The sequence below is a fragment of the Brevibacterium aurantiacum genome, assembly GCF_900169065.1.
Lineage (GTDB): Bacteria > Actinomycetota > Actinomycetes > Actinomycetales > Brevibacteriaceae > Brevibacterium > Brevibacterium aurantiacum.
Window position 1 is genome coordinate 1 of record NZ_FXZB01000012.1, and the last position, 57,671, is coordinate 57,671.

54 protein-coding genes and 4 tRNA genes (1 of these 58 running past the window's edge) are annotated in these 57,671 nt (G+C 62.0%); 44 read left to right on the forward strand and 14 right to left on the reverse strand.

The features are described 5' to 3' along the window. Positions 1-228 precede the first annotated feature (228 nt). Positions 229-302: transfer RNA gene (locus BAUR9175_RS09505), tRNA-Met, on the reverse strand. Positions 303-517: 215 nt separating this feature from the next. Next, a tRNA-Met gene (locus BAUR9175_RS09510) sits at positions 518-591 on the reverse strand. Positions 592-779: 188 nt separating this feature from the next. Between BAUR9175_RS09510 and BAUR9175_RS09515 the strand changes: the two genes are divergently transcribed. Further along, positions 780-1,328 carry a YceI family protein gene (locus BAUR9175_RS09515; protein WP_009883916.1) on the forward strand — a complete coding sequence of 183 codons (549 nt, stop codon included), beginning with the start codon at positions 780-782 and terminating at the stop codon, positions 1,326-1,328. A gap of 160 nt (positions 1,329-1,488) precedes the next feature. Here the strand turns inward: BAUR9175_RS09515 and BAUR9175_RS09520 are convergent, their stop codons facing one another. From BAUR9175_RS09520 to BAUR9175_RS09540, 5 genes are read right to left on the reverse strand one after another with little or no spacing between them, the layout of a single operon-like run. Continuing rightward, complete coding sequence (locus tag BAUR9175_RS09520) at positions 1,489-2,760, reverse strand: aminotransferase class I/II-fold pyridoxal phosphate-dependent enzyme (RefSeq protein ID WP_009885387.1); 1,272 nt, start codon at positions 2,758-2,760, stop codon at positions 1,489-1,491. Between the two features lie 43 nt (positions 2,761-2,803). After that, positions 2,804-3,610 (reverse strand): histidinol-phosphatase, encoded by an 807-nt coding sequence (gene hisN, locus BAUR9175_RS09525; RefSeq protein WP_009885386.1) that lies wholly within the window; start codon positions 3,608-3,610, stop codon positions 2,804-2,806. A gap of 9 nt (positions 3,611-3,619) precedes the next feature. Next, on the reverse strand, positions 3,620-4,651 hold the full coding sequence (gene rsgA / locus BAUR9175_RS09530; RefSeq protein ID WP_096160657.1) for a ribosome small subunit-dependent GTPase A: 1,032 nt from the start codon (positions 4,649-4,651) through the stop codon (positions 3,620-3,622). Position 4,652: 1 nt separating this feature from the next. Next, positions 4,653-5,969, reverse strand: a complete 1,317-nt coding sequence (gene aroA / locus BAUR9175_RS09535) for a 3-phosphoshikimate 1-carboxyvinyltransferase (protein ID WP_009885384.1) — start codon at positions 5,967-5,969, stop codon at positions 4,653-4,655. After that, positions 5,962-6,459, reverse strand: a complete 498-nt coding sequence (locus BAUR9175_RS09540) for a DoxX family protein (protein WP_009885383.1) — start codon at positions 6,457-6,459, stop codon at positions 5,962-5,964. Before BAUR9175_RS09540 ends, aroA begins: the two co-directional genes overlap by 8 nt. 168 nt (positions 6,460-6,627) lie before the next feature. Between BAUR9175_RS09540 and BAUR9175_RS09545 the strand changes: the two genes are divergently transcribed. Both BAUR9175_RS09545 and rsrA read left to right on the forward strand, forming a co-directional pair. After that, entirely contained in the window at positions 6,628-7,266 is a 639-nt protein-coding gene (locus tag BAUR9175_RS09545) for a sigma-70 family RNA polymerase sigma factor (RefSeq protein ID WP_371860661.1), read from the forward strand. Then, a complete protein-coding gene (rsrA, locus tag BAUR9175_RS09550; RefSeq protein WP_009885381.1) occupies positions 7,263-7,535 on the forward strand; it encodes a mycothiol system anti-sigma-R factor in 273 nt (90 codons plus the stop codon). The genes BAUR9175_RS09545 and rsrA overlap by 4 nt, the downstream gene beginning before the upstream one ends. 84 nt (positions 7,536-7,619) lie before the next feature. On the opposite strand, the gene BAUR9175_RS19935 is transcribed toward rsrA, so the two are convergent. From BAUR9175_RS19935 to BAUR9175_RS09560, 3 genes are all read right to left on the reverse strand, one after another. Next, complete coding sequence (locus BAUR9175_RS19935; RefSeq protein ID WP_371860662.1) at positions 7,620-7,694, reverse strand: 50S ribosomal protein bL37; 75 nt, start codon at positions 7,692-7,694, stop codon at positions 7,620-7,622. Positions 7,695-7,771: 77 nt separating this feature from the next. After that, positions 7,772-8,386: a GDSL-type esterase/lipase family protein gene (locus tag BAUR9175_RS09555; protein ID WP_009885380.1), complete on the reverse strand. Its 615-nt coding sequence runs from the start codon at positions 8,384-8,386 to the stop codon at positions 7,772-7,774. Continuing rightward, positions 8,383-12,144, reverse strand: coding sequence for a multifunctional oxoglutarate decarboxylase/oxoglutarate dehydrogenase thiamine pyrophosphate-binding subunit/dihydrolipoyllysine-residue succinyltransferase subunit (locus BAUR9175_RS09560; protein WP_009885379.1), 3,762 nt, complete (start codon positions 12,142-12,144; stop codon positions 8,383-8,385). The genes BAUR9175_RS09555 and BAUR9175_RS09560 overlap by 4 nt, the downstream gene beginning before the upstream one ends. 101 nt (positions 12,145-12,245) lie before the next feature. On the opposite strand from BAUR9175_RS09560, the gene guaB1 reads away from it, so the two are divergent. The 29 genes from guaB1 (at position 12,246) to murA (ending at position 43,586) form a co-directional block, all read left to right on the forward strand. Beyond that, positions 12,246-13,703, forward strand: a complete 1,458-nt coding sequence (guaB1, locus tag BAUR9175_RS09565) for a GMP reductase (protein WP_009885378.1) — start codon at positions 12,246-12,248, stop codon at positions 13,701-13,703. A gap of 131 nt (positions 13,704-13,834) precedes the next feature. Then, positions 13,835-15,163, forward strand: coding sequence for a hemolysin family protein (locus BAUR9175_RS09570; RefSeq protein WP_096147165.1), 1,329 nt, complete (start codon positions 13,835-13,837; stop codon positions 15,161-15,163). Then, positions 15,163-16,218, forward strand: a complete 1,056-nt coding sequence (locus BAUR9175_RS09575) for a hemolysin family protein (protein ID WP_029417822.1) — start codon at positions 15,163-15,165, stop codon at positions 16,216-16,218. Before BAUR9175_RS09570 ends, BAUR9175_RS09575 begins: the two co-directional genes overlap by 1 nt. A 277-nt stretch (positions 16,219-16,495) precedes the next feature. Further along, positions 16,496-17,533 carry a M15 family metallopeptidase gene (locus BAUR9175_RS09580; RefSeq protein ID WP_069600023.1) on the forward strand — a complete coding sequence of 346 codons (1,038 nt, stop codon included), beginning with the start codon at positions 16,496-16,498 and terminating at the stop codon, positions 17,531-17,533. Positions 17,534-17,620: 87 nt separating this feature from the next. After that, positions 17,621-17,696, forward strand: a tRNA-Arg gene (locus BAUR9175_RS09585). A 94-nt stretch (positions 17,697-17,790) separates the two neighbouring features. Further along, a complete protein-coding gene (locus BAUR9175_RS09590; RefSeq protein ID WP_113717816.1) occupies positions 17,791-18,546 on the forward strand; it encodes an ABC transporter ATP-binding protein in 756 nt (251 codons plus the stop codon). Beyond that, a complete protein-coding gene (locus BAUR9175_RS09595; RefSeq protein WP_101583636.1) occupies positions 18,543-21,092 on the forward strand; it encodes an FtsX-like permease family protein in 2,550 nt (849 codons plus the stop codon). The genes BAUR9175_RS09590 and BAUR9175_RS09595 overlap by 4 nt, the downstream gene beginning before the upstream one ends. Before the next feature lie 45 nt (positions 21,093-21,137). Next, on the forward strand, positions 21,138-22,313 hold the full coding sequence (locus BAUR9175_RS09600; RefSeq protein WP_029417818.1) for an MFS transporter: 1,176 nt from the start codon (positions 21,138-21,140) through the stop codon (positions 22,311-22,313). Positions 22,314-22,398: 85 nt separating this feature from the next. After that, positions 22,399-23,301 (forward strand): DALR anticodon-binding domain-containing protein, encoded by a 903-nt coding sequence (locus BAUR9175_RS09605; protein WP_009884037.1) that lies wholly within the window; start codon positions 22,399-22,401, stop codon positions 23,299-23,301. Continuing rightward, on the forward strand, positions 23,301-24,737 hold the full coding sequence (gene lysA, locus BAUR9175_RS09610; protein ID WP_101583637.1) for a diaminopimelate decarboxylase: 1,437 nt from the start codon (positions 23,301-23,303) through the stop codon (positions 24,735-24,737). The genes BAUR9175_RS09605 and lysA overlap by 1 nt, the downstream gene beginning before the upstream one ends. A gap of 31 nt (positions 24,738-24,768) precedes the next feature. Next, positions 24,769-26,076 carry a homoserine dehydrogenase gene (locus BAUR9175_RS09615; protein ID WP_009884039.1) on the forward strand — a complete coding sequence of 436 codons (1,308 nt, stop codon included), beginning with the start codon at positions 24,769-24,771 and terminating at the stop codon, positions 26,074-26,076. A gap of 2 nt (positions 26,077-26,078) precedes the next feature. Continuing rightward, complete coding sequence (gene thrC / locus BAUR9175_RS09620) at positions 26,079-27,167, forward strand: threonine synthase (protein ID WP_009884040.1); 1,089 nt, start codon at positions 26,079-26,081, stop codon at positions 27,165-27,167. A 2-nt stretch (positions 27,168-27,169) separates the two neighbouring features. Next, positions 27,170-28,072 (forward strand): homoserine kinase, encoded by a 903-nt coding sequence (gene thrB, locus BAUR9175_RS09625; RefSeq protein WP_096162097.1) that lies wholly within the window; start codon positions 27,170-27,172, stop codon positions 28,070-28,072. 225 nt (positions 28,073-28,297) lie between these two features. Next, positions 28,298-30,388 (forward strand): transcription termination factor Rho, encoded by a 2,091-nt coding sequence (rho, locus tag BAUR9175_RS09630; RefSeq protein WP_101583639.1) that lies wholly within the window; start codon positions 28,298-28,300, stop codon positions 30,386-30,388. A gap of 1 nt (position 30,389) precedes the next feature. Continuing rightward, positions 30,390-31,469, forward strand: coding sequence for a peptide chain release factor 1 (gene prfA, locus BAUR9175_RS09635; RefSeq protein ID WP_009884043.1), 1,080 nt, complete (start codon positions 30,390-30,392; stop codon positions 31,467-31,469). 34 nt (positions 31,470-31,503) lie between these two features. Next, positions 31,504-32,391 (forward strand): peptide chain release factor N(5)-glutamine methyltransferase, encoded by an 888-nt coding sequence (gene prmC, locus BAUR9175_RS09640; protein WP_096177320.1) that lies wholly within the window; start codon positions 31,504-31,506, stop codon positions 32,389-32,391. Positions 32,392-32,445: 54 nt separating this feature from the next. Next, positions 32,446-33,096 carry an L-threonylcarbamoyladenylate synthase gene (locus BAUR9175_RS09645; protein ID WP_009884045.1) on the forward strand — a complete coding sequence of 217 codons (651 nt, stop codon included), beginning with the start codon at positions 32,446-32,448 and terminating at the stop codon, positions 33,094-33,096. Further along, positions 33,097-34,206 carry an MraY family glycosyltransferase gene (locus BAUR9175_RS09650; RefSeq protein WP_009884046.1) on the forward strand — a complete coding sequence of 370 codons (1,110 nt, stop codon included), beginning with the start codon at positions 33,097-33,099 and terminating at the stop codon, positions 34,204-34,206. It begins immediately after the preceding gene. Beyond that, positions 34,203-34,649, forward strand: coding sequence for a Cg1360 family ATP-synthase-associated protein (locus tag BAUR9175_RS09655; RefSeq protein ID WP_096162099.1), 447 nt, complete (start codon positions 34,203-34,205; stop codon positions 34,647-34,649). The genes BAUR9175_RS09650 and BAUR9175_RS09655 overlap by 4 nt, the downstream gene beginning before the upstream one ends. Positions 34,650-34,864: 215 nt before the next feature. Beyond that, positions 34,865-35,677 carry a F0F1 ATP synthase subunit A gene (gene atpB, locus BAUR9175_RS09660; RefSeq protein WP_236850701.1) on the forward strand — a complete coding sequence of 271 codons (813 nt, stop codon included), beginning with the start codon at positions 34,865-34,867 and terminating at the stop codon, positions 35,675-35,677. An 81-nt stretch (positions 35,678-35,758) separates the two neighbouring features. Then, on the forward strand, positions 35,759-35,983 hold the full coding sequence (gene atpE / locus BAUR9175_RS09665) for a F0F1 ATP synthase subunit C (protein ID WP_009884049.1): 225 nt from the start codon (positions 35,759-35,761) through the stop codon (positions 35,981-35,983). Positions 35,984-36,002: 19 nt separating this feature from the next. Next, positions 36,003-36,554, forward strand: a complete 552-nt coding sequence (locus BAUR9175_RS09670) for a F0F1 ATP synthase subunit B (protein WP_009884050.1) — start codon at positions 36,003-36,005, stop codon at positions 36,552-36,554. Beyond that, a complete protein-coding gene (locus BAUR9175_RS09675; protein WP_009884051.1) occupies positions 36,554-37,360 on the forward strand; it encodes a F0F1 ATP synthase subunit delta in 807 nt (268 codons plus the stop codon). The genes BAUR9175_RS09670 and BAUR9175_RS09675 overlap by 1 nt, the downstream gene beginning before the upstream one ends. A gap of 84 nt (positions 37,361-37,444) precedes the next feature. Next, complete coding sequence (gene atpA / locus BAUR9175_RS09680) at positions 37,445-39,079, forward strand: F0F1 ATP synthase subunit alpha (protein WP_069600049.1); 1,635 nt, start codon at positions 37,445-37,447, stop codon at positions 39,077-39,079. Between the two features lie 31 nt (positions 39,080-39,110). Next, entirely contained in the window at positions 39,111-40,043 is a 933-nt protein-coding gene (locus BAUR9175_RS09685; RefSeq protein WP_009884053.1) for a F0F1 ATP synthase subunit gamma, read from the forward strand. A gap of 27 nt (positions 40,044-40,070) precedes the next feature. After that, positions 40,071-41,519, forward strand: coding sequence for a F0F1 ATP synthase subunit beta (gene atpD / locus BAUR9175_RS09690; protein WP_009884054.1), 1,449 nt, complete (start codon positions 40,071-40,073; stop codon positions 41,517-41,519). 3 nt (positions 41,520-41,522) lie between these two features. Then, positions 41,523-41,783 (forward strand): F0F1 ATP synthase subunit epsilon, encoded by a 261-nt coding sequence (locus BAUR9175_RS09695; RefSeq protein ID WP_009884055.1) that lies wholly within the window; start codon positions 41,523-41,525, stop codon positions 41,781-41,783. Between the two features lie 22 nt (positions 41,784-41,805). After that, positions 41,806-42,273 (forward strand): DUF2550 domain-containing protein, encoded by a 468-nt coding sequence (locus BAUR9175_RS09700; protein WP_009884056.1) that lies wholly within the window; start codon positions 41,806-41,808, stop codon positions 42,271-42,273. Further along, entirely contained in the window at positions 42,273-43,586 is a 1,314-nt protein-coding gene (murA, locus tag BAUR9175_RS09705; protein WP_101583641.1) for a UDP-N-acetylglucosamine 1-carboxyvinyltransferase, read from the forward strand. Before BAUR9175_RS09700 ends, murA begins: the two co-directional genes overlap by 1 nt. Before the next feature lie 26 nt (positions 43,587-43,612). Here the strand turns inward: murA and nucS are convergent, their stop codons facing one another. Beyond that, the gene (gene nucS / locus BAUR9175_RS09710) at positions 43,613-44,308 is read right to left on the reverse strand and encodes an endonuclease NucS (protein ID WP_101583662.1); all 696 of its coding nucleotides are present in this window, start codon (positions 44,306-44,308) and stop codon (positions 43,613-43,615) included. A 30-nt stretch (positions 44,309-44,338) separates the two neighbouring features. On the opposite strand from nucS, the gene BAUR9175_RS20050 reads away from it, so the two are divergent. Continuing rightward, positions 44,339-44,635, forward strand: a complete 297-nt coding sequence (locus BAUR9175_RS20050; RefSeq protein ID WP_226823790.1) for an Rv1322 family protein — start codon at positions 44,339-44,341, stop codon at positions 44,633-44,635. A gap of 103 nt (positions 44,636-44,738) precedes the next feature. On the opposite strand, the gene BAUR9175_RS09720 is transcribed toward BAUR9175_RS20050, so the two are convergent. Further along, the gene (locus BAUR9175_RS09720) at positions 44,739-46,325 is read right to left on the reverse strand and encodes a coiled-coil domain-containing protein (RefSeq protein ID WP_069600052.1); all 1,587 of its coding nucleotides are present in this window, start codon (positions 46,323-46,325) and stop codon (positions 44,739-44,741) included. A 229-nt stretch (positions 46,326-46,554) separates the two neighbouring features. On the opposite strand from BAUR9175_RS09720, the gene BAUR9175_RS09725 reads away from it, so the two are divergent. The 9 genes from BAUR9175_RS09725 (at position 46,555) to ettA (ending at position 55,541) form a co-directional block, all read left to right on the forward strand. After that, the gene (locus BAUR9175_RS09725) at positions 46,555-47,745 is read left to right on the forward strand and encodes an acetyl-CoA C-acetyltransferase (protein WP_096146449.1); all 1,191 of its coding nucleotides are present in this window, start codon (positions 46,555-46,557) and stop codon (positions 47,743-47,745) included. Positions 47,746-47,800: 55 nt separating this feature from the next. Further along, on the forward strand, positions 47,801-48,115 hold the full coding sequence (locus tag BAUR9175_RS09730) for a thiamine-binding protein (protein WP_009884061.1): 315 nt from the start codon (positions 47,801-47,803) through the stop codon (positions 48,113-48,115). A gap of 185 nt (positions 48,116-48,300) precedes the next feature. Then, positions 48,301-48,507, forward strand: coding sequence for a hypothetical protein (locus tag BAUR9175_RS09735; RefSeq protein WP_009884062.1), 207 nt, complete (start codon positions 48,301-48,303; stop codon positions 48,505-48,507). 141 nt (positions 48,508-48,648) lie between these two features. Continuing rightward, positions 48,649-48,722: transfer RNA gene (locus tag BAUR9175_RS09740), tRNA-Arg, on the forward strand. Positions 48,723-48,840: 118 nt separating this feature from the next. Then, positions 48,841-50,538, forward strand: coding sequence for a dynamin family protein (locus BAUR9175_RS09745; protein WP_257944304.1), 1,698 nt, complete (start codon positions 48,841-48,843; stop codon positions 50,536-50,538). Beyond that, positions 50,535-52,115: a GTPase gene (locus BAUR9175_RS09750; protein ID WP_009884064.1), complete on the forward strand. Its 1,581-nt coding sequence runs from the start codon at positions 50,535-50,537 to the stop codon at positions 52,113-52,115. Before BAUR9175_RS09745 ends, BAUR9175_RS09750 begins: the two co-directional genes overlap by 4 nt. 208 nt (positions 52,116-52,323) lie before the next feature. Further along, positions 52,324-52,923, forward strand: a complete 600-nt coding sequence (locus tag BAUR9175_RS09755; protein ID WP_009884065.1) for a single-stranded DNA-binding protein — start codon at positions 52,324-52,326, stop codon at positions 52,921-52,923. Positions 52,924-53,066: 143 nt separating this feature from the next. After that, positions 53,067-53,792 carry a DUF6993 domain-containing protein gene (locus BAUR9175_RS09760; protein ID WP_069600053.1) on the forward strand — a complete coding sequence of 242 codons (726 nt, stop codon included), beginning with the start codon at positions 53,067-53,069 and terminating at the stop codon, positions 53,790-53,792. 66 nt (positions 53,793-53,858) lie between these two features. Next, a complete protein-coding gene (gene ettA / locus BAUR9175_RS09765) occupies positions 53,859-55,541 on the forward strand; it encodes an energy-dependent translational throttle protein EttA (protein WP_069600054.1) in 1,683 nt (560 codons plus the stop codon). A 103-nt stretch (positions 55,542-55,644) separates the two neighbouring features. On the opposite strand, the gene BAUR9175_RS09770 is transcribed toward ettA, so the two are convergent. Together BAUR9175_RS09770 and BAUR9175_RS09775 are read right to left on the reverse strand one after the other, a co-directional pair. Continuing rightward, positions 55,645-55,902, reverse strand: a complete 258-nt coding sequence (locus tag BAUR9175_RS09770; protein ID WP_233429487.1) for a hypothetical protein — start codon at positions 55,900-55,902, stop codon at positions 55,645-55,647. Continuing rightward, entirely contained in the window at positions 55,899-56,807 is a 909-nt protein-coding gene (locus BAUR9175_RS09775) for an acyl-CoA thioesterase (RefSeq protein ID WP_096146451.1), read from the reverse strand. The genes BAUR9175_RS09770 and BAUR9175_RS09775 overlap by 4 nt, the downstream gene beginning before the upstream one ends. 82 nt (positions 56,808-56,889) lie before the next feature. Between BAUR9175_RS09775 and BAUR9175_RS09780 the strand changes: the two genes are divergently transcribed. Next, the gene (locus BAUR9175_RS09780; protein WP_240689195.1) at positions 56,890-57,444 is read left to right on the forward strand and encodes an acyl-CoA thioesterase; all 555 of its coding nucleotides are present in this window, start codon (positions 56,890-56,892) and stop codon (positions 57,442-57,444) included. Beyond that, positions 57,441-57,671 carry the start of a DUF8185 domain-containing protein gene (locus BAUR9175_RS09785; protein WP_009884071.1) on the forward strand. The gene runs 444 nt beyond the window's last position, so the window shows 231 of its 675 coding nt (coding positions 1-231); the start codon lies at positions 57,441-57,443; its stop codon lies beyond the right edge, outside the window. Before BAUR9175_RS09780 ends, BAUR9175_RS09785 begins: the two co-directional genes overlap by 4 nt.

Sequence of the window (57,671 nt, forward strand, 5' to 3'; positions counted from 1 at the left end):
TGCGCTTTACGGGACGTCATTCAGCGTCGAGGACGGGACTGGAATCCGGAAAGGGTGGGGCGGACGATCAGGGTGAAATCCAGATCCAACACGCTGGCCCCATACACACATTCTTGCCGCTAACCCAGATTCGCGCGCAGCAGGACCGATCGACCTTGTCGTCTGTCACTGAGATTCAATTGAATGAGAAGAACCCCTATCCACTGGATAGGGGTTCTGCCACTTTCGTGGCGGGGGGAGGATTTGAACCTCCGACCTCCGGGTTATGAGCCCGGCGAGCTACCGAACTGCTCCACCCCGCGGCGTTTGATTACTTGGTAAATACTACGTCCTCGCAAGTCAGAAGCATAATCGGCCTGCGATCCGATCGCAGCTGCACGTGATTGGTGCAGCCTTGGCCGTCGGGGACCCAATCGGGGGAAGGCTTGGACGGGAGGGGCCTGACCGTGAGCGGTCAGGCCGGAAAAGAAAAGTGCCGCGACATCGAATCAACGATGTCGCGGCACTTTCGCAAACGTGGCGGGGGCAAGATTTGAACTTGCGACCTCCGGGTTATGAGCCCGGCGAGCTACCGAACTGCTCCACCCCGCGTCGTGTTCTTTACTTTACACGAGCAGTTTCCTGCAGGCCAAACCGAAGCCGCGTGACGTCTGCCACATGGACACCTGCCGTTCACCCCGGGTGCCCAAAGTGAAAGAAGTTCGGCAGCGGACTTGCACATGGTTGAAACATAAACTATAGTCTTTCCTGTACTTCAAATTTCAACTAAAGGAGAAATCATGACTGCTCTTCCACAGGGACTCACCGCAGGAATCTGGAACATCGACCCCGTGCACTCCGAGTTCACGTTCACCGCTCGCCACGCTGGCGTCTCGAAGGTCCGCGGACACTTCGAAGATATCGCCGGCAGCGTCACCGTCGGTGAGACCCTCGAGGACAGCGTGGTCGCTGCTGAGGCGGACGTCGAATCGATCTCGACCCGCAATCCTCAGCGCGACGGTCACCTCAAGAGCGGTGACTTCTTCGAGGCTGAGAACAACCCCAAGCTGACCTTCAAGTCCACCGGGATCAAAGCCACGAGCAACGATGAGTTCGACCTCGTCGGAGAGCTCACCATGCGCGGAGTGACCAAGGAAGTCACCTTCTCCACCGAATTCAGCGGAGTCGCCACCGACCCCAACGGAAACCAGGTTGCTGGCCTCTCGGCATCGTCCAAGGTCGACCGCAAGGACTTCGGTATGGAGTTCAACGCTGTTCTCGGCGGCGGCGAGCTGCTGGTGTCGAACAAGATCAAGATCGAACTGGAACTCGAACTCGTCAAGGCCTGAATCCTCTGACACTGTCCAAGCGCCTCGGCGCTGAGAAATCGATTCTCGGGCAGGGCTGACGAATAGAGCAGGGGGCGGACCGCAGCAATGCGGTCCGCCCCCTGCTCTATGTTCTTCCGTCAACGCATTCTGTTCCGTGCTCACGGAGCAGAATGGGTGTTCAGGCGCGGACGCGCAGTGCATTCGGGTTGAGTCGCAGCTCGGAGGCGAGCTGGTTGAACAGCTGCGCCCCTCGCTCAACATCGGCAGGCGACTTGCAGAACGAATAGCGGATCGATGATCTGTAGGCAGTGTGTGCAGGTGAGCCCTGCCTGCACAGCGCAGGTACTGGTATTCCGACGAGCGAATAACGTCGGGCCAGCAGCTCATTGAGTGCAAATGCGTCCAGATCTGTCAGAGCCGAGAAGTCGACGACAGTGAAATATCCTGCGGCCGGAGTCGATGCGATGACTCCGGGGACGGCTCGGCAAGCCGGCACTAGTACCTCGGCTCTTTCCTGCAAGGACTTCCGGTTATCGGAAATGAAGGTCGAATCCCCGGTCAGCGTGCGCGCCAGCCCGATCTGCATGGGGCCGCTCGCTGTGAAGGTGAGGAACTGTTTGACCGCTTGAATGGCCTCTCTGACCTCTGGCTCGGCGATGACCCACCCGATCTTCCATCCCGTCGCGTTCCATGATTTCCCGGCTGAGGAGACTGTGACGACTCGTGCACTGTCCTCAATTGCAACGGCCGGAGGCACATGAGGTGTGTCATCGAGAATCAACTGCTCATACACCTCGTCGGTGAGGACCCAGGCATCGGCCTTGGCCGCAGCGTCGCCGATGCGAGCCAGATCCTCTCTGCTGAACATGAAGCCGGTCGGATTGTGGGGTGTGTTGACGAGGATGATCGAAGGGGCGGACTCGGGTGCGGCCACAGCGTCCTCGAAGCAGGCCCAATCAGGTGCGAATCCTCCTTCTCCTGTCGGCAGGATCGGCACGGTGACGAGTGTTCCGCCCGCGGCGGCGATCGCGGCCGGGTAGGAGTCGTAGTACGGCTCGAAAGCGAGAACGGTCCCACCTCGGGGGAGCAGAGCCAAGATCGCTGCGGTGAGGCCCTCTGTCGCCCCACACGTATAGAGCACCTGCTCTGGAGACACCTCTTGGCCGAAATCGTGATGTCGTTGTTCGGCCACGGCCTCAAGCAGTGATGGAAAACCCTGCCCGGGAGCGTACTGGTTGTAGCCTTCCCGCATAGCCTGGGCAGCGGCGTCGATGAGCTCAGGCGGAGCATCGGTGCCTGGTGCTCCCTGTCCCAGATTCACTGCCCCGGTCTGGGCAGCGAACGCTGTCATCTGACCGTAGATCGTTTCGCCGATTGTTCCGTCGGCATTGATCAGGCCGGCTGCATCAGCCATCGAATGCCACAGATCGGCACGCATCACATCGGGCATCTGTCTTCCTCTTCTTCAGCGAATTCTGGGCGGTTGTTCGTACTCAGGCCTGCGCGTCGGTGCGAACCGTCGCGGGCGCGACTCGGCCAAGCCGATCAAGGGCAGATTCGTGCAGCCGGGAGTTGCTGGCGAGAGCGTTGCCGCCGAAGGGACCGTCGATTCCGGCGGTGTTGGTGAAGGTTCCGCCCGCTTCGAGAACGATCGGGACCAGCGCGCCCATATCGTAGAGTTCCAACTCCGGCTCGCAGGCGAGGTCCACTGCTCCCTCGGCCAGGAGCATGTATGAGTAGAAGTCGCCGTAGCCTCGAGTTCGCCACAGGGAATCACAGAGGTCGAGGAACTCATCGAGGACCCCCAGCTGCTTCCACCCTGACAGTGAGGCATAGGACATCGATGCGTCTTCGAGGGAATCGACGGCAGACACGTGTATCTGTCTAGCCGGTTCCCCCAGCGCCGAGGTGAAGGCACCGTGACCAGCCTCGGCCCACCAGCGGCGGCCCAAAGCGGGCGCTGAGACTACGCCGAGGAGCGGCGTCTGTCCATCGTAGAGCGAGATCAGAGTCGCCCAGATGGGCACTCCTCTGACGTAGTTCTTCGTGCCGTCGATCGGATCGATGATCCACCGCCTCGGCGAGGTTCCGTGGGATCCGAATTCTTCGCCGAGAACGCTGTCATCCGGACGCTCACGCTTGAGCCTGTCCACGATAGCCGCTTCTACGGCCCGGTCGCATTCGGTGACGGGGGTCAGGTCGGGTTTGGTCTCGACGGTGAAATCCTGGGCCACGAAGTGACGGTAGCTGATGGAATCCGCGAGGTCGGCGAGTTCGGTTGCCAGGTCGAGATCGTTCATAGCTCCACCTTATCCAGTCGTGGGCAGCAGCCTGCGCAGTGACTCCAAGCGTGAGACTCCACCAGGGCCCGCCTTGCCGTCGCTGACCCAGGCATCGAGTCGACAGCCCGGTGCGTCTGCCTGATGGGTGCAGCCGCGTGGACACTCTGCAGTGGCCTCGACGAGCTCTGGGAATGCCGAGATCAGCGTGTCCCGATCGACGTGTGCAAGTCCGAAGCTGCGGACTCCCGGGGTGTCGACGAGCCAGCCTCCTCCGTCCAGTGGGAGGCAGATCGCCGAGGACGAGGTGTGTCGGCCGCGCCCGGTCACATCATTCACGTGGCCGGTAGCTCTGTCTGCGCGGGGGACCAGAGCATTCATCAGGGTAGATTTGCCGACGCCGGAGTGTCCGATCAACACGCTGATCTGCCCGTGCAGGCGATCGAAGACAGTTGCATCCGTGAGTCTTCCGTCAGGGCTGAGTCCCGAGGAGATGATCTCGATTCCAGTCGCCGAGAACCGTCGAATGATCTCATCGGCTGGTTTCAGATCGGTTTTGGTGACGATGAGCAGGGGAGTGATCCCGGCATCGAAGGCCGCTGTCAGAGCACGATCGATGAGCCCGAATGAGGGTTCGGGATCTTCTGTTGCGGTGACGATGCCCATGACATCGACATTGGCGACGATCACGCGCTCGGTCGGATCGGTGTCATCGGCGCTGCGGCGCAGCAGAGTGCGTCGCTTCGTGATTTCGACCAGTCGCGCCAGGGAGCCCTTGCTGCCTGAGGTGTCGCCGACGAGTTTGACGATGTCACCAGGGACCACAGCGTCTTTGCGCAGGTGGGAAGCCCTTACTGCCGTAACCCTGGAAGTGGCGGCATTCGACGCGGAGACATCCGTGCCCCTGCCTTCGGCGACGACGACACGATAGCGTCCGCGGTCAACGGCAGTGACGAGTCCCTCGATGGCTGCATCGTGGTTCGGTCTGTTCTTCGTCCGCGGTCTGGAACCGCGTCTGTTCGGCCGAGGACGGTAGTCCTCGTCGCGGTAGATCCGTGACATCTCAGGCCAGCCGACTCAGCATGGCTTCCCACAGCTGGGTGAATTCCGGCAATGTCTTCGCCACGGTGTCGGCGTTTTCGATGACCAGCCCGTCAACGCGGAGTCCCAGAAGGGCACCGGCCATGACCATTCGGTGATCGTTGTACGTATGCCACAACCCGGAGTGTGGATTTGCGCCGGTGATCGTCAGAGACGTCGGCTGCTCAACGACGTGAATGCCGATGGCACTGAGCTCGCGGTGCAGTGCAGAGAGCCGATCAGTCTCATGTCCGCGGAGGTGGCCGATGCCAGTCAGCCTTGAGGTTCCCTCGGCCATGGCTGCCAGGGCGGCAACGACTGGTGTGAGTTCGCCGATGGCGGAGAGGTCGAGGTCGACGGCCTGCAGAACCTTCGGTCCTTGGACCCGGAGACCGTGTCTGTCCAGGGTCACGGTGCCGCCGAATGCTTCGACGATGCTTCGGAACCCATCGCCGGCCTGGGTTGTATGCGCCGGCCAGTCGAGGACGGTGACGTCTCCCTCAGTGGCCAGAGCGGCAGCGACGAAGGCCGCAGCATTGGATAGGTCGGGTTCGACCTGGACATCGAGCCCGCGCGGCAGTCCCGGTTCGACGATCCAGTGTTCAGGTTGCGGTTCTGTGACGTCGACCCCGGCATCGGCGAGGACTTCCAGCGTCATATCGACGTGGGCCCGGCTGGGCACGGTCTCGCCGCGGTTGACGAGTTCGATTCCCAGGGGCATGGCCGGAGCAGTCAGCAGCATCCCCGAGACGAACTGGCTCGAGGCGCTGGCATCGATCTCGAGGTGTCCACCGCGCAGGTGGGACTGAGCGTGGATCGTCATCGGCAGCAGATTGTCTTCTGCAGTGATGGAGACGCCGAGGTGGGTCAGAGCGTCGATGATCACAGACATCGGCCTGACTCTGGCCTGTGCGTCACCGTCGAGGATGACCTCTCGTCCGGTGGCGGCAGCGAGTGGGGGAACGAAGCGCATGACGGTTCCAGCCAGGCCGCAGTCGATGGTGATCGGGGGACCTTCGCGCTGTGCGGAGAAGTCGATGGGTGTGATGTGTAGGCTGCCGTCGACCTCGTCGATGTCGGCACCGAGAGCTTTCAGCGCCTCAACCATGAGCAGTGTGTCACGGCTGCGCAGCCATCCTCGTATGACCGAATTCGACTCAGCCAGTGCAGCAAGGACGAGATAGCGGTTGGTCAGAGACTTCGAGCCGGGAACGCTGACAGTGGCAGTGACGCCGCCACCGGCGACCGGCGCAAGCCAATCGCCGGTGGCGGGTGCGGTGAGATCGGGTGTGTCAGTCAACGCCAAGCGCACTCATCGCTTGCTTGGAGGTGTCTTCGACTGAGGACCAGAGATCTTCAGCAGCATGCTGTGTTCGCCACCAGAGTCCTGGCTTACCTGCCGTGTCGACGCTGGCCAGCAGTGCGCCGCCGAGCATCGAGGTGCGAATCAGCGTGCGCTCAGTGCGTGCCCGCTTGTCGTCCTTCGACGTGGTCTTGTCCGCTGCGATGCGCTCACCGACGGTGTCGAGGAGGTAGGTGCCGACGAGGATCGTGGCACTCACACGCGGGAACCGACCGATGGCCAACAGCGATCCCGCAGCGACCTGAGCCGCTCCGGTGGCGCGTGCCAGGGTAGGAGCATCGATGGGCACATCGATCCGTTTGCGCGCCATATTGAGCAGCGGGCCGATCGATGCGGCCGCAGCTTCTGGTCGACGCAGACGGTCGACGCCGTTGCTGATGTAGCCGGCGGCCAGCATGGGCCGTGCGAGGAATCTGATTGGAGACACTATGGTCCTTCCTACGTGTCGGGCATCTCACTGGCAAGCATAACGGTTGTCCGGGAATAGTGGGGGCTCGCCCCGGTGTTGAATCAGAGAATACGCACCGGTGAGGGTCAGCCTGGCCGGTGTCGAGTCGATAGGCAGAAGGAGAAGTCTGTGAACGCCACTGCCGTCCTGGAGAGAACGGGCGTACCATTGACTACGATGACCGAATCAGTCAAAGAAGTCCCCGAGACCAAGGCCGAGCGTTCGGCCCGTTTCGAGCGTGACGCTCTGGAGTATCTCAATCAGCTCTACGCAGCTGCGCTGCGGATGACCCGCAACCCCGCCGATGCCGAAGACCTCGTTCAAGAGGCGTACGCGAAGGCCTATGCGGCGTTCCATCAGTACAAGCCGGGAACCAACCTCAAAGCATGGCTGTACCGGATTCTCACGAACACCTTCATCAACAACTACCGGAAGAAGCAGCGGCAGCCGCAGGAACACGGCGGTGAGGATATCGAGGACTGGCAGATTGCCCAAGCGGCGAGCCATTCCTCCTCGGGAGGTCGCTCAGCGGAACTCGAGGCCCTTGATCATCTTCCGGACTCTGATGTCAAGGATGCGTTGTCGGAGCTGCCTGAAGACTTCCGCATGGTTGTCTACTATGCCGATGTCGAAGGTCTGCCCTACAAGGAGATCGCTGAGATCATGGATACACCCATCGGCACCGTGATGTCGCGTCTGCACCGTGGTCGGCGTCAGCTGCGAGACATGCTGGCAGACTATGCAGCCGATCGTGGCTTCTCCAAACCTGTGGGAGGTGCAAAATGAGCGATGAATGCTGTGAGAACGTGCGCGCTGAATCTCTGATGCGCATCTATCACTATCTTGACGGTGAGCTGACGACGACAGAGATCCGAGAGATCTCTGTGCATCTCGAACAGTGCCCGTCGTGTCACGACGAATATGAGATCGAAGCTCTGCTCAAGGAACTGGTGCGCAGGTCCTGCAGCCGGGAGCAGGCGCCGATGGGTCTGCGGGAGAAGATTCGCCAGCGTATCGCCACCGAACAGACGGTGTGGCCTGGAGCCGGTGCGTAGTCACTCGATACAGGCAGATGAAGAGGGCGGGGAGAATATTCATTCTCCCCGCCCTCTTCACACGTCTGGGTTGATTCGAAGGAATCAGCCGAGTGGACGTTTTCCGTGGTTCGCCTTGTTACGGCGACGGTCGTGACGCTTACGGCTGCGCTTGCTCATAATTACAACTCCTTCGCTAGATGCTTCATTCTTTCATGACCACTGTGCCTGGGCAAAGTGTCACTACTCGACGGTGTTCAGGAATCGCCCATGGCGTCCTGGACTCCCAGCCATGGGAACCAACCACGGTGCAACACCAGCCACGCGAGGAGACCGTAGCCTTCCTGAGCCGGAAGATGGTCTCGCGAGGATGAGATCTCACGCTGCCACACGGGATGACCCAGCAGCGGGGTGAACGTATCGACATAGGCGATGCCCCGTCGCTTTGCGACATCTGAGAAGCTCGTGTTGAGTTCAGCGATCCCGCGGTTTCGGTCGGAGTTGTACTCCGGGGGAGGACCGATGACGAAGGCCGACACCTTCCGGGCCAACGCCTCGTCGAGCACGTTGGCCACATCGAGCCGGGCCCGGGCAACGGACCGACCGGAATCGAGATCGCCGGAACCCAAAGCCAGCACCAGGCGATTGTCGCCGTCGGAGGTGAACCTCAGAGACGCCTCGGCGATGGTGCGAGCATGCAGACCTGAGGAGTCCTCGTGCGGAACTGCCAGAGGAAAAACTCTGAGATCGGGCAGGCTGGGAAGCGTCCTGGCGGTGACACGTCCTACCCACCCGAGGCCACGGCCATCACCGTGACCGGCGACCAGAGGGCCGCCGACCACAGCAACGGTCGTCGGAGTCACGGAGCTCACCGGCGGAAGATCCTGTCGATGACTTCCTGCTGCTGGACTTCATGGACATGCTTGAGTCCGGTAGCAGTGGCAGCCGATGCTGGGCGTGAGATCACGGAGATCTCACGATCGCCCAGGAGCTGCGGCATGTTCAGTGCCATGAACGGCCAAGCGCCCTGGTTCTCAGGTTCTTCCTGGGCCCAGACCAACTGTGCACCGGCAGGGTACCGCTCGAGCAGAGCCTTGATGGAGTCCTCGTCGAGGGGGTAGAGCTGTTCGACGCGGACCAGGGCCGTCTTCTTGTCTTCGCGCTTGTCGCGCTGCGCCAACAGGTCCCAGTAGAGCTTGCCGGAGACCATCACGACCCGGTCGACCTGATCGGGATCGACGACGGAATCATCGATGACAGGCTGGAACGTTCCCGAGGTGAAGTCCTCGGGTGAGTTCGCAGCGGCCTTGAGCCGCAGCATCGACTTCGGGGTGAAGACGATGAGCGGACGCTTGTTCGTCGTCATTGCGTGGCGGCGCAGCAGGTGGAAGTAGGATGCGCCATTCGATGGCAGAGCCACCGTCATGTTCGACTCGGCACACAGCTGCAGGTAGCGCTCGATTCGAGCCGAGGAGTGGTCGGGTCCCTGTCCCTCGTATCCGTGAGGCAGGAGCATGACGACTCCGGAGTTCTGCTGCCACTTCTGCTCTGAGGACGAGATGAATTCGTCGATCACAGACTGAGCACCCTGAGCGAAGTCACCGAACTGGGCTTCCCAAGCGACCAGGGCGTCCTTGCGCTCGACCGAGTATCCGTACTCGAAGCCGACCGCTGCGTATTCGCTCAGCAGCGAGTCGTAGACCCAGAACCGTGCCTGCTCGTCGCTGAGGTTCTGCAGTGGTGTCCACTCGTTGCCGTTGACGGCATCGATGAGCACTGAATGACGCTGCACGAAGGTGCCGCGGCGCGAGTCCTGACCGGCGAGGCGAACAGGAATCCCGTCCATGAGCAGCGACCCGAAGGCCAAGAGCTCCGCGAAGCCCCAGTCGATGCCGCCGGACAGCGACATCTCCTTGCGCTTCTCCAGGAGGGCGCGCAGCTTCTTGTGGATCGTGAAGTTCTCGGGAACGTCGGCGAAGGTCTGGCCGATGTGCTGCAGAGTCTCCGAGCTGATTGCCGTCTCGGCGTTGTTGTATGCCTCGATGTCGCTGGGCACGTGTGGTGCGTTGAATGCATCGCCGTCGTAGGATCCGGTCTCGGCTTCCTTGGTTTCGGCGAACGCCGATTCCAGCTTCGACTGGTAGTCCTTGAGGGCTTCGCTCGCCTCGGCGTCGGTGATGCACTTTCTGCCCACGAGCGACTCGGTGTAGAGCTTGCGCACCGAGCCCTTCTTCTCGATGAGGGAGTACATCAGCGGCTGCGTCATCGATGGGTCGTCGCCCTCATTGTGTCCGCGACGGCGGTAGCAGACGAGGTCGATGATGACGTCGCGGTTGAATTCCTGACGGTACTCGAACGCGAGTCGTGCGGCCCGCACGACGGCCTCGGGATCATCGCCGTTGACGTGGAAGATCGGGGCGTTGATCGACTTCGCGACGTCGGTGCAGTAGAACGACGAGCGAGCTGAGGCCGGAGGCGTGGTGAAGCCGACCTGGTTGTTGATGATGATGTGGATGGTTCCACCGGTGCGGTAGCCGCGCAGCTCCGAGAGGTTGAGCGTCTCGGTCACGACTCCCTGACCGGCGAATGCCGCGTCACCGTGGACGAGGACGGGGAGGACGGTGTATCCGGCCTCGCCCTGGTCGATGAAGTCCTGCTTGGCGCGCACGATCCCCTCGAGGACCGGATCCACGGTCTCAAGATGGCTGGGGTTGGCGGCGACGTAGACATCGGTGGAGTTGCCGGCGGGGGAGGTGAAGGATCCTTCGGTGCCCAAGTGGTACTTGACGTCGCCGGAGCCCTGGACGCTGTCCGGGGACATGGTTCCGTCGAACTCCCGGAACATCTGCGCGTAGGACTTGCCTGCGATGTTGGTGAGCACGTTGAGACGTCCACGGTGGGCCATGCCGATGGCGACCTGTTCCATGCCGGTGTCTGCCGATTGGTTGAGCACCTCGTCGAGGAGGACGATGGCTGATTCGCCGCCCTCGAGGCTGAAGCGCTTCTGTCCGATGTACTTCGTCTGCAGGAAGGTCTCAAACGCTTCGGCTGCGTTCAGACGGCCCAGGATGTGGCCCTGCTCGGAGCGTGTGAGCTCCTGGTGGGGTACCTCGATCTTGGCCTGGAACCAGCGACGCTGCAGCGGATCGGCGATGTGCATGTACTCGAAGCCGATTGTGCGGCAGTAGCTCTCGCGCAGGAGGCCGAGGATGCTGCGGAAGGGCATCATCGGCTTGGCGCCGAAACCACCGGTGGGGAACTCGCGTTCGAGATCCCACAGGGTCAGACCGTGCTGATTGATGTCGAGGTCAGGGTGTGAGCGCTGCCGGTAGACGAGCGGGTCGATGTTGGCCATGAGGTGGCCGCGTGTGCGGTAGGCATCGATGAGCTCGATGACGCGCGCGGTCTTGTTGACATCGTCCTGATCTTCGGCAGAGACGTCGGGGACCCAGCGCACGGGCTCGTAGGGCAGACGCAGCGATTCGAAGACATCGTCGTAGAAGCCGTCCTCACCGAGGAGGTAGCCGTGGATGAGCTTGAGGAACTCACCGGAGCCTGCACCCTGGATCACGCGGTGATCATAGGTGGAGGTCAGCGTGAGCACCTTGGACACAGCCAGCTTGTTGATGGTGTTCTGGCTGGCACCCTGGAACTCTGCCGGGTAGTCAAGCGCTCCGACGCCGATGATGCAGCCCTGGCCCTTGGTCAGACGCGGCACTGAGTGCACGGTTCCGATTCCACCGGGGTTGGTCAGTGAGACAGTGGTGCCCGCGAAGTCATCAGCGGTGAGTTTTCCCTGCCGTGCCTTGTCGACGAGACCGTCGTAGGCGTCGACGAACTGTCGGAAGGTCAGGGTTTCGGCCTTCTTGACGTTCGGCACCAGGAGGGTGCGCGACCCGTCCTTCTTCGGGACGTCGATCGCGAGACCGAAGTTGATATGCGCGGGGGAGACCATGACCGGCTTGCCGTCGCGGATGTCATAGGACACGTTCTGCGAGGGGAAGTTCTGCAGCGCACGGATGACGGCGAAGCCGATGAGGTGGGTGAAGGAGACCTTTCCACCGCGGGTCCGCTTGAGATGGGAGTTGATGACGATGCGGTTGTCGATGAGAGCCTTCGCCGGCAGTGCTCGCACGGACGTGGCCGTGGGAACCTCGATCGAATCGTCCATGTTCTTGGCGATCAGCTTCGCCGGACCGCGCAGCGGAGTGACGGTCTCTTCGGGAGCCGGCTTGGGCTCGGTATCCTTCACGACGACCTTCGGCACCGACTTCGTCTCTGCCTTCAGGGTCTCGGTCTGAGCCGAGGAAGGGGAGACTCCGCGGGGACTGTCATCTGGGACGGTGTCTGCCTTCGAATTGGCAGACTTGTCTGCGGATTTCGCGGCGGCCTTGGGCGCTGCTTTGGAGTTTGACTTCGCAGCCGGCTTGGCGCTGGACTCTGCGGCGGGTTGGGCCTTGGCAGTCTTCGCTGCTGCTCCATCCCCGTTCTTTTCGTACTTGTCGAAGAACGGCCACCATGACTGGTCGACGGAGTTCTTATCGGACTTGTACTGCTCATACAATTCCTCGACCAACCACTCATTCGACCCGAAGTCGTCGACGGTGCGGTTCGGAGTATTGACGGACACGGCGTTGATCGCCTACTTCCTGATTCAAGAATTGCTGCTTAACGACATCTCCAGCCTAACGCGATGTGCCCACGTATGTCCGCATAGGGGACAATAGTGTTATGCGTTTCATCTCAAATGACCCGAATAATGATCTGACCTACTCGGATGTGTTCCTGGTTCCGAACTCGTCCTCACTGACCTCACGCTTCGACGTCGACCTGTCGACGACCGATCCGACAGGCTCGACAACGCCGATCGTGGCCGCAAATATGACCGCCGTCTCCGGACGTCGGATGGCAGAGACGATGGCCCGCCGAGGCGGTCTTGCCGTATTGCCGCAGGACATTCCTTTGAGCGCGGCTCAGGACACCATCAAATGGGTGAAGGGGCGGGATCGCGTCTTCGATTCGGCGCTGCGCTTCTCCCGCGACGACACTGTGCTGAGCGCCTTGCACGTTCTGGCCAAGCGCGCCCACGGCTTCGGCGTCGTCGTCGACGAGGCCGGCAAGCTCGAAGGGGTGATCGATTCAGCGAACCTCAAGGACGTCGACCGGTTCACCTCGGTGTCCGAACTCCTCGAGGCGACACCGCATGTGATCAGGTCCACAGAAGTCGACTGGTCAGACGACGCACAGCTGGAGTCGCTGTTCGAGACCATGAACGAGTCCAGGACACCGTTCGCCGCCGTGGTCGATGATGAAGACAGAGTGCTGGGGTCGCTGACTCCCAAGTCGCTGCTGCGGTCGTCGATCTACGCGCCCAACCTCGATGATCAGAACAGACTGAAGATCGCAGTCGCGGTCGGAGTCAACGGCAATGCCGTCGAACGCGCCTCGGCGCTGGTCGCCGCTGGTGCCGATGTCCTCGTCGTCGACACCGCGCACGGGCACCAGGTCAAGATGCTCGATACTCTGAGCTCGATTGCAGCCGCAGACCTGGGAGTGCCCATCGTCGCCGGCAATGTCGTCACTGCTGACGGTGTTCGCGACCTCGTGTCGGCGGGTGCCCAGATCATCAAGGTCGGAGTCGGTCCCGGTGCCATGTGCACCACGCGCATGATGACAGCAGTCGGCAGGCCGCAGTTCTCTGCGGTTCGCGAATGCGCCGAGGCGGCCCGAGAGTTGGGTGCGCATGTGTGGGCTGATGGGGGAGTGCGCTATCCCCGCGATGTGGCCCTGGCCCTGGCTGCAGGAGCATCGCAGGTCATGGTCGGCTCGTGGTTCGCCGGGACCCATGAGTCCCCGGGAGACCTTCTCGTCGATGGAGAGGGCCGCCGATACAAAGAGAGCTTCGGCATGGCCTCGGCACGAGCAGTGGCGAACAGGACGCGCACCGAGTCTGCCTTCTCCCGGGCACGCAAGGGCCTGTTCGAAGAGGGCATTTCTTCGTCGACGATGTACATTGACCCAGAATCTCCTGGAGTCGAGGACCTGCTCGACGGCATCACTTCGGGCGTGCGCAGCTCATTCACCTATGCAGGAGCCCGCAGTCTCGCGGAATTCGCGGACCTCGCCACGGTCGGCGTCCAGAGTGCGGCCGGATATGACGAGGGCCGACCCTTGTCACGGAGTTGGTAAGATCAAAACATGCACAGTGACAGTCCCAGCCGGCGGGAAGCCGGCGCCCCAGACGACGACCCTCACCCCCTGAGGCTCGATCGCAACACTCACTGTGATCTCCTGACCGTGAACGGCAGGGATCGTCACTGATGGAATGGTTCTACCTCGCGTTAGCGCTGATTCTCATCTGCGGCACCGGCGTCTTCGTCGCTGCCGAGTTCTCTCTCCTCACGCTCGACCGTCACACCGCCGACAAAGCGGTGGAGGACGGTGTCGTCGGAGCTAAGACTCTGCGACGTTCGATGACACACCTGTCCACTCAGCTGTCAGCGGCTCAGGTGGGCATCACAATCACCACCCTGCTGACCGGTTACCTGATGGAGCCGTCCCTGGGCAAGCTTCTGGCACCGGTCTTCGAGTCGTTCGGAGTCAGCCCGGGACTGGCAGCTCCGATCGCCCTGACGATCGCACTGATCTTGTCCACATTCCTGTCGATGATCTTCGGCGAACTTGTACCCAAGAACCTGGCCATCGCGGTGCCCCTGGCGACTGGGCGCATCGCCGCACCGATGCAGTACGTATTCTCCATCGCATTCAAACCTGTCATCAGCGTGCTCAATGGAACAGCGAACAAGATTCTGCTGTCCTTCGGCATCGAACCACAGGAGGAGGGCTCGGTCGGGCGTTCGCCGGAGGAACTCACCTCTCTGGTGCGGCACTCCGCTGAAGAGGGAATGCTCGACGAGCAGACGGCCGATCTTCTCGAACGGACGCTGAGCTTCTCCGAACGCACCGCCGAAGACGTGATGACCCCGCGGACCCGAATGTCATCGGTGGTCAAGGATACTACCGCGCGTGCGATCATCGAACAGGCTCGAGAGACCGGGTTCTCCCGATTCCCGGTCGCCGGAGAAGACAAAGACCATATCGTCGGAGTCGTCCACGTCAAGCAGGCATTCGCCGTTCCGCTGGCGAACCGAGACGATGCATACGCCGGTGGGCTGATGACCGAGGTCACCGAGATTCCCGAAACCCTGCTGCTGGACCCGCTTCTCATGGAGCTCAGGGCCCAAGGGCTGCAGATGGCCGTCGTCGTTGACGAATTCGGTGGCACTGCAGGCGTGGTGACGCTCGAGGACGTGGTCGAAGAACTCGTCGGCGAAGTCGCCGATGAGCACGACCGAATGCGTGTGGCAGCACGACCGGCCCGTGATGGAACGTGGATCGTACCGGGACAGCTTCGCCCCGACGAAGTCTCGTCGACGGTCGGACTCGAGATCCCCGAGGATTCCGACTATGAGACTCTGGCGGGCTTCGTTCTCAAGGAATTGGGCCGAATCCCAGAACCCGGTGATCAGGTCCGCACTGATGACGCACTCATTCGCGTCGAGCGGATGCACGGGCGCCGAATCGAAAGACTGCGGATACTCCTCCGTGCGACCGACGCTGTCGGCTATGAAAAGGGTGGTGACTTCTGATGAGCGCTGATTGGATGGGGCTCGTCTGGCTCGTCGTCCTGCTCTTGGGCAACTCTTTCTTCGTGGCTGCCGAATTCGCGGTGGTCGCAGCCAAACGCTCACAGCTCGAACCCAGAGCTCAGGAGGGTTCGTCCGCAGCCCGCACCGCGCTCTACGCGATGGAGCACGTTTCGGTGATGCTGGCGATCTGCCAGCTCGGAATCACCGTCTGTTCCCTGTTGCTGGGCAACGTCGCGGAGCCTGCGATCCATCACCTCCTGGCAGGACCGCTTGAAGGGCTGGGCATCCCGGCGGGGCTGTCGTCGACGATCTCGTTCATTCTGGCTCTCGGCGTCGTCACCTACCTGCACGTGGTGATCGGGGAGATGGTGCCGAAGAATATGGCTCTGGCGACCTCGGCGCGTGCGGTGATGCTGTTGGCACCACCTCTGGTGTTCCTGTCTCGAGTGTTCGGCTTCGTCATCAAACCGCTGAACGGCCTGGCCAACTCGATTCTGCACCTGTTCAAGGTTGAGGCCCGAGATGAGGTCAACGAGGCGTTCACGATCGAGCAGGTTGAATCGATCGTCGCCGAGTCCAAGCGCGAAGGCCTGCTCACCGACGACACGGGGCTGCTCAAGGGGGCGCTGGAATTCAGCGACAAAACCGCCGCCGACATCATGGTCCCCATGTCCGAGCTGATCACCATTTCCTCCAGCGTGACTCCAGATGAGTTGGTCACCCTGGTCGGAAAGACCGGCTTCTCCCGGTACTTCGTCATCGACGAGGACGGCTACCCGCAGGATTACCTCCACATCAAGGACGTCCTCTACGCCGACAGCAGGCTCGAATACGGCGCGCCGATTCCGGCAAAGCGATTCCGACCTCTGTTCACCGTCACGGCGAGTGACGAGGTGGAAGAGGCTCTGTCTCAGATGCAGAAGGCCGGCATCCACGTCGCCAGGGTCCTCGCTCCAGAGGGCGGCGTGCTGGGTCTGCTGTTCCTCGAAGACGTCTTGGAGGAACTCGTCGGTGAAGTTCAGGACGCCATGCAACGGGGTCGCTACGAATACTGAGCATGATGTCGGGCACAGCTGGAAATAAGACCGTGACACAGGTCATTGAATGGGCTGTTGCTTTGTAACAATATGTTACGTAGCTCGCCGTCCGGGCCCCGGAAATGCCTGCTCCAGGACACCCCGGCGTGATGAAAAACCTATGAAATCGCAGGTCACACGCCGAGTATGAACGGAAAGTGACAATCTGTAACGATGTCGTTATAGTGTTGTGACATAAGGTTTTCGTTCGCCGGGGTACATGGCGGCCGAAATACGGACAACAGTACGGAGTAATATGTCGAGTGAGTCCTCGACCGCAGAGGCGCAACCGGTCCGCCGGCGCGATCTGCGCAAGCAGCACACCTCTTCACGCGTCCCATCCGTCTTTTCCAAACAGGGTGCGACATCGGTGTCGCAGAACTCGGATCCGACCCCCTCAGCACCACTGTCGCCGCGTCGCGCCGCGATGGCAGCTGAGGCCAGAGCGACCGCCGGTTCGCCGCGCCGGGCCGCAATGGCCAGGGAAGCCGAAGCACGTCCCGATCACGGTGGTTCCGCATTCGTCGCCGCCCGCATGGGCAGCCGCGGATCCGACGGATCACTTCTGCGCTCCGTGCGTCGCCGTCGCGTGACGACCTTCTCAGCTTTGGCCACTGTCTCTGTGACAGGCACTGCGATCGCAGCAGTGATGGTCGCCGGCAACATGAGCGGCAACCAGGAAGTCAAGGTTGACGAGACCGCTGCGGATACACAGACCCGCGCCATCAACTCCGAATCCGTCTCCGCCGACATCAAGGCAGATGACGAGAAGACGAGCATGGCCATCGGCGCACCCAGCGCCAAGCAGACCAAAGTGGAGGCCGCATCGCGTGCCATCACGAAGACCGTGCTGCCCGGATGCGAAGGCGAAGCACCCAAGGGCGACGCTTCGAACGGTGAAGTCCCCGATGAGTGGCTGTGCGAGATCGGCGTCGGCAACCACAAGCTGCGTTCCGACGCTGCTGTGTCCTTCGCGAAGATGAACGCCGCGTTCAAGAAGGACACGGGCAAGGAATTGGCCGTCACCGACTCCTACCGCTCGCTGGAGTCCCAGATCTCCGTCGCCGAACGCAAACCAGGATTCGCCGCTCGTCCCGGCACCTCCAACCACGGCTGGGGCATCGCGCTGGACCTCGGTGCGGGAACTCAGAACGGCACCGGCGTGCAGTACGACTGGCTCGTCGCCAACGCCGATAAATATGGCTGGGAGAATCCCGATTGGGCCCAGCGCAACTCCTATGAACTCTGGCATTGGGAATACGTTCCAGGTCGCAAGGATCTCAAGGGCGCCTGATGCTGACAACCGCGTGCAATCGAGTCTCGATTGCACGCGGTTTCGTTTTGGGAAGCACCACAAGTCGGTGATAGCATTGCATCCGTTGCCCGCGTAGCTCAGTGGATAGAGCGTCTGCCTCCGGAGCAGAAGGTCGTAGGTTCGAATCCTGTCGCGGGCACCATCTGCCGCCCTCCTCATGTCCTGAGGTGGGCGGTTTCTGCTACCACCGATTAAGCTGGATCCCAACGAACCTCAACCAGCTGATGAAGGCCGTGATGACGATTCCTGCGGACGCGAAGAGCGCCGAAGTCGTGCTCAGAGCACAATCCGTGCGCAAAACCTTCGGCCGAGGCGAAACCGCTGTGACAGCACTCGACGATATCTCCGTGGACTTCGAGGCCGGTAGGTTCAGTGCGATCATGGGTCCCTCAGGTTCGGGGAAGTCGACCTTCATGCATGTCCTGGCGGGCCTTGACCGGGTGGATTCCGGTTCCATCACCATGGGCGGTCAGGACATCACCGGCCTCAATGACAAGGAACTCACACAGCTGCGCCGCGATCGCGTCGGCTTCATCTTCCAAGCGTTCAATCTGGTTCCTACGTTGAGCGCCGAACAGAACATCGAACTGCCCGTGTCTCTGGCTCGTCAGCGGATCGATCCCGAGTGGAAAGCCGAGGTCGTCGACCGTCTCGAGCTGGGGGACCGACTCAAGCACCGCCCGCACGAACTCTCCGGAGGCCAGCAGCAGCGTGTGGCCGTTGCCCGTGCGCTGCTGACACGTCCCGACGTGATCTTCGCCGACGAACCCACAGGCAACCTCGATTCGCAGGCGGGAGCAGAAGTGCTGGCCCTCCTGCACGGAGCGACCACCCGCTATGGGCAGACGATCATTCTCGTCACCCACGACCCCGTAGCCGCATCCCACGCGGACCGGGTCGTGCTCCTCAAAGACGGCCGTGCAGGCGGAGAGGTCCACCAGCCGACGAAGGAATCCGTGGTCTCTGCACTGGGCGAACTGAGCGACCTGTGATCTCAGTCGCTCTGGCGGAGATCCGTATCCACTGGGCGCGATTCATCGCTGTGGGAATCGGCATCGCGCTGGCTGCCGGTTTCGTCGCCTCGACTCTGATCATCAGCTCGTCCCTGCAGACAAGCCTCAAAGATTCCGTGGGCCACACGTTCTCCGAGTCCGATCTTGTGGTCATTCCCAGCCAGGACGTCTTCGTCAACGGTCAGGAAGTCGCTCCCGTGACGGAGCCCTTGGAACAGGTCGACGGAGTGGACACCGTGGCCGTCAACGCGCGCACGACGACGACCGGCCGAGGCCAGTCGTTCTCCGAGAGCTCCTTCGCTCTGACTCCAGCACCTGCAGATCCAGACCTTGACACCTTCACCATCACCGAGGGCACTCGACCCGAGTCGATCACCGATCTGGTCCTGGACGCGGAGACAGCCCAGGAACTGGGTGCGAGCATCGGCGACGAGATCCGATTCTCCGTCGATTCCGTTTCTCTGGGGCCCGAGGACGATTCGATGCCCGTCTATCGAGGACCGAGCCAGAGCAACACGATGTTCACCGTCGTCGGACTGGCTGAGATGGGCAGCGGTCCGGCGACTACGGGCACCCATCGTGCACTGACCACCTCGGCGAGCTATCAGGAGTACTTCGCCCAGGAAGGAGATGTCGTCGCAATCCAGGTCACTCTGGACGACGGTGCCGATCCTGCTGCTGTGCTCACCCGACTGCAGGCGACGATCGACGATTCAGATCTGCGCGGGAGCCTGGAAGCGCTGTCGGTCGCAGACGCCATCGACGTCAAAGCCGAACGCCTCTCCGGCGGCAATGACGTCATCACCTCACTGCTGCTGGTCTTCGCCGGCATCTCCGTCATTGTGGCGATACTCGTCGTGTCCAACACGTTCTCTGTGATCGTCGCCGGACGCAGGCGAGAACTCGCCCTGCTGCGCTGCCTGGGGGCCTCACGTCTTCAGCTCTACGGTTCTGTGGTCACCGAGGGAACCGTTGTGGGACTCTTCGGATCGGTCCTCGGGGTGGCTGTCGGGGCAGGATTCAGCTTCTGCCTAGCCGCGGTGGCGCAGCGGATCTGGCCCAACGAGTTCGCCTACCTGAGCCTGCACATCCCGCTGTCCTCCCTGTTCATCGGTATCGTCGTCGGGGTCCTGCTGACGGTGCTGGCCACCATCCGACCGGCCCGCAGCGCCATCGCAGTCACACCGCTTGAGGCACTTCAACCCTTCGACGAGGCGCTGGCCCCCTCACGCCACAACAGCCTGCGACACATCATCGGGTGGTCGAGCATCGGACTCGGCATCGTGACCCTCATCGCCTCGCTCCTTCTGGTCGAAAGTTCTCCGGTGTGGATTCTGGGCGGCGCACTCGGCGGTGTTCTCCTCGTCTTCGGGATCGTCCTCTGCTCCGAGGTGATCATTCCCCCGATCGTCGCCGCGATCGGTGATCTGGCTTTCGGTCCGTTCGGAATTCCCGGACGTCTGGCCACGCTGAATACCTTGCGCAATCGCCGGCGAACGGCGGCAACCGCGACCGCACTCGTCATCGGCGTCACCTTGGTGGCGACGATTCTGATCGGTGGAATGTCAACGAAGGCAACATTGAGCTTCGGCCTCGACCAGCGCTATCCGGTCGATATCGCCGTTCCACTCGACTCCACATTGGACCGTGACACCGTCGACGGCGTGCGTGACATCGCAGGTGTCGAAGCCGTCGTCGTCGCACACCGGGCTGAGGTTCTCAGCGATGAGGGGGACGTGACCCCCGAGCTCTATGTCATCGATCCGGATTCCGCACAGACCGTGCTCAGCGAGGGCGCCGCAGCACCGGTGCCGGGGAAGGTTCTCGTCCCCAGCGACTATGACGCTGAGAGCATCTCCGTCAAGGGGCTGACAGAGGTGACGATTGCGGTTGCCAAAGCCGGCGAGTCGAGTCAGGTGTTCTTCACGACCCCGGACGTCGGCAACGATCTGGGCGTGTCTGCAACCTCCACCGCCGTCCTGGTCAAAGTCGATGCGGGTGCCTCGGTCGCCGAGATCTTCCGGATCCAGCAGGACATCGCCGAGGAACTCGACGTCACCAGTGACGAGGTTGGCGGATCGGCTGTGGCACGAGGCGAATACTCCGAATTCATCGACGTCCTCCTCATCGTCGCGGTGGCGTTGCTGTTCGTCGCTGTCCTCATCGCTCTGCTCGGGGTGTCGAACACCGTGAGCCTGTCGGTGATCGAACGTCGGCGGGAGAATTCTCTGCTCCGGGCATTGGGGCTGAGCATCTCACAGCTGAGATCGCTCCTCGCACTCGAATCAACTCTCATCTCGTCAGTGTCAGCGCTCATCGGGCTCTGCCTCGGCGGTGGACTCGGGATCGTCGGCACCCGTCTGATCACGAATGACTTCTCCGAACAGCTCATCGTCGACTGGTCACTTCCGGCCACTCTCGGCATTCTGTTCGTGGCGATCCTCGCCGGCCTCCTGTCCGCTCTGGCCCCCGCCAGACGAGCGGCACGGCTGTCTCCGGTCGAAGGCCTCAAGCAGGAGAACTGACCCCGCCGAGGTGGGGCCGATGGGCAAGATGGTAGAAATGCAAGCATGAAATCTGCGTTGGCCCCCGTTCTGATCGTCATCGGAATCGTTGTCGCCGCATTCAACCTCCGCCCCGGTGTGACCGGACTGTCTCCGCTGCTGGGAGCCATGGGCTCCGACATACATCTCAGCGCGGCGTTCCTCGCCGTCATCGGCATGCTGCCGCCCCTGCTCTACGGCATCAGCGGGTTCATCACGCCGAGACTGTACAACCGATTCTCCGGACTCACGATCACTGCGGCAGTGATGATCATGATCACTGTGGGCTTGGGCGTGCGCGCCGTCGTCGACTCTCCTGCCGTCTTCTTGGGCCTCAGCGTCCTTGCCTTGCTGGGCATGGGCATCGGCAACGTCGTCATCCCGCCGATAGTGAAGTCCTATTTCCCTGATCGCGTTGCTCTGATGTCGACCGTGCACGTGGGACTGCTGCAGCTGGGGACATTCATCCCGCCGCTGGTGGCTGTGCCGTTGGCGTCGAAGATGGAATGGCGGGGATCGCTGCTCGTGTGGGCCGGAGCCGCGGCGCTGGGCGTCGCCGTGTGGGTAGTGATCGCGGTGCTCAGACCTGCACCCCGTGCGCAGGTCTCGGCCGCGGTCGCCGGCGGAAACGAGCTGCTGCGCCTGGTCAAGACCCGCCGTGCCTGGGCCCTGATGACGATGACGGGGCTGACCTCGTTCAACAACTTCATCCTCTTCACCTGGCTGCCGACGCTGCTGACGCGCTCGGGCTTCGACCCGGCCTTCGCAGGCGCCATGCTGGCGTTGGTGACTGCCATTCCACTTGTGCTCGGATTCGTCCTGCCGTTCCTGGCTCAGAAGATGCACACCGCTTCACCGATCGTCGCAGTCTTCTGCGGGTGTCTGGCCGCCGGGTATCTGGGGCTGTGGCTCTTCCCCGCGGCCGCACCAGTGCTGTGGACGGTCCTGCTGGGCATCGGAATCTCGACGTTCCCTCTGGCACTGACCCTGATCACCCTGCGCTCACGCAGTGCCGAAGCCTCTGCCGCATTGTCCGGCTTCGTCCAAGGCGGCGGCTATCTGATGGCCGCGACAGGACCACTGGTCTTCGCTTTTCTGATTCAGAGCTTTGACTCGATGTGGCCTGCCTACGCCGTGGTGCTTGTCTCCACCGCGGTGAAGTTCGCGGTCAGCTTCTCTGCCTGTCGTCCCGGTTCGATCTGAGTTCACCACTGTGGACAGGGAGTCCTGGATGGCGAGTATGACACCTGATTCGTCGTCGGCAACGGGACACGAGTAATCTGATCGAGTGACCCCGGAACTTCTGCAGACCGCTCTGGCGCGCGCGCTGGCGAGCATCGCCTCGGCACGAGGAATCGACAGCGACCGCATTCCGGAACCGACCCTTCGCCGAGGGCAGACACCGCGACACGGGCACTGGGTCTCGCCGATCGCACTGCGCAGCGCCGGCGCAGTGCACACCGACTCGCGGAGCCTGGCGGTGGAGATCGCGTCCAGGCTGCACGACGACGCTTCGATCGCCGAAGTCGAAGTCGCTGGACCCGGGTTCCTCAACATCACGCTCACCCCCAGTGCTCTCGCCGTGATCGCCGCGGACATCGTCGCCGCGGACGACCACTTCGGACCCGAGCAAGGTGTTGCAGCACGCATCGACGCCATCATCGATGAGCGCATCTCCTCCAGCACAGAGCGCCAGCCCCGGCAGCAGACGATGGGCACCGACATCCGCCGCTACATGGCCGCACGCGAGATCCCGGCATCAGCGCATCTTCCCGATGCCCGACAGTGGCGCAGAGCCCACCCGGACAACCCGGTGCACTTCGTCCAAGTCACGCACGCCGCAGCGTGCAGAATCCGACGTCGTGCAGCCGCGGCGGGCATCGACGGCTGGGCGTTCGACCCCACCGCACTGAGCGATGACACCGAGACGGCACTGGCTGCGGCATTGGCGGACTTCATCGCCACAACAGCGCGCGCTGCATCCGCCGGTGAGCCCCAGCGCATCGCCTTCCTCCTCGAAGCCGTCTCCCAGCTGTTCCTTGACTGGACACAGTCATGCCCGGTGACACCGACTCTCGATGAGGACATCACACGCCTTCACGCTTCCCGGCTGGTCCTTGACCGAGCCGCCATCATCGTCCTGGCCACAGGACTTTCACTACTGGGCGTTTCCGCCCCGGAGAGGATGTAATGCCTGCCCACATCGCCGGCACTATGCACGCCACCCCCGCCCCTGTGTGGCTGCCCTACCCAGATGACGTCAACGCGCTCCTGCCCAGCCTGTGGTCGGACAACGTGACGAAGTCCGACGCCGGTGTCCTCACCATCGCCGGGCACGCAGTCACCGATCTGGCCGAACGCTACGGCACCCCGACGCTCGTCATGGACGTCGCCGATTTCAAGGCCCGCGCCGAGAACTACGTCAGCGCATATTCGGCCGCATTCTCCGAAGACAAGGGACTGGCCGGGGTCGACGTCTTCTACGCGGGGAAGGCCTTCCTGTGCACCGCCGTAGCACGGTGGGTTCACGAGTCCGGCTTGGGCGTGGACACGTGCTCTTTGGGAGAGATGATGGTGGCGCGCGCCGCCGGTGTGCCGGGGGAGAGGGTCGGGCTGCACGGCAACAACAAGTCCGCTGCCGAGCTCGAATACGCCCTTGACTACGGTGTGGGACGGATCTTCGTCGACAGCCTCGACGAGATCTCCCTCCTCGAATCGATCGCAGCTGCACGTGGAGTCCTGGCTCCCGTCATGCTGCGCGTCACGGTGGGAGTAGAGGCCCACACCCACGACTTCATCGCCACGGCGCATGAGGACCAGAAGTTCGGACTCTCCGTCTCCGCCGGTACCGCGGCGAAGGCCGCCGAGGCTGTGTCGAACTCCGCGCACCTGCGTTTCGACGGACTGCATTCGCACATCGGATCCCAGATCTTCGACATCTCCGGATTCCAGGTCGCTGCCGCCCGTGTTCTGGCTCTGCGAGCAGAGATCATGGCAGAGCACGGTGTCGACCTGCCCGATATCGACCTCGGCGGCGGCTTCGGCATTCGCTACACCTCACAGGACACACCGATCCCGGTGGCCGAAATGGCGCAGGAGCTCGCCGAGGTGGTGGCAAAGGAGTGCCGTGGACTGGGCACGAACGTTCCCCGGATCTCCATCGAGCCCGGGCGTGCGATCGTCTCCCCGTCGATGTTCACCCTCTATCAGGTCGGCACCGTCAAAGAGGTCGACACCGATAACGGTGTACGCACCTACGTCGCCGTCGACGGAGGGATGAGCGACAACATTCGGACAGCACTCTACGACGCCGACTATTCGTGTACCTTGGCAAATCGGAACTCCGGTTCCGAGCCGGTCATCGTCCGCGTCGTGGGCAAACACTGTGAGTCCGGTGACATCATCGTCCGTGACGAATACATGGGATCCGATGTGTCCTCCGGCGACCTCGTCGCGGTGCCGAGCACCGGTGCCTACTGCCGGTCGCTGGCCAACAACTACAACCACCTGCCCAAACCCGGGGTCCTGGCCGTGACAACGGATAAGGTTGAGTGGATCGTGACCCCCGAGGACTACTCTCAGATGTTGCGCAGCGATCCGGGAATGAACGCCGGAGAACGTGTGTGAGTGCCATAGAAGACAGCGAAAAGGTGAACAAATGCAGGCTTTGAAAGTTGCCATGCTCGGATGTGGAGTCGTCGGCACCGAAGTCGCCGCTCGCATCCAGAATCGGAGCGAGGCCCTGGCCGAACGAATCGGTGCGCCCCTGGAACTGAGCGCAATCGTCGTCCGCGACACCTCGAAGGAGCGCCCGGGAATCGACCCAGGTCTGCTGACGACCGATGCGGAGACCGCCATCGCCGGCGCCGATATCGTCATCGAGCTGATGGGCGGCATCGAGCCTGCCAAGACTCTCATCCGGTCGGCCCTCGACCACGGATCATCCGTCGTCACGGCCAACAAGGCATTGCTGGCCGCCAACTACGGCGAACTCATGTCCGCAGCCGACACCGCCGGTGTCCGTCTTGAACATGAGGCAGCGGTCGCGGGCGCGATCCCGATCATCCGGCCCGTCGGCGACTCGCTGGCCGGTGACCGAATCGATCGGATCATGGGCATTGTCAACGGCACGACCAACTACATCCTCGACCAGATGGATTCCGAGGGCTGGGGCTTCGATGAAGCGCTCACGGCTGCGCAGGAGCTGGGCTTCGCCGAGGCGGACCCGACCGCCGATGTCGGTGGGCACGATGCTGCGGCCAAGGCCGCAATCCTGTCGTCACTGGCCTTCCACGCTCCCGTCACGATCGACGATGTCCACGTCGAAGGCATTGCCGACATCACTCCGGACATGGTGGCCACGGCCCGCGACCAAGGGTTCGTCATCAAACTCCTCGCCGTCTGCGAACGCGTCAGCGACTCACCGGCAGGATCCGGGCTGTCCGCTCGCGTCTACCCGGCGCTGCTGGGACGCAGCCACCCGCTGGCAACGGTCCGCGGCGCGTTCAACGCTGTCTTCATCGAGGCCGAGGCCGCCGGTTCGCTCATGTTCTACGGGCAGGGCGCCGGCGGCGAACCAACGGCGTCCGCGGTCCTCGGCGATGTGGTCTCTGTGGCCCGTCGCAAGGTCCTCGGCGGCCGAGGCCAGTACGAGCGTCCCTTCCACGAGGACTCCCGGATTCTGCCGATATCGGCGATCACCACCCGCTATCACATCACGCTCGACGTGGTTGATCGTCCAGGTGTCCTCGCCGCAGTCTCCGAGGTCTTCTCCGACGAAGGCGCCTCGATCGAGCTCATGCGCCAGACCGTGGGGGAGGTCGATGATCAGGGCACTCAGCACGCGAAACTGGTTCTCGCCACCCACTCGAACACCGACGCGATCCTGCGGAGAACGGTCGACCGCCTCGGCGGCCTCTCCGTAGTGCGCGCCGTCAAATCCGTGATCCGTGTAGAAGGACAGTGACAATGACTGAATTCCCCAAAAAGCAGTGGCAGGGCGTCGTCGAAGAGTACCGCTCTCTCCTCGACATCTCGGAGACCACACCGGCTGTCACCCTGGGTGAGGGCGGGACGCCGCTCATCAAGGCGGAGAAGCTCAGCGAACTCACCGGCGCAGACGTGTGGGTGAAGTACGAAGGACTCAACCCCACCGCGTCGTTCAAAGATCGCGGTATGACGATGGCCATCACGAAGGCCCTGGCTCAGGGCGCGAAGGCCGTCATCTGTGCTTCGACAGGCAACACCTCGGCCTCGGCGGCGGCCTACGCCACCAAGGCCGGGCTCACCTGTGCCGTGCTCGTGCCCTCCGGCAAGATCGCCCCGGGGAAGATGAGCCAGGCCATCGCCCATGGGGCCACGCTCCTGGAGGTCGACGGTAACTTCGACGACTGCCTGACCCTGTGCAGGAAGCTCTCTGAGTCCTACCCCGTCCACCTCGTCAATTCCGTCAATCCCGATCGCATCGAGGGACAGAAGACTGCATCCTTCGAGGTCGTCGACGTACTGGGCGATGCTCCGGATATCCACGTGATGCCAGTCGGCAACGCCGGTAACATCACCGCCTACTGGAAGGGCTACCGCCAGTATAAGGAGATCGGAGCCTCGACGCGCCTGCCCCAGATGTGGGGCTTCCAAGCCGCCGGCTCTGCCCCGATCGTCCTCGGCCACCCAGTCGACGAACCCGATACGATCGCCACGGCCATTCGGATCGGCAATCCGGCCAGCTGGCAGCAGGCCATCGAAGCCCGAGACTCCTCCGGAGGAGTCATCGATTCGGTGACCGATGATGAGATCCTGCGCGCTCACAAGATCCTGTCCCGGGACGAGGGAATCTTCGTCGAACCCGGTTCTGCCGCCTCGGTGGCCGGGCTGCTGAAGATGTCCGAGGCCGGCAGAGTCCCTGCCGGTGCGAGGATTGCGGTCACCGTGACCGGTCACGGACTCAAAGATCCCACCTGGGCCCTGCACACCGCCGACGGTTCCGACATCGAACCGAAGCGGGTCTCGGTCGACGCAGTCAGCGCTGCACGGGCTCTCGGGCTCGAAGACAGGTGAGTGTGAGAATCCAGATCGAGGTGCCGGCCACCTCGGCGAACCTGGGCCCCGGTTACGATGCCCTGGGCCTTGCGCTGGGGATCTTCGACACGCTGACCCTCACGGTCCACGATGAGCCGGTGGATCCCAGTACCTGTGTGAAGGTGACGGGGGAGAACGCCGAAACACTGCCGACGGATCGGTCCCATCTCATCATGCGCGTGCTGCTCGAGGTGCTCGCGGCTGAGTACCCGGAGGCACCCGTGGGATTGGGTGATCGCCTCAGTCTGGAATGTGTCAACCGGATACCGCATTCGCGTGGCCTCGGTTCCTCCGCCGCCGCGAACGTCGGTGCCATCGCACTGGCCGGTGAGCTCGGTACGTATGTCGGTGGTCAGCAGCTGAGCAGGCAGCGAGTGCTCGAACTCGCCTCCGATCTCGAGGGCCACCCCGACAATGCCGCGCCCGCGGTCTACGGGGGACTGACCATCGCACTGCCCGGCCCTGCACGGTCATGGCAGGTTCCGGCTAACACCGTGAACGAGGTGACTGTGCTGGTGCCGGACGTGCGTTTGGATACGGAGATTGCTCGCAGTGTGATCCCCGTGTCGATCGAGCACGAGGTCGCCGCGGAGAACTCTGCACGGGCTGCGCTGCTCATCCACGGCTTCGTCTCCGATTCATCGGTCCTGCTCGAAGCCACCGACGACCGTCTGCACCAGGAATTCCGACGCGAGGCCTACCCGGAGTCGATGGCACTCGTCGATGCCCTGCGCGCCGATGGTCTGCCCGCAGTGATCTCAGGGGCGGGGCCGACTGTTCTCGTGCTTGCGGGTGCGGTGCCTGAGTCCTTGGTTCCCGACACTGTCACACTCATTCACACCTCCATTGACCTCGGCGGATATCGGGTGGAGCAAAAGAATTAGGCACAGGATTAGCGTGATCGTCGTCGAGCACGTAAACTGGTGGTGTTCCGTCAGTGATCGGGTTTGACGATATGCATCGCGAATCCACTGTCAATGTCACAAATTCTGGAACGTCTCCTGCTCATTCTTAGGCAGGTTATCTTTCACAATGCACCGTCAATGGTGTTTCCGTCGCCGTGAGTAAACGGCTCTTGCCGCACGGCCGAAAGAGGGAGAAGGACCTTCGTGTCTGAAACCACTACTCAAGATTCCGCACCACGCACAGGCAGTCTGACCGCTTTGCGTCTGCCCCAGCTCCAGGAAATGGCAGCGGGACTCGGGATCAAAGGGTACCGTCGACTTCGCAAAGGCGAACTGATCGACGCCATCAACAACCACAACAGCGCTCAGGGCGGTTCGGGACAGGCTCAAGCCGCCCCGAAGACCGCACCTGCCGCTTCTGCAGCCTCCGCCAAAGAAGCTCAGGAAGAGAAGCCCGGCTCCAGCGAAGCAACCGACGAACCCAAGCGTCGTCCGTCCCGTCGCAGCGCTGCTGCCTCGTCTGACAAGGACACCGCCGGCTCTCAGGATGCCGCTGCCTCTGTGACTTCCACGGAATCCTCCGCTGTCGTCGAGACTCCGGCTGCAGATGACAATTCATCTGACTCCACCGCAGACCAGGACAGGCAGCGCTCACGTCGCAGCCGTTCCCGCTCACGTGGAGCCGAAGCTCAGAACGACGACAACGGACACAGCTCCGATGACTCGAACGAGCGTACGGACCGCAATGATCGCGGCAACGGTCGCAATCGTCAGAACGACGACAACAACGACCGCAACGATCGCGGCAATGATCGCAACAACGATCGCAGCAACGGCCGTAACCGTCAGAACGACGACAACAACGATCGCGGCGATGACCGCAGCAATGATCGTGGCAATGGTCGCAATCGTCAGAACGACGACAACAACGACCGCGGTGATCGCAACAACGATCGCGGCAACGGCCGTAACCGTCAGGGCGATGACAACGACCGCGGAAACGACCGCAACAACGACCGTCGGAATCGCAACAACAACGATGACGACGATCGCGGCAACCGCCGCGGACGCGGACGCGACCGTGATCGCAAGCGTCGCGGAGGACGCGGCAACGACGAGCCCGAGATCCGCAACGATGACGTGCTCATCCCAGTCGGCGGCATCCTCGATGTGCACGACAACTACGCATTCCTGCGCACCTCGGGCTACCTGCCCGGCCCCAACGACGTCTACGTCTCGGCCTCGATGGTGCGCAAGAACCAGCTGCGCAAGGGCGACGCCGTCGCCGGCGCCATCCGCCAGCCGCGTGAGAACGATCGCAACAGCAAGCGTGAGAAGTTCGACGCTCTGGTGCGACTGGACTCCGTCAACGGCCTGACCGTCGATGATGCTCGTAGCCGTGTCGAGTTCTCGAAGCTGACACCGCTCTACCCACAGGAGCGGATGCGCCTCGAGACCACCTCGAAGCAGCACTCGACCCGACTCATCGACCTGGTGACACCTATCGGCAAGGGCCAGCGTGGTCTCATCGTGGCGCCCCCGAAGGCGGGCAAGACGATGATCATGCAGCAGGTCGCTAATGCGATCACCGAGAACAACCCGGAAGTCCACCTGATGGTCGTCCTCGTCGACGAACGTCCCGAGGAAGTAACGGACATGCAGCGCGCAGTGAAGGGCGAAGTCATCGCTTCGACCTTCGACCGTCCGGCAGATGATCACACGACGATCGCCGAGTTGGCCATCGAGCGCGCCAAGCGGCTCGTCGAAATGGGTTCGGACGTCGTGGTGCTCCTCGACAACATCACTCGCCTCGGTCGTGCCTACAACATTGCGCAGCCAGCTTCAGGCCGCATCCTCTCCGGTGGTGTCGACGCGAACGCGCTCTACCCGCCGAAGCGATTCTTCGGTGCTGCCCGCAACATCGAGAACGGCGGCTCGCTGACCATCCTGGCCACAGCCCTCGTCGAGACCGGATCCAAGATGGACGAGGTCATCTTCGAAGAGTTCAAGGGCACCGGCAACATGGAGCTGCGCCTGTCGCGCCAGCTCGCCGACAAGCGCATCTTCCCGGCCGTCGACGTCAACGCGTCGAGCACTCGCCGCGAAGAGATGCTGATGACCAACGAAGAGATGAAGGTCATGTGGCAGCTTCGTCGCGTGCTGTCCGGCCTCGAACAGCAGCAGGCTGTTGAGCTGCTGATGTCGAAGCTGAAGGAAACCGGCTCGAACGTCGAGTTCCTCATGCAGGTGCAGAAGACGACTCCTCTGCAAAAGTCGTCCACCGACAACAACTGAGATGGCCGACGATGACACCCTCAAGGCCAGCGTCAGCGCATTGCTCGACGAGCATGCACGACTGCAGTCGGAACTCTCCGATCCTGCAGTCCACGCTGACGCTGGTCGCGCCAAGAAGCTGACAAGGCGCTACGCGGAACTCGACAAGGTTGCCGTCACCGCACGTCACTTCGCCCAGCTCGAAGAGGATGCCGCCGCTGCGGAGGAACTCGCGGACGACGACGCCGAATTCGGCGCTGAGGCAAAACGTCTGCACGCTGAGGCCGCTGATGTGGAGACTGAGCTCAGAGACCTCCTGGTGCCCAGCGACCCCGATGACGCACGCGATGCGATCATCGAGATCAAAGCTGGTGAGGGTGGCGACGAATCGGCGCTGTTCGCGGGAGATCTCCTGCGGATGTATCAGCGCTGGATCGACTCACGCGGCTGGTCCTCACAGATCCTGGATGCCACGCATTCCGACCTCGGAGGCTATAAGGATGTGACCTTGGCTCTCAAGGCCAAGGACGACGGTGCCTACGGGTGGGTGAAGTTCGAAGGTGGAGTCCATCGGGTCCAACGCGTTCCTGTGACCGAATCCCAGGGACGCATCCACACCTCGGCCGCCGGAGTGCTCGTATTTCCCGAAGTGGACGAGCCGGAGGAAGTCGCACTCGATGACAACGATCTGCGCATCGACGTCTACCGGTCCTCGGGCCCGGGCGGTCAGTCAGTGAACACCACAGACTCAGCGGTGCGCATCACGCATGTGCCCACCGGCATCACCGCGAGCTGTCAGAACGAGAAGTCACAGCTGCAGAACAAGGAAGCGGCACTGCGCATGCTCCGTGCACGCATCCTGGCCAAGCAGGCCGAAGAGGCCGCAGCCGAGGCCGCTGACATCAGACGGTCTCAGGTTCGCACCGTTGACCGCTCGGAACGCATCCGCACATACAACTTCCCGGAGAACCGGATCACTGACCATCGGACAGGGTACAAGGCCTATAACCTGGACCAGGTCCTTGCCGGTGAGCTCGACCCTGTGATCGGTTCCTGCCGTGAGGCTGACAAGGCCGCACGACTCGACGCACTGGGGGACTGACCTGGATCCGCGCCCGCCCGCTGCCGAAGGGGACGTGTCGACGGTGCTGCGTGGGGCCGCGCAGCTGCTGGCTCGCGCCGATGTCCCGAACCCCGATACCGACGCCGCGGCACTCCTTGCTCATGCCTGGGGCCTCGACGCCTCCGGAGTTGCGCGCAGACGACTCCTCGGCGACACGGTTCCCGCTGAAGTCACGGCGACATTCGCTCAGCTCATCGACCGACGACGACAGCGCACACCGCTGCAGCACATCATCGGAGTCGCAGCCTTCAGACACCTTGAGCTGCAGGTGGGCCCCGGAGTCTTCGTGCCACGACCGGAGACGGAGCTCCTCGTGACAGAGGTCCTCGAAGAGTTGGAACGGCAGCAGAACACACAAGTGCCCTTCATCATCGACCTGTGCTCGGGATCGGGAGCGATCACACTGTCCCTGGCCACCGAACATCGGCGCCTGCGCGCGATCGGCGTCGAACGCGAGATCCAGGCCCTGAACTGGTCGCTGATGAACTTAGCGGCGGCCGACCTCGGCGAGTCCTCCGTCGATCTCGTCTCCGGTGATGCCACGACCTTCGCCGAGGACAGCCCGCAGCTGTGGGCCAGTGCCGATGTCGTCGTGACCAATCCTCCCTACGTCCCCGATACTGCTGTGCCCCGCGATGCCGAGGTGCGCGAGCATGATCCGGAGGCCGCTCTCTACGGAGGAGCGACGGGGTTGGAGATCCCCGGACTCATCATCATCCAGGCTGAGAAGCTGCTGCGACCCGGTGGGTTCTTCATCATGGAACATTCCGAGGAACAGGGCCCGGCAGCCCGCGAACTCATCATGTCGACGGCCAGTCTGAGGCAGGCTGCCACCTACCCGGACTACACTGGACGCGACCGCTACACGGTGGCTCATCGTGTCACCGGTGTCGACCGGTGACGACGAACCAGCCGGTTCTGCCCACTGACCACCACCATCCGAAACGGAGAATTCGTGTCGAGACGATTCGACGTCACCCAAAGCGACATCCGTGACCTGGTCCTTGACGAATGCGCCAGGGTCAGTGAAACGGGCAACCTGCTCGTCATCCCCACCGACACCGTGTACGGGATCGCCGCCGACGCCTTCAGCGCCTCAGCGGTTTCCGCGCTCCTCGCAGCGAAGGGCCGCGGCCGAGACATGCCGCCGCCCGTCCTCGTGCCGCGGGCCGAGACCGTCTTCGGTCTGGTCGACGGCGTCGATGAAAAACTCCTGGCTCTGACCGCCCGTTTCTGGCCCGGACCTCTCACGATCATCGCCAACGCCCAGCCCTCATTGGATTGGGACCTCGGTGACACCCACGGGACCGTGGCAGTGAGAATGCCCGACGACGAATACGCACTCGCTCTCCTGGGCCGAACCGGTCCACTGGCCGTCTCGAGTGCCAACGTCTCAGGATCGCCCGCGGCCACCTCGGCGGATGAGGCGATGGAGATGCTCGGTGACGACGTCGACATCTACGTCGACGGGGGAGTGCGCGAATCGGGAATCTCCTCCACGATCGTCGACCTCACCGGTGACGTCCCGAAGATCGTGCGCGAGGGTCCTGTCACCAGCGATGAGCTGCGCGAAATCGTCCCCGATCTCCTCGACCTGGACGGCTGAGTGCGCGCCTACCTCTTCATCCTCATCATTTCGGCCCTCGTGGCCTACCTGCTGACCCCGATGGTCAAGCGGGTGGCCGAGCGAGGGCAGATCTTCTCGCCCCTGCGCGAACGCGATGTGCATTCCGTTCCGACGCCGAGGTTGGGCGGAGTCGCGATGTTCGGGGCAGTGATCGTGGGCCTCATCTTCGCCTCCCAGACCCCGTTCCTGCAGAGGATCTTCTCGGACATGGGGCCCATCATCGGCATCGCCGGGGCCGCAACGGTTCTGTGTGTGCTGGGAATCATCGACGACATCTGGGATCTCCACTGGATCACCAAACTCGCCGGGCAGGCTCTGGCCGCCGGGTTCATGGCCATCAATGGCGTGGCCCTGCTGTCGATTCCCTTCGGGGGAGTGATCATCGGCTCGCCGCGGATGTCGATCATCATCACCATCTTGGTGGTGCTGGTGACGATCAATGCAGTGAACTTCGTCGACGGCCTCGACGGACTGGCCGCAGGAGTCGTTGCCATCGGCGGCAGCGCATTCTTCATCTACTCCTATGGTCTGGCCCGGGATGCCTCGCCTGAGTCCTATGCGAACCTGGCCTCGCTGATCACCGCCATACTCGTCGGTGCCTGTGTCGGGTTCCTCCCGCATAACTTCAATCCCGCACGCATCTTCATGGGCGACTCCGGGTCGATGCTCATCGGACTTCTGCTTGCGGCATCCACTATCCGCGTGACGGGGCAGGTCGACCCGGCGCTGCTCGGGGAGGAGAGGGTCTTCGCGACCTTCCTGCCGATCATTCTCCCGGTCGCAGTGATGTTCCTGCCCCTGCTCGACCTCGGCCTGGCCGTCGTTCGTCGCCTTCTGGCCGGCCAATCGCCATTCTCTGCCGATGCGAAGCACCTCCATCACAGAATGCTCAGTCTTGGGCATTCGCACGCTCGGGCCGTGCTGATCCTCTACACCTGGACCGCACTCATCGCATTCGGCTCAGTCATGCTGCTGCTGATGCCGTGGATCTATGTGGTCTGCATCGTCGGCGGCCTGTTCGCCATCACCCTGCTCTTCACCTTCTACCCCTTACGGGTCCGACAGAAAGCCAGAGAGGAAATCTCATGACCGATGAGTCTCCCCGCCAGGAAACTTCCGTGCAGGCCGCATGGACGAGAGTCTGGAGGACCATGCTGGTCCGCGGAATCATCCTCGTCGTTGCCGTCGCCGTGCTCGGCATGGGCATCGGCTATCTGGTCTCCGGCGCCGAAGGACTCAACGGCGGTGCAGTGGGCGGGGGACTGGCGGCAGTCTTCATCATCATCACCCTGATCATCATGTATGCAGGGCGCAATATGGGGCTGACCGCGATTGCCGGATTCTTAGGCATCGGATTCCTCTTCAAAGCCTTCATCTTCATGCTCGTCATCTGGCGGCTCAAAGACGCAGCATGGCTGGATGGAAATGTGGCATTCTTCACAATCGTCGTTGCCGTGATCGGGTCATCACTCGTCGAGGCTCTGACGGTGGCCAAGGCGCGTGTGCCCTATGTGGATCCTGAGGCGAACTAGGCAATCCGGACGCACTTCGCGATTGCGACAGGGACTGCCAGAAGATGTACAGTCAAAGGTGATGAATTTGTCGGCAGCTCTCTACAATTGGTAGAGTAGTCGCGGTGCTGGAGCCATTTGTCGCTCCATGTCGCTCCTGAACCTACTGCCACGCAGGTCCTGCGTGGCTAAGGCCAGGCCATCAAGGCTTTTGACCATGGGAGAGTAAAGGAAACGTGGGAACACTCAACGCTGCGAACACAACGATCCAAGCCGCTGAAAGTGGTTTTCACGCCCCATCCATGGCGGAGTTCTTCCCCGCCGCGTTCCTCTTCGAAGGCACTCCCTTTGAGATGAACCGCGTGATGCTCATCCGCGTCCTCGCCACCGTCGCAGTCGTTGTTCTGCTTGCAGTGTGGGCCAAGCGCATGAAGCTGGTCCCCAGCCGTTTCCAGTCAGCTATGGAGCTGGCCATGGAATTCGTCACGGTCGGCATCGCCGAAGACACCTTGGGCAAGGAAAAAGCCAAGAAATTCATGCCGCTGATCGTTGCCATCTTCTTCGGCATCCTGTTCTGGAACGTCACGAAGCTCATTCCGTTCCTCAACATGCCAGGCACCGGCGTGATCGGTCTGCCGATCGTCCTCACACTGACGGTCTACGTCACGTACCACTGGGCCGGCATCTCCGAGAAGGGCTTCGGTCGCTACATCAAGGATTCTCTGATCCTTCCCGGCGTCCCTTGGCCGATGCACATCCTGCTCATCCCCATCGAGTTCCTGACCAAGTTCGTGACTCAGCCGTTCACCTTGGCGATTCGACTCTTTGCCAACATGATGGTCGGCCACCTTCTCCTGGTGCTGTGCTTCTCTGCAACGAGCTTCTTCCTGTTCGATGCTGCCAACGGCTTCCAGTTCTTCTCGATCATCACCTTCGCCGGCGGATTCTTCGTCTTCATCCTTGAGATGCTGATCGTCGTCCTGCAGGCCTACATCTTCGCTCTTCTGTCCTGCGTGTACATCAACGCCGCCATCTCAGACGACCACTGAGTAGCACCCCACATTCTGTAACCTCAGACGTTACAAGGGCCGGGCCAACCACCCGGCCGACTTATGAAAGGAAAGCATTCAATGGATATGCTCGCTGAAGTCACCGGCAGCCTCAACACCGTCGGTTACGGCCTCGCCGCAATCGGCCCCGGCGTCGGTGTCGGTATTGTCATCGGTAAGACCATCGAGGGAACCGCACGTCAGCCTGAGATGGCCGGTGCACTGCGCGGAAACATGTTCCTCGGCATTGCGCTGATCGAGGCCCTGGCCCTGATCGGCATCGCCACCCCGTTCTTCCTGCCCTGATCACGAAGAGGACTAAACGATGACTCCGGTACACATTCTTGCTGCGTCTGAGAACCCGCTTCTCCCCGCGTGGTACGACATCGTCTGGAGTGCCATCTGTCTGCTGATCGTCTTCCTGGTTGTCTGGAAGTACGTCCTCCCAGCCTTCAATAAGACTCTTGATGAGCGCGCAGAGCGCATTCAGGGTGGAATTGAAAAGGCTGAGAAGGTGCAGGCCGAAGCCGATGAGGCTCTGGCCGAGTATCAGAAGCAGCTCGCCGACGGCCGTGCAGAAGCTGCACGACTGCGCGCCGAGGCTCAAGAAGAAGGCGCCCAGATCATCGCCAATATGAAGACCCAGGCTCATGCAGAGTCCGAGCGCATCGTCGCTCAGGCTCAGACGCAGATCGAAGCCGAGCGTCAGTCCGCCATGGTGCAGCTGCGTTCGGAAGTCGGGACGCTCGCCACTGATCTGGCATCACGCATCGTCGGCGAATCACTCACCGATGATCAGCGCTCTGCCAATGTGGTCGATCGTTTCATCACCGATCTCGAGTCGCAGTCTTCGGCACAGCCGGTCAAGGGGGCGTGATGCTCCAGTCGAGCAGATTGTCCCTGCAGGCCGTACTTGAAGCCGCCAATGCTGAGATCTCCCGCGGCGACGCGCGTGAAATCGGTACGGGCGAGCTGGCCATCGTTGCTGTTCTCGCTGAGAACGTGACGCTGCGCAAGGCCTTGGCAGACTCGTCCGAGTCGGCTGAGAAGAAGCAGCATCTGCTGCGGACTCTGTTCTCGACTCGGACCAGTGAGACTGTCCTGCGTCTGAGTGAACTGGCGGTGAGCCACCGCTGGGCCAGGACTCAGGACCTCGTGACCAGCCTTGAAGTTGCTGGAGTGACAGCTATCGCTGCTGCCTCTCAGGCTTCCGGTCAACTCGGTCAGGTGGAAGAGGAAGTCTTCCGCTTCGCCCGTCTGTGTGAAAGCGAACATGAACTGGCGCGCGCCTTGGAATCTGATGCGTCTGCGTCGGCCAAGCGTGCGCTCATCGCAGATCTGCTGGCAGGTAAGGCACAGGCCGACACCATCACCCTGATCGAGCAGGCCGTTCTGTTCCCGCGCGGACTGCGCGTGGCAACGGCTCTGGACCAGTACAGCGATATTCTCGCGGCACGACAGCAGCGCTCCGTCGCCGATGTCACCGTCGCCAAACCGTTGAGCGAAGCTCAGACCCAGAAGCTGACGGCCGCTCTGTCCGCCAGCTACGGACGAGACCTTGTACTCAACGTTCAGGTCGACCCCGCAGTCGTCGGGGGAGTCCGGGTTCAGGTCGGCGATGAGATGATGAGCTCCACAGTGGCTGATCGTCTGGCCGAAGTTCAGCGCAAACTCGCAAGTTAAATCGAGGTGCCGGCCAGTCCGGCAGCACAGGCGGCCCACCGGTCGTCGGACGCAAGTTTTGAGTAAAGGAAGCAGGGAAACCAGATGGCGGAACTGACAATTCGCCCGGAAGAGATCCGGGACGCTCTCGGGAAGTTCGTTGACTCGTACAACCCCGAAAGCTCGGTAAAGTCCGAGGTCGGCAAGGTTGTCACCGCAGGTGACGGAATTGCCCACGTCTCGGGTCTGCCCGGAACCATGGCCAACGAACTCCTCCGGTTCGAAGACGGCACATTGGGCCTGGCACAGAACCTCGACGAGCGCGAGATCGGCGTCGTCATCCTCGGCGAATTCTCCGGAATCGCTGCGGAGCAGAACGTCTACCGCACCGGTGAGGTCCTCTCCATTCCAGTCGGTGACGGATACCTCGGTCGCGTGGTGGACCCTCTGGGCCACCCAGTCGACGGACTCGGCGAAGTCGAGACCGTTGGTCGTCGCGAACTCGAGCTCCAGGCCGCAGGCGTGATGGATCGCCAGGAGGTCCGCGAGCCTCTGCAGACCGGCTACAAGAGCATCGACGCTATGATCCCCGTCGGTCGTGGCCAGCGTCAGCTCGTCATCGGTGACCGCAAGACGGGTAAGACCGCTCTGGCTATCGACACGATCATCAACCAGAAGGACAACTGGGAGACCGGCGATCCGAAGAAGCAGGTTCGCTGCATCTACGTCGCCATCGGCCAGAAGGGTTCGACCATCGCCGGTGTCCGTCGTTCGCTTGAAGAAGCGGGCGCACTGGAATACACCACGATCGTGTCCTCACCTGCTTCTGACTCCGCAGGCTTCAAGTACCTCGCTCCTTACTCCGGTTCGGCCATCGGCCAGCACTGGATGTACGAGGGCAAGCACGTTCTCATCGTGTTCGACGATCTGTCGAAGCAGGCAGAGGCCTACCGTGCGGTATCTCTGCTGCTGCGTCGTCCGCCGGGCCGCGAGGCTTTCCCCGGTGACGTCTTCTACTTGCACTCGCGTCTGCTCGAGCGTTGTGCGAAGCTCTCCGATGAGTTCGGCGGCGGTTCGATGACCGGTCTGCCGATCATTGAGACCAAGGCCAACGACGTCGGCGCGTTCATTCCGACCAACGTGATTTCGATCACCGACGGGCAGATCTTCCTGCAGTCGGATCTCTTCAACGCCGGTCAGCGTCCAGCTGTCGACGTCGGTGTGTCCGTGTCCCGCGTCGGCGGTGCTGCTCAGACGAAGGCGCTCAAGAGCGTCTCCGGTACCCTCAAGATCTCCTTGGCTCAGTATCGTTCTCTCGAAGCGTTCGCTATGTTCGCCTCGGACCTCGACGAGACGACGAAGCGCGACCTTGCTCGCGGTGCGCGTCTGACCGAGCTGCTCAAGCAGTCGCAGTTCTCGCCGATGTCGTTTGAGAAGCAGACCGTGTCGATCTTCGCTGGTACACACGGCTACCTCGACGAGATCCCCGTCTCCGATGTCCTGAAGTTCGAAACAGAGCTTCACGATCACATCGAGCGCAAGACAGGCATCTTCACGACCATTCGTGAGACGCTGAAGCTCGACGATGATACGTCGGCCGAGCTGGAGAACGTGTTGGGCGAGTTCACCAAGAACTTCGTCACCTCCGATTCCAGCGGATCCCAGGCCGGCAGCGAGGACACCGCCACCGCGTCTTCAGACGAGGTCGAGCAGGAAAAGATCGTTCGGCAGAAGCGTTGAACCTGATCCGTAACAGCGAAAGGAAGAACTGATGGGAGCCCAGCAGAGGGTCTTCAAACAGAAGATCCGCTCTACTTCATCCTTGAGGAAGATCTTCAAGGCCATGGAGCTCATCGCTGCTTCACGGATTCAGAAGGCCATTGCCCGTTCGCAGGCCGCCAGCCCCTACGCCAATGCGTTGACCCGCGCGGTCTCTGCAGTGGCAAGCGAATCCAACGTCGACCACGTGTTGACATCCGAACCCGAGAACGTCAGCCGTGCGGCTGTTCTGGTTGTCGGTCCGGACCGCGGATTCGCGGGAGCCTACTCCGCGAACCTGCTGCGCGAAGCCGAAGAACTCATTCGGCTTCTGCACAGCGAAGGCAAGGACGTGTCGCTCTTCACCGTCGGTGGGAAGGCTGAGAACTACTACACCTTCCGCGACCGAGCGATTGTTCAGGCCTGGACCGGATTCTCCGAGACTCCGACTGCTGAGAAAGCACGGGAGATCGGTGAGGCCCTGTTGCAGAGCTTCAATGCCGAATCCGCTGAGAACGGTGTGGATGAGATCTACATCGTCTTCACGAAGTTCGTCTCCAGCGTCAAGCACGATCCGGAATACCGGCGTCTGCTTCCGCTTGAGGTCGTTGACGCTGACGAGGTCGCCACAGGCGGCACGTCAGCACCCGCGAACGATGCGGCCGCGTTCCCTCTCTATGAGTTCGAACCCAGCGCCGAGGCCGTCTTGGACTCGTTGCTGCCGCGATACATCGACTCTCGAGTCCTGTCTGCGCTGTTGAGCGCGTCAGCATCCGAGCAGGCTTCGCGTCAGGCAGCGATGAAGACGGCGACCGACAACGCGGACGATCTCATCAAGACCTACACCCGGTTGGCCAATACGGCTCGCCAGGCGGAAATCACCCAGGAACTCACCGAGATCGTCGGTGGGGCCGATGCCCTCGCGGCATCATCAGCCGGCGACTGACCGGCGAGAGCAGAGAAGAAAGAGACCATGACTGCCACAGCTACGGATACCTCCCCGGCGCAGGGCACAGCCCTCGGCCGGATTTCCCGAGTCATTGGCCCGGTTGTCGACATCGAGTTTCCGCTCGACTCCGTGCCAGCGATCTACAACTCACTGTCCACCTCGGTGGAACTCTCCGAAGGCACGCGCAAGCTGACCTTCGAGACTGCACTGCACCTGGGCAACGGCATCGTCCGTGCCGTGTCGCTGCAGCCCACCGACGGTCTTGTCCGCGGACAGGAAGTCACCGACTCCGGTGCGCCCATCACGGTGCCCGTCGGCGACATCACCAAGAACCACGTGTGGAACACCACCGGTGACTGCCTCAACCTCGAAGACGGTGAGCAGCTCGAGATCAGCGAACGCTGGCCGATCCACCGTACCGCTCCAGCCTTCGACGAACTCGAGTCGAAGACCGAGATGCTCGAAGTCGGCATCAAGAGCATCGACCTTCTCACCCCGTACGTGCAGGGTGGAAAGATCGGCCTCTTCGGTGGTGCTGGTGTCGGTAAGACAGTCCTGATTCAGGAAATGATCTACCGCATCGCGCACAACCACAGCGGCACATCCGTGTTCGCCGGTGTGGGAGAGCGCACCCGTGAGGGCAACGACCTCATCATGGAGATGGACGAGGCAGGAGTGTTCAAGGACACCGCCCTCGTCTTCGGCCAGATGGATGAGCCACCAGGCACCCGTCTGCGCGTTGCACTGTCGGCACTGACCATGGCGGAATACTTCCGCGATGTGCAGAACCAGGACGTGCTGCTGTTCATCGACAACATCTTCCGTTTCACCCAGGCCGGTTCCGAGGTGTCGACCCTGCTGGGCCGCATGCCTTCGGCCGTGGGCTACCAGCCCAACCTGGCTGACGAGATGGGACTCCTGCAGGAACGAATCACTTCGACGCGTGGTCACTCGATCACCTCGATGCAGGCGATCTACGTTCCTGCCGATGACTACACCGACCCGGCTCCTGCAACGACGTTCGCCCACTTGGACGCAACGACAGAGCTCAGCCGTGACATCGCCTCACGTGGTCTGTACCCGGCTATTGATCCTCTGACCTCGACATCGCGCATCCTCGATCCGCTGATCGTCGGCGAAGAGCACTACCGGGTCGCCAACGAGGTCAAGGCCATTCTGCAGAAGAACAAGGAACTGCAGGACATCATCGCCATCCTCGGCGTCGATGAACTCGGCGAAGAGGACAAGCTCGTCGTCCACCGTGCTCGTCGCATCGAGCAGTTCCTGTCACAGAACACGTACACCGCTGAGAAGTTCACCCAGGTGCCCGGTTCGACCGTTCCTCTGGCCGACACGATCGAAGGGTTCTCGAAACTCTGCTCGGGCGAGGTCGACCACATTCCGGAACAGGCATTCTTCAACGTGGGTGGGCTTGACGACGTCATGCGCAACTACGAAGAGATGCAGAAGTAAGCCATGGCTGTCCTCGATGTGAACGTCGTAGCAGCCGACCAAGAGGTATGGGTGGGTGAGGCCAAGCGCGTCATCGCCCGTACCTCGGACGGCGATATCGGCATCCTTCCTGGCCACGAGCCAGTGCTGGGTGTCGTAGCCGATGGTGAAGCGCGTATTCTCACGACCTCTGAGGAGACCATTCGGGTTAAGGCCGATGGTGGTTTCCTCTCTGTCGAGAATAATCGCGTCATCATTGCCGCTGATCAGGCCGAACTTCTCTGATCTGTCAATTAAACTGGCAACCGTGAACCCTTCTGTCCTTCTGATCGTTCTGCTCTCGTTAGTAGGACTCGCCCTCGCGCTGATCGTCGTCGTGACGATTCGCCGCAGGTCGATCTCGAAGCTCTCCGGTGCTTTTGACTGTTCCATCAACGTGGGCGAGGAATCTTCTTCTCGCCCACGTTGGCGTTTGGGCGTGGCTGTGTTCTCAGTGGCCTCACTGGACTGGTACCCCGTCTTCGCGCTGACTCGCCGCGCCGCAGTCCGGCTGCCGCGCGCCGACCTCGATATTCTCGTCCGCCGCAAACCCACCTCCGGCGAGCAGTACTCGGTACTGCCCGACGCAGTTGTGGTGGACTGTTCCTATGGGAAGGCCGATGGCCGTCCCCGTTCCGTTTCCTTGGCCATGGACACCGAATCGCTGTCGACGATGGCGTCATGGCTGGAATCATCGCCACCTGGCTTCAACCCCACGATGGGAAGGTTCACCTGATGGATGTCTTTCGCTTGACCGGTCCGAGTCGACTGTTCGGCGAAGTCGACATCAGGGGAGCGAAGAACAGCGTTCTCAAACTGATGGCCGCGAGCCTGCTCGCCGTCGGACGTACGACGATCTCCAACGTGCCAGCCATCCTCGACGTGCGCATCATGGTCCAGCTCCTCATCCGGCTCGGCTGCACGGTCGACTACGATGCCGATCGCGGCATCGTGAGCATCGACGTTCCCGCCGAGGTGGGTATCCAGGCTGACTATGAGCTCGTGCGTGCAATGCGAGCTTCCATCTCTGTGCTCGGACCCCTGACCGCTCGGATGCGTTCCGCGCACGTGGCACTGCCCGGCGGAGACGCGATCGGCTCACGAGGTCTCGACATGCATCAGGCCGGCCTCGAAGCCCTCGGTGCGACGGTGCACCTGGACCACGGCTATTTCGTCGCGGAGGCCCCAGAAGGACTTCGCGGAACTGACATCGTCCTCGAATTCCCCTCCGTCGGCGCCACAGAGAACCTCGTGATGGCGGCGACCCTGGCCCACGGTGTGACAACGATTTCCAACGCGGCCAAGGAGCCGGAGATCGTCGATATCTGCACGATGCTCGTCGACATGGGAGCTCAGATCAAAGGTATCGGCACGGCCGACATCACGATCACCGGCGTCGACGAACTTCGCCCCGTCGACCATCGCACGGTCGGAGACCGGATCGTGGCCGGGACCTATGCCTTCGGGGCTGCTCTGTCCGGTGGTGACGTGACAATCAAGGGCGTCGGACTCGAGCTCATGCCCAACATCGCTATCAAGCTTCGCGACTCCGGTGCCACTGTCGACGACCTCGGCGAGATCGATCTTCGCGACGGCACGCGCGGAGGAGGCTTCCGAGTCCGCGGCGCAGAACGGCCCCACGCCATTCGGGTCGCAACGATGCCGTTTCCCGGGTTCCCCACAGACCTGCAGCCATTCGTCATCGCCTTGAACTCCGTCTCTGACGGAGTCGGGCTGCTGTCGGAGAACCTGTTCGAGGCACGCTGGAGGTTCGTTCAGGAGATTGCCCGACTCGGTGCGAAAGTCCGCATCGACGGCAACCATGCACTGATCTCCGGGATTGAGAGTCTCTCCGGCGCCGAGGTGGAAGCCTCAGACATCCGCGCCGGTGCCGGCCTGGTGATGGCGGGGCTGCGTGCCGCCGGCATCACAGAGGTCTCCGGCATCGACCATATCGAACGCGGCTACGAGAATTTCGTGAGCAATCTGCGCAGCCTCGGCGCCAACATCGAACGCGTCGAGAAAGCCGACATACTCAGTTTCGAGTAGGTCTCAGACCAACTTTCGAAAAGGGTTCAGAACAGGCGTGAGTCGGGATCGTCCATGCCCCGCAGCGCGTCATAGTCCAGAACGACACAGCGGATACCGCGATCCTCGGCCAGCGTACGCGCCTGCGGCTTGATCTCCTGAGCTGCGAAGACGCCCTGTACCGGTGTCAGCAGCGGGTCACGGTTCATCAGTTCGAGATACCTGGTCAGCTGCTCAACACCATCGATGTCGCCACGACGCTTGATCTCCACGGCGACAGATTTGTGTCCTTGGTCGCGAGCGAGGATGTCGACAGGTCCGATGGCCGTCATGTATTCGCGCCTGACCAGGCTGTAGCCGTCACCGAGAGTCTCGATGTGCTCGGCGAGCAGTTCCTGGAGATGGGCTTCGACGCCGTCTTTGACCAAGCCGGGATCGATACCGAACTCATGCTGGTCATCGGAGATCACCTCGGCGATGGAGATGACGAGCTTGTCACCGGTCTTGGCCTGTGACACCGTCCATATCTCTGTCAGGCCGGCGTCCGTCTGCTCCTGGCTCGGATCAGCGACTGTGATCGAACACGGGGGAGTCATCCAGTTCAGGGGCTTGTACGATCCGCCATCCGAATGGATGAGGATCGAACCGTCGGCCTTGAGCATGATGAGACGGGTGGCCATGGGCAGGTGGGCGGTCAGACGACCAGCATAATCAACGGAGCACTTAGCAATGACGAGACGCACGCGCTTCACCCTACGTGAGAGAATGGCCAGATGCCACGATCTACCTCCTCGCGTCGCAAAAACAAATGGCAGCAGGCCCCACGTGAGCTCTCCGACTCCGTCAGCGGGCTGCGCACGAGCCGAGACCTGCCCGACGGAACCTGGTCCGTGCAGAACGTTGCCGGGAATTCTCAGGGCAAGATCTATATCTGTCCCGGCTGTGGGCAGGACTTGGCTTCATCGACGCCCCATATCGTTGCCTGGAGGCAATCGGCTCGGTACGGTACCGAGGTGGGTGTGGAATCCCGTCGGCACTGGCATTCGAGGTGCTTTCAGAAGTTCCGTTGACCAGCGCCTCGTATCGACTGAGGCGACATCGAGACATGGAAAAGGGCCAGTTCATCATGAACTGGCCCTTCTCATCAGTGCGGGCTAAGGACGAGGCCGAACCTCAGCGCAAGGAGTTCCGCGACCGCGAGGCCTTGCTGTTACGGTTCTTTCCGCCTGACACCTGAGCATCGATGGCGATCGTGTCGGCGTCCGTGGCTCCGTTCGGCAAGTCGGAGTCCTCTGCTTCCTCGGCTTTGTCCGCTGCGGTTGTGTCTGCCGGGGTCGCCTTGTCGGACTCGGCGCCGGTGGACTTCGATTCGGCTGCTTTGGATTCGGTGCCCTCGACAGAAGCGTCCTTACCGGATGCCTGTGGTGCTGTGGTCGCAGCCGACGGCCCACCGGTGCCTTGTCCGCCCTTGGCGTCGGACTTCGCATCCTTGGACGCGTCTCCATCTGCCTCGGCGTCGGAATCCTCTGCGAGGAGGTCAGCGAGTTCCTGCTCATCGGCGATCTGTTCGGTGGCGTGGGATGCGGACTCGGCCTTGGCCGGATCGACCGAATCGCCTCCCATCACACCTGGCATGGCGAACAGCGAACGGAGCTGATCGAGCTGAGCGGTGATCGTCTTGCGCTGCTTGGTCAGCAGGTCGACCTGAGACTGAGCCGATGCGACGTTGCGCTTGGCTTCGGCTGCGGACTCTTCGATCGTCGCCTCGGCAGTCGCGCGGGCTTCGCCGATGAGGGTCTGCGCGCGGGTCTTGCCGTCGGCGATGATGTCATCGGCCTTCTTCACAGCATCCGCACGTGTCGTCTCAGCTCGTTCCGCGGCTTCCTTGGCCTCAGCATCGGCCTTGGCAGCACGTGCCTGTGCCTCATCGATGAGCTTCTTGTTCTCAACCTGAGCGGCGTCGTAACGCTTCTTGCGTTCGGACTCGGCCTCCTGGCGCTTACCAGCTAGCTCGACATCGAGTTCGTCAGCAGCCTTGGTTGACGCCTCATCACGAGCCTTGGCTGCGGCGAGCAGCTCATCGGCCTGCGCCCGAGCGGTGCTGAGCGACTCATCCGACTGAGTCTTGGCCGCAGCGCGGAGATCCGCAGCCTCCTTCTCCGCGGTGGCCTTGAGCTCGGCGAGTTCGTGTTCGAGGCTCTCGCGTGCTTCCTTCGTGGCTGCCTCGTTGGCTTCCTTGGCCTGGTTGTACTCACGCTCGGCAGTCGCCTTGAGCTCAGAGGCTCGCTTCTCGGCGGCCTTCACGGTCTCATCGGCGCGCATTTCGGCGGAACTGATGATCGCATCGGCCTCAGAGCGAGCATTCGACAGAGTGTCGTTGCTCTCTGTGTGCATGCGCGCACGTGCAGACGCAGCTTCGGCGCGTGCCTTATTGCGGATGGTCTCGGCATCGGAGTTCGCCTGGGAGAGCGTCTCACGAGCCTGGGACTCAGCGATTTTGAGCAGGTGGTCGATGCGGCTTCCGGGAGGGCCTGCAGCCTCGGCGCTGTCATTGGCCGCCTTCTTCAGCTGAGCCTTGGCCTCGGAGAGCTCGCCAGCGATCTGCAGCTTCGCCCGATCAGCGTTGATGACCTGACTACGTGCATCTGAGAGGGCTTTACGAACGGACTCGACCTCGGTCCGCAGCTGCTGCAGGCGAGAATCAACTTCACTTTTTTCGTAGCCGCGCATCGCTGTGCGGAATTCTTCGGTGGGCGTCACTGAAGTGGACTCCTGTCGTGTCAAGGGATGTGGTCAAATCGTCCACCCCCTACTCTAACGGACGCACCATGAGTGTTGGGTGCGAATACTCAAGTGCGGACGGGACTTGTCACTATGTGACACAGCCCCCGTGACCGAGGCCACAGACAGCTGGACTACCCTTGGATCAGAAAGAAACTTCATCGATTTCCCTGCGCTTGAGTGGGGTTCGGAAACCTGAGGAGGAAATATGGCTGAAGCAGTGATCGTCGCGGGTGCGCGCACGCCGTTCGGACGTCTGCAGGGAGGGCTGTCATCGCTGACAGCCGTGCAGCTTGGAGGTAAGGCCATCGCCGGCGCGCTCGGTCGTGCCGGCATCACCGGCGACGACGTTGAGTACGTCATCATGGGCCAGGTTCTGCAGGCCGGTCTCGGCCAAGGGCCAGCAAGGCAGGCCGCGGTCGAAGCGGGCATCCCGATGAACGTGCCCGGCGTGACCGTGAACAAGCTGTGCCTCTCAGGCATCAACGCGATCACTCAGGCCGCCCAGCTGGTGCGGGCAGGAGAGTACGACGTCGTCGTCGCCGGCGGCCAGGAGTCGATGAGTCTGGCGCCTCACCTGCTGGAGAAGTCACGTTCGGGCTACAAATACGGTGACGTGGTCGTCAAGGATCACATGGACTACGACGGCCTGTGGGACGCCTTCACCGACCAGGCCATGGGCGGACTGACCGAAGACGCCAACGCCGGAGACTTCGAGTTCTCCCGCGAGGACCAGGACGCCTTCGCAGCTCGTTCGCATCAGCGCGCGGCAACCGCCTGGGAGTCGGGCCTCTTCGGCGATGAGGTCGAACCCATCACCATTCCCGGCCGCAAGGGCGATGTGACCGTGTCCAACGACGAAGGTGTGCGCGCCGAGACCACACCGGAGTCGATGGCCAAGCTGCGGCCAGCCTTCCGCAAGGATGGAACCATCACCGCCGGAAACGCGTCACAGATCTCCGATGGAGCATGCGCCGTCGTCGTCATGTCCCGGGAGAAGGCCGAGGAGCTCGGTGCCCCGATCCTCGCTGAGATCCGCTCCCATGGATGGACTGCCGGTCCCGACTCCTCTCTGCAGCATCAGCCCTCGCAGGCGATCCAGGCAGCTGCAGAGAAGGAAGGCGTTGCCGCCGATTCCTTCGACCTCTACGAGATCAACGAGGCCTTCGCCGCGGTGGGCCTGGCCAGTTCGAAGGACCTGGGCGTTGACCCGGACAAGGTCAACGTCAATGGTGGCGCAGTGGCACTCGGCCACCCGATCGGAGCGTCCGGGGCACGCATCGTGCTGACCCTGGCCCTTGAACTCCAGCGCCGAGGTGGCGGAACCGGTGTCGCCGCGCTGTGCGGTGGCGGAGGACAGGGAGACTCGCTGATCATCACTGTGCCCGCCCAGAACTGATCCCAACCGCATTTGACCCTGAGTACAACGGGTCACGATCCAAGAGGAGAGCATGATGCTCGTCGCATTCTCCGTCGCTCCCAGCGGCGGTGACAACACAGACGCGTCGGTCCATGACGCGGTAGCCGCTGCTGTGGAGGTGGTCCGACGTTCCGGGCTGCCGCACCGAACCGATTCGATGTTCACCACGATCGAAGGCGACTGGGACGAGGTGTTCGCTGTGGTCAAGGAGGCCACCGACGTCGTCGGCGAATTCGGTCCACGCGTGGCGTTGGTGTTGAAGGCCGATATTCGTCCGGGATACACGGGGGAGATCGATGGCAAGCTCGAACGTCTGGAAAAGGCCCTCGACGCCCGCGGCGGCGACTGATCGACCCTCGGCGTCACCGTCGAGGCTCGCCGGTCGCAGCACATGGATCGCCGCACCGGAGCCAGGAGGTGTGGGGCGGGAAGTACCCAGCGGTAAGTTGGGCGCAGCGGAAATTTTCGGGGAATTCATAGTGACGTAGGTCTCATTCAGGTCTACTCTTTTCTTAAGAAAGAAGGAGATGAACAATGAACGGGTCCACCTATTTCACTACAGCCACCGCACTGACGATGGTTGCCCTGCTCGGTTTCATGGCCGCCGGCTTCTTTCCGGTCATCGTTGACTTTGCCTTCGCCATCGAAGCCGTGGCCGTCATCCTGGCTCTGACCGGGCTTGTGATGGTTGCGTTCGTGACCGTGCGAAAGTCACTGGAGCGTGCCGCTCGACTGTACTGATGCAATGCCCGATCGTCGCGTGATTCACAGTGGCGACGCAGCTTGCTGACAACGGCCCTTGTCGAAGTTTCGGAGTTCGTCTCCGAGGCTTTGACGAGGGCCGCTTTCTGTTCTGGATCACGAATCGGTTAGGATATTTGAGCCTCCGTAGCTCAGTTGGATAGAGCAACCGCCTTCTAAGCGGTAGGCCGCGGGTTCGAGCCCCGCCGGGGGTACTTTTTGTGCTCTGACGGCCCTTTCGCCCTTCCGGCGTTTCCCTGCAATGACCAATTACCGCGCGCTACGGCGTGGCAATTGGTGCACGGCTGGGAAAACGTAGAGAGTGGATGCGTGATGACAGACAGTAAGAGTGCCGTGACGCCACCAGTGGGAGGGGCGCTGAGCGATATCGCGAAGCGAGTCTCAGAAACCCGCTTCACCCTGCAGACCGACGACTTCGCCGACGGTCGCGAACTGCACCGACAGCTCTCCTCGGAGCTGACGGACTATCTGCTCCCGCGCATCAATCGGACGCAGACGCCCTTCATGATCGCGGTCGGTGGGTCAACTGGCGCAGGCAAGTCCACCTTGGTGAATTCCCTGGTCGGACGCACGGTGACTCCCGCGGGGGTGCGCCGTCCGACGACGGGCAACCCGATCGTGGTGCACAACCCTGCTGACACCAAATTCTTCGAATCGCAGTCCTTTCTCTCTGATCTGCCGCGCAGCACGGATCCGACGACGCAGACCCCCTCGGTCGTGCTCATTCCCGATGACGGTGTCGAGCCGGGCACGGCTGTGCTCGACTGCCCGGATATCGACTCCATCGCCGAGTCGAACCGTGAGTTGGCCCGCCGCATTCTGATGAGTGCCGACCTGTGGATGTTCGTGACCACGGCCAACCGCTATGCCGACGCCGCGCCCTGGGCGCTGCTCAAGGACGCCGCTGTCCGCAACACCTCGGTCGCGATCGTGCTCGACCGGGTACCGCCGCAGGCGAACCGCGAGGTCAGGCACCATCTTTCCAGTCTGCTGTCCGAGGCGGGACTGGCGAACTCTCCGATCTTCGCTGTGGCCGAGCTCGAACTGGAGGACGGCCTGCTTCCGCACTCGGCGATCTATCCGATTCGTTCCTGGATCAGCCAAGTGAGTTCCGAGAGACGCTCGCAGGACCGCATTCGTCAGCGCACCCTCACCGGCTCCATCAGTACGATGCCGGCCCAGGTGAAGTCCTTGGCTGACTTCGCAGAGAGCCAGGAGACGACGTTCGACCGGCTGCAGGCCAGCCTGGATCAGACGTTCAGATCCGCGGACGAAGGGCTCGCGCAGGTATTCTCCGACGGTCGCGTGCTGCACGGAGAGGTCAATGCGAGATGGCAGGACTTTGTGGGAACAGGTCAGCTGTTTCGCGGTTTGGAGCCTACGATGGCTCGCATGCGCGACCGGATCTCCGCCGCAGTCACCGGCAAACACGATGCCGCCTCGCCGCTGCACATTGCCATTCTGCGCAGCGCAGCCATTTCGTTGCGGGAACAGGCTATCGGCGTCGTCGAAGAGGTCGGCACCACATGGGTTCGGGACTCGGCTGGCTCGGCCCTGCTCGATGCGTACCCCGAGCTGCGCCACAGTTCCAATGATCTTGAGGATTCCGTCAAGTCCGCCGTCAGCGGATGGTCGAATGAGGTGAACGCGCTGGTTCGAGAGATCGGCCAGGGCAAGAAGTCGAAGGCGAGAATTCTGTCCTTCGGTGTCGGCGGAGTCTGCGCCGTCGTCGAATACGCGGCATTCTGGGATCCGAAGTACACGAACGCCGGCGACCAGGCGTCGCGCAACGACGCCAACGTCGCCCTCAGCCTGGCCGGCACGATCTTCGGGGAGCAGGAAGCCGTGAATCTCATCGGATCGATTCGGGATCGTTTCCTGACCACAGCTGCAGGAATCGTCGGCGGCTGCCGGGCTCCCTTTGACAACGTACTACGACTATCCGCGGTACCGGCGCGGCAAGCAGGCGCCCTGCGCGCCTCCGGTGATCGACTTGAGGTGGCATTGTGAACGATCCTGCACAGTCCGAGATCAGGCGTCGAGCCGAAGGAATTCGGCAGACCCTGTCCCTGGGACCCGACAAATTGAGCGCCGAAGTTCGTACGGACGCGCAGAACCTGCTCAACCGTGCCGAGGATCGGCTCGGCCTGGGCGAGGAGTTCACCGTCGTGGCCTTCGCCGGCTCCACCGGTTCGGGAAAGTCCTCTCTGTTCAATGCCGTTGCCGGACTGGACATCGCCCGGGTCGGCGTTCGTCGGCCCACCACCTCCCGTCCCACTGCATGTGTGTGGGGCGAAGGCGGCAACGACATCCTCAATTGGCTCCATGTGCCCGAGCGCAGCAGGACCTGGCGCGAATCAGCGCTCGACGGTGATGATCAGCGCAAGCTGCACGGCCTGATTCTGCTTGACCTGCCTGACCATGATTCGACCGCGGTCAAGCACCGTGTTGAGTCCGATCGTCTGGTTGGGCTCGTCGATGTGGTGTTCTGGGTCGTTGACCCACAGAAGTACGCCGACTTCTCGCTCCACTCCGAGTATTTGGCAAAGCTGGCCGAGAACAGCTCGAACATGGTGGTCGTTCTCAACCAGGTCGACAAGCTCAGCGACGAAGAGCGGAAAGCTGCCGCCGATCATCTGCAGCAGCTGCTTGTCGAAGACGGACTCACCGACACCAAAGTCCACATGACCTCGGCTGTGACACGAGACGGAATCCCACAGGTCAGGTCGATCTTGGCCGACACGGTCGATTCCAAACAGGCGGCTTCTGAACGGCTGCTCTCCGATATGCAGGCCATGTCCAAACGGATGCAGCACGAACTCGGTGAGCCTGTGGTCCCGCCGGATGAACGTCCGGGAGCGTCGCGTCTGGTGGAGACCATGTCCGATGCCGCCGGCGTCGAGGCGGTTGCCCAGACCGTCCATGACGACTATATCCGTCGGGCCTACCGCAAGACGGGTTACCCAGTCCTGGCGTGGATGCAGAGGAACGCACCCGACCCGCTGGGAGCCAAGCACGGTCAGGGCAGGGAAGAGCTCATCCGCGCATCGGTGCCAGCCACCAGCAGAGCGCAGAGCTCGCAGGTACGCCTGATGGCTCACGAACTCATCACGGAATCCGTGTCCTCGTTGCCCAGACCATGGCAGAGCGCGGTCGCGGAAGCAGAGAAGGCAAGCACCACAGAGCTGTCTGAGACCCTCGACTCGGCCGTGACAGCTGTGGATATCAAACCTCGGACGCCCGGCTGGTGGTCATTGGCCAGGGTTCTGCAGATCATCTTCTTCATCGCCACGATCCTGGGACTCCTGGGTGTCATCGCTGCAGCGCTTCTCACCATCTTCGCTCCCGGATCGCTGCCAGGCTGGAGCTGGTTCGTGACGATCGGGCTGCTGGTGGTGGGAATCATCGGTTCCGTTGTGACATCGGTGATCGCCAAGTCCGCGCGCAGCAAGGGGGCTGATGAAGCTGCCGGCGAAGTAGACCGAAAGCTTCGCGACGCAGTCGGAAGCGTTGCGCAGAGTTCGTACCTGGAACCGGTCAACACCGTCATCGACGAGCACCGCCGGGCATACGAGACGTTGCGCTGATACTTCTGTGCACAGGAGCTCAGACTCGTGTGCCAATGCCCTGTGGACGATCAACGATCGTCCACAGGGCATTTTTCATGTCTGGACGCCGACATCGTCTGCCGCGCTCACTGGTGAATGACGTGATGGACCGATTCACACTGCATCGCCCCCGATGGGTGATCGGGCAGGGGCCATTACGAAACACTCCAAGAAGCGAGGCAACACGATGTCCATCATCCCGATCAACCTCAGCGGCACAGTGGCCGCCGATCCGCAGAGCCGCACCCTGCCGTCTGGCAGAGCCTGCGCCTCCTTTCGGTTGGCCGTCAACCATTGGCGCCTCGACAAAGGAACCGGAGAGTATCTCTCCGACACGACCTCGTGGTTCAGCGTCGACTGCTACGGGCCTCTGGCCAGCAACTGCTCGATGAGTCTGCACCAAGGTATGTCCGTCGTCGTACAGGGGACCCTGAAGATTCGGGAATGGTCGACTGATGAGAAGCGGGGAATCGCTCCCACCGTTGTTGCAGAACACATCGGTCCCGATCTTCGCTACGGCACCGCCAACTATCAGAAGTCCAGTAACCCGAATCGGCAAACCGAAGGTCAGCAGCAGACGGCTGCAGGCGGCGATTCGGGGTGGGACAGCCTCGCCGGCGAAGTTCCGCCCAGTGTGACCGGAGCCTCCGACACATCGACCCTCGACTCGCTGGAGGACACGGACGGAGTCGATGAGGACGGAGCGAGAGACGACGATGGGGGAGGGTCCGACAACGGCGATGACGCCATAGCACGAGAGACGGTGAAGGCAGCGGCGCCCTTCTGAGGGCACCGCAGATCGAGTTGACCAACTTCAGCGCAGAGATTTCGTGGGAACATGGGGCGCCGAACGCCTTGGAGTGCACGCCGTTTGCGGCTGTGATCGGCTAAGGTGAGACTGTTAATCGTTCCCACCTGCTGAGGTTGTTGATGCGTCTCGTTCCCCTCCTAGGTCTTGGAGCCCTGACCTTGGCTCTCTCGGGTTGTTCGCTGCTGGGATTGGGCGGAGATGATTCGTCGCCCACTCCGGCTCGCACCCCGGCGAAGCCGGTTGCAGAGGTCGACAAGGTCGTTTCCGCACTGAAACCTCTGACCGGCAGCGAAGACACGGTTCCGTCGACGAAGAAATTCTTCACAACGATGATCGATGCCGGCTACGATCCGGAGCAGCTTGAGGCTACGATCGATGACTCCCCGCTGGGCAATGACGTGCCCTCGAAGATGTTCGGCGTCAAAACGGACAAAGGGTGCGTGATCGGGGAGATACGAAAGGGAAAGGCCACCGCAGAGCTGATGCCGCCCACCGAATCGACCGGGGCATGCCTGTTCGGAGAGGTCGAACGTCCGAAGGGCGTGAAGGCGCCCACAGGCGACAAGCGTGAGAAGGACGGCGATTCCAACGGCGCCGGGCACATGCCTGGCGAGGACATCAACGGCACGGACGGGCCCACTGAGAGTCCGTCTCCCGATGAAGGGTCCGATGACACGTCGGAGGGCACGTCATCCGATGGTGCATCGTCCGAAGGCGGTACATCGGGAAGCTCATCCGAAGGGACCACGTCGTCAGAAGGGTCGTCGGAGGAGGGTTCCTCATCGACGGGCGGGTCCGCCGAAGGGTCCTCGTCAGGTGAAGCTCCGTCACTCGGCGGCGGCTGAACAAGGGTGATCAGCTACCGGACCAATTGGCACTTGAACGTGGACAACCGATAGCCTGAGGTTACTATGGCCGAATTCATTTACACCCTTCACAAGGCGCGTAAAGCGCACGGCGACAAAGTCATCCTCGATGACGTGTCGATGTCCTTCTACCCCGGCGCGAAGATCGGCATGGTCGGTCCCAACGGTGCCGGTAAGTCTACGATCCTCAAGATCATGGCCGGGCTCGAGCAGCCGTCCAATGGCGAGGCTCGGCTCAGCCCCGGGTATACCGTGGGCATTCTCCTGCAGGAGCCGCCCCTGAACGAGGACAAGACCGTCCTCGGCAACGTCCAAGAGGGCGTCGGCGAGATCAAGGCAAAGCTGGACCGCTTCAACGCCATCTCCGAGGAGATGGCCAGCCCTGATGCCGACTTCGATGCCCTCATGGAAGAGATGGGCAAGCTGCAAGAAGCTATCGATGCCGCGGATGCCTGGGATCTCGACTCGCAGCTCGAACAAGCGATGGATGCTCTGCGCTGCCCACCGCCGGACGCCGAAGTCAGCGTCCTCTCCGGTGGCGAGCGCCGTCGCGTGGCGCTGTGCAGGCTGCTGCTTGAGAAGCCGGATCTGCTTCTGCTCGATGAGCCTACAAACCACCTGGATGCCGAGTCCGTGCTGTGGCTTGAGCAGCATCTGCGTTCCTACCCAGGAGCTGTCATCGCGATCACTCACGATAGGTACTTCCTTGATCACGTGGCCGAATGGATCGCCGAGATCGACCGCGGACACCTCTACCCGTATGAAGGCAACTACTCGACGTACCTTGAGAAGAAGCAGGAACGCCTCCAGGTCCAGGGCAAGAAGGACGCGAAGCTGTCCAAACGCCTGAAAGACGAGCTTGAATGGGTCCGGTCGAATCCGAAGGCCAAGCAGACGAAGTCGAAGGCACGTCTGGCTCGCTACGAGGAGATGGCAGCAGAAGCCGAGAAGACCAAGAAGCTCGACTTCGAAGAGATCCAGATTCCCGCCGGCCCCCGTCTCGGCGACATCGTCATCGAGGCTTCCAACCTGCAGAAGGGCTACGGCGACCGTCTGCTCATCGACGGTCTCAGCTTCTCGTTGCCGCGAAACGGCATCGTCGGAGTCATCGGGCCCAACGGTGTGGGCAAGTCGACCCTGTTCAAGACCATCGTCGGACACGAGGAGCTGGACGGAGGCGAACTCAAGATCGGCGACAGCGTCAAAACGTCTTATGTCGATCAGTCCCGCGGCGGTATCGACTCCAATAAGAACCTGTGGGAAGTCGTCTCCGACGGACTCGACTTCATCCAGGTGGGCAATGTCGAGATGCCCTCGAGGGCCTATGTCTCCGCGTTCGGCTTCAAAGGCCCGGACCAGCAGAAGAAGGCTGGTGTGCTCTCCGGTGGTGAGCGCAACCGTCTCAACCTGGCGCTGACGCTCAAACAGGGCGGAAACCTGTTGCTGCTTGACGAGCCGACGAACGACCTCGACGTCGAAACACTCGGCTCCTTGGAAAACGCGCTCCTCGAGTTCCCCGGCTGTGCCGTAGTCGTCTCGCACGACCGTTGGTTCCTTGACCGGGTGGCGACACACATCCTTGCCTGGGAAGGCACAGAAGAAGAGCCCGCCAAGTGGTACTGGTTCGAAGGCAACTTCGAGTCCTATGAGGAGAACAAGGTCGAACGACTCGGTGAAGACGCTGCTCGTCCTCACCGCGTGACACACCGCCGCCTCACTCGCGACTGAACGAATTCTGTGGGCTGGGGACAATCACCGCAGCCCACAGGGTTCTCATGCATTTGCTGATGCCCCGGTCAACGACCGGGGCATCAGCAAATGCATGGTGGATTCAGTCCGCTGGCGGTGGCGGTCGACCGTCAGAGAGCAAGCCGCCGATCCACTGCAGGAGCTTGAACAGATACCGCAGGGCAAGTGTGCCGACGACTCCGATGATCATCGCTATGAGCGCAATCAGGGCAAGGTTCATCTCCACGTTCTCGCGAAGGAAGACCAGGGCAAGGATCGTGATGATGATGAAAAGTGCGACATTGACCAATCGAGACAGTATAGTCCCGAGGATCTCGATCATCGCGGTGTCTTTGCTCACTGCGGAGCCTTCACACGGACCATGCCCTCTTGAGCCACTGTTGCCAACAGCTCACCGGTCTGAGCGAAGATGCGCCCGTAACCGAGGCCGCGACCGCCCTGGGCCGCGGGGGACTCTTGGACGTAGAGCATCCACTCATCGACACGTACCCGACGATGCCACCACATCGCGTGGTCGAGGCTGGCCACCCGGAGCCCGGGGCTCGTCCAACTCAGGCCCTGTCGACGCAGTACCGGCTCGAGCAGGTTGAAGTCGCTGGCATAGGCCAAGGCCGCGGCATTGAGCACAGGATCATCGCCGAACTCGGAACTGGCACGGAACCACACATGCTGCTGCTCTCGCTGCCGATCATCGGTGGAGGAGAGGTACAGGGACGCCTCGACCGGGCGGATCTCGAAGGGACGTTTATTCAGCCATTCGGTCACTTGAGGGGTGTCCTGCCCAGCCAGGATGTCGCGCAGCTCTGGGCAATCCTGTGGACCAGGCAACCCGGTGGGCATGGTCTCTGCGTGTTCGAGACCCTCCTGCTCAACCTGGAAGGAGGCGATCAGGGACAGGATCGGGACGTCCTTCTGATAGGCGTGGACGCGTCGAGCGGAGAAAGATCGCCCGTCGCGCAGTCGTTCGACACCGAACTCAATCGGCTCGCTGACATCCCCAGCGCGCAGGAAGTAGCCGTGAAGTGAGTGGATGAGGCGATCATCTGGCAGGGTCGCGGCAGCGGCCACCACAGATTGCGCCACGACCTGACCGCCGTAGACGCGCCCATCGGGTTTGTACTGATTCTGTCCGAGGAAGTAGTCACTCTCCCGAGACGCCGAGGTGAAGCTCAGACTTTCGAGTTCGAGCACTTTGCGCAGCGTGTCGACATTCGCCTCGGCCGCTGTGGGTTCTGCATCGCTCATAAGGGCCTCCAGCCTGCGACAATGAATCTCTTGCGTGTGTTCACGATCCTATCGCGGCCGTCACTGCAGCGGTGAAGGTGGCATGATGGGACATATGCACAACCGCACCACGAATCCCCATCTGAACGAATTCACACGAGTCCTGTTGGAACTGAGATGGGGAGACATGGATGCCTATGGCCACGTCAACAATGTCACCCAGCTGCGTCTGCTCGAAGAGGCACGCGTCCGCGCTCTGGGCTCACCGACGCACAGCACCGATGCACCCACGACTCCGGGTCAATCGGGAATTGCCGAGACAGTTTCGGGGATCACAATTCCGTCGATCTTCGCCGAGGCTTCGGAGACCACCGAGCTGCTCGTCGCCTCGCATGCGATCGAATATCGTCGTCCCATTCCCTACCGTGCAGGTCCCATTGCCATCGATCTCGTCATCAGCGAGGTCAAACCGGCCTCTGTGACGATCGGTTACAGCATCGCCGAACCCGATGGTTCGGTCGGCTATACGCTGGCAGAGACGGTCATCGTCTTTGTAGACAGGACGACCTCCCGACCGCGTCGCCTGACCCAGGAGGAGACAGCAGCAATGGAAGACGTCATTCGACCTGCCGTACCGATGCGGGGTCGCAACCGATGACTGAACTCGAGATCGCCGATCCGCTGGCGATGAAGGATCTGGCCGCGTTCACCTCCTTGGCACACCGGCTCGACCCTGACGGGGCTATGCGCTTGCATGTGTCATCGACCGTGCTCGTCGTCACCGTTGCGCCCCTGTATCCGCATGGCATCGGAGACTCCACACCGTTGGTCCTCGCGATGCGAATGCTGCGCCTGAGCGGACCGGAGATGGACGGCCTCGACGAG

Coding starts and splice junctions, on each gene's coding strand:
- BAUR9175_RS09760 (WP_069600053.1), top strand. CDS start 53,067: ATGCGTCTCGTTCCCCTCCTAGGTCTTGGAGCCCTGACCTTGGCTCTC.
- BAUR9175_RS09730 (WP_009884061.1), top strand. CDS start 47,801: ATGCTCGTCGCATTCTCCGTCGCTCCCAGCGGCGGTGACAACACAGAC.
- atpE (WP_009884049.1), top strand. CDS start 35,759: ATGGATATGCTCGCTGAAGTCACCGGCAGCCTCAACACCGTCGGTTAC.
- thrC (WP_009884040.1), top strand. CDS start 26,079: ATGACTGAATTCCCCAAAAAGCAGTGGCAGGGCGTCGTCGAAGAGTAC.
- BAUR9175_RS09775 (WP_096146451.1), bottom strand. CDS start 56,807: ATGAGCGATGCAGAACCCACAGCGGCCGAGGCGAATGTCGACACGCTG.
- guaB1 (WP_009885378.1), top strand. CDS start 12,246: ATGCGTTTCATCTCAAATGACCCGAATAATGATCTGACCTACTCGGAT.
- BAUR9175_RS20050 (WP_226823790.1), top strand. CDS start 44,339: ATGCCACGATCTACCTCCTCGCGTCGCAAAAACAAATGGCAGCAGGCC.
- BAUR9175_RS09575 (WP_029417822.1), top strand. CDS start 15,163: ATGAGCGCTGATTGGATGGGGCTCGTCTGGCTCGTCGTCCTGCTCTTG.
- BAUR9175_RS09695 (WP_009884055.1), top strand. CDS start 41,523: ATGGCTGTCCTCGATGTGAACGTCGTAGCAGCCGACCAAGAGGTATGG.
- BAUR9175_RS09655 (WP_096162099.1), top strand. CDS start 34,203: ATGACCGATGAGTCTCCCCGCCAGGAAACTTCCGTGCAGGCCGCATGG.
- atpA (WP_069600049.1), top strand. CDS start 37,445: ATGGCGGAACTGACAATTCGCCCGGAAGAGATCCGGGACGCTCTCGGG.
- BAUR9175_RS09780 (WP_240689195.1), top strand. CDS start 56,890: ATGATGGGACATATGCACAACCGCACCACGAATCCCCATCTGAACGAA.
- BAUR9175_RS09675 (WP_009884051.1), top strand. CDS start 36,554: ATGCTCCAGTCGAGCAGATTGTCCCTGCAGGCCGTACTTGAAGCCGCC.
- murA (WP_101583641.1), top strand. CDS start 42,273: ATGGATGTCTTTCGCTTGACCGGTCCGAGTCGACTGTTCGGCGAAGTC.
- BAUR9175_RS09745 (WP_257944304.1), top strand. CDS start 48,841: ATGACAGACAGTAAGAGTGCCGTGACGCCACCAGTGGGAGGGGCGCTG.
- BAUR9175_RS09670 (WP_009884050.1), top strand. CDS start 36,003: ATGACTCCGGTACACATTCTTGCTGCGTCTGAGAACCCGCTTCTCCCC.
- BAUR9175_RS09735 (WP_009884062.1), top strand. CDS start 48,301: ATGAACGGGTCCACCTATTTCACTACAGCCACCGCACTGACGATGGTT.
- BAUR9175_RS09685 (WP_009884053.1), top strand. CDS start 39,111: ATGGGAGCCCAGCAGAGGGTCTTCAAACAGAAGATCCGCTCTACTTCA.
- atpD (WP_009884054.1), top strand. CDS start 40,071: ATGACTGCCACAGCTACGGATACCTCCCCGGCGCAGGGCACAGCCCTC.
- BAUR9175_RS09515 (WP_009883916.1), top strand. CDS start 780: ATGACTGCTCTTCCACAGGGACTCACCGCAGGAATCTGGAACATCGAC.
- BAUR9175_RS09725 (WP_096146449.1), top strand. CDS start 46,555: ATGGCTGAAGCAGTGATCGTCGCGGGTGCGCGCACGCCGTTCGGACGT.
- BAUR9175_RS09590 (WP_113717816.1), top strand. CDS start 17,791: ATGACGATTCCTGCGGACGCGAAGAGCGCCGAAGTCGTGCTCAGAGCA.
- BAUR9175_RS09580 (WP_069600023.1), top strand. CDS start 16,496: ATGTCGAGTGAGTCCTCGACCGCAGAGGCGCAACCGGTCCGCCGGCGC.
- BAUR9175_RS09615 (WP_009884039.1), top strand. CDS start 24,769: ATGCAGGCTTTGAAAGTTGCCATGCTCGGATGTGGAGTCGTCGGCACC.
- rsgA (WP_096160657.1), bottom strand. CDS start 4,651: ATGTCACGGATCTACCGCGACGAGGACTACCGTCCTCGGCCGAACAGA.
- prfA (WP_009884043.1), top strand. CDS start 30,390: ATGGCCGACGATGACACCCTCAAGGCCAGCGTCAGCGCATTGCTCGAC.
- BAUR9175_RS09755 (WP_009884065.1), top strand. CDS start 52,324: ATGTCCATCATCCCGATCAACCTCAGCGGCACAGTGGCCGCCGATCCG.
- ettA (WP_069600054.1), top strand. CDS start 53,859: ATGGCCGAATTCATTTACACCCTTCACAAGGCGCGTAAAGCGCACGGC.
- hisN (WP_009885386.1), bottom strand. CDS start 3,610: ATGAACGATCTCGACCTGGCAACCGAACTCGCCGACCTCGCGGATTCC.
- BAUR9175_RS09600 (WP_029417818.1), top strand. CDS start 21,138: ATGAAATCTGCGTTGGCCCCCGTTCTGATCGTCATCGGAATCGTTGTC.
- BAUR9175_RS09570 (WP_096147165.1), top strand. CDS start 13,835: ATGGAATGGTTCTACCTCGCGTTAGCGCTGATTCTCATCTGCGGCACC.
- rsrA (WP_009885381.1), top strand. CDS start 7,263: ATGAGCGATGAATGCTGTGAGAACGTGCGCGCTGAATCTCTGATGCGC.
- BAUR9175_RS09520 (WP_009885387.1), bottom strand. CDS start 2,760: ATGCCCGATGTGATGCGTGCCGATCTGTGGCATTCGATGGCTGATGCA.
- lysA (WP_101583637.1), top strand. CDS start 23,301: ATGCCTGCCCACATCGCCGGCACTATGCACGCCACCCCCGCCCCTGTG.